This is a genomic window from Nocardia sp. Marseille-Q1738, assembly GCF_965283145.1.
Genome location: NZ_CBDIMS010000015.1, coordinates 1 through 57,671, shown reverse-complemented (window position 1 = coordinate 57,671; position 57,671 = coordinate 1). Strand labels below are relative to the sequence as shown.

The following is a 57,671-nucleotide window of genomic DNA, read 5'->3' as shown; positions in this document are numbered from 1 at the left end:
ATTTCGTGACGCATATCACAGTGCAACCCGCGCAAATCGGTCAGCCTGTCGTGTGGGGTTCGATCCGCGACCGACATCCTTTCGTTCCGTGGGGCCGATAACCTGGATCGGTGACTCTCTCGCCACCCGCCGATCAGTACTTCCTCTCCGGCACGTTCAACTTCCGGGATACCGGCGGCCTGCGCACCGACGACGGCGCGAAGGTTCGCCCCGGGGTGCTGCTGCGCTCGGCCCAACTGAGCGGACTCGACGAGGCGGGCCACGCCGCGCTGCGCGAACTGCGCGTCACCGACGTGCACGACCTGCGCGGACACCGCGAGATCGAGCACATCGGCGCCGACCGGCTGCCCGCGGACGTCCGGCTGGCCATCACCCCGTTCGACTCCAGAATGGCCGAGGCGCCGCCGCACGAGGCGACCGCGCAGACCGCCTACACGCACATGCTCGAGGTCTACCGGATGTTCCCGGCGCTGCCCGAGGCGCACGCCGCCATCGCAGCGCTCGCCGAATCCATCGTGCGCGGTACCGGCGCCGTGCTGGTGCACTGTGCCGCGGGCAAGGACCGCACCGGCTGGGCCGTCGCGACACTGCTGCGGGCGGTCGGCGTCACCGAAGCCGATGTGCGGGCCGATTACCTGCAAAGCAACGGGGCCATCCCCGCGCTGCGCTCCTTGATGACGACGAAACTACTCGGCGGCGAGGAGCTTTCGGTAGACCTGCTCGGCGTGCGCGAGGAATACCTGGATATCGCCACGGTCTCGATGCGGGAACTGCACGGCGATCTGCACGGCTATCTCGCGGCCGTCGGCCTGACGCCCGATCTGCTCGCGCGCCTGCGCACGCGCATGCTGGAGTGAGCCGGCATCACTCGGCGGGCACCGCTTCCCGGCGCACCATGCCGTCGGCGTCGATCGTCACCTGATCGCCGGTGTGGAACCAGGTTCCGGTGAACCGCGCCGCGGTGGTGGTGGGGTCGTCCCAGTAGCGTGGCGTGACGTTCGGCCCGCGGCACAGCAGTTCCCCGTGCCCCGCGGTCGCCTTCGGCCCCCACAGGGCCAATTCGGTACCGCCGAAGGGGAATCCGAGCACGGCGTCCGCGTCCGACGGGTCCGCCGCCTGCTCGGCGTCGTCCACGGCGAGACCGATGCCGCTCGTCTCGGTCGCACCCCAGACCGACCACTGCCGCGCGGCCGGGAACACGCCGCGCAGTTCGGTCGTCAGGTCGACAGGAGTGGCCGGCACCGCGGCGCGCTCGGCACGGTGACCGGCTTTGCTGATCCGCGCGACGCCCTCGGTGCACAGCCCCTCGGCGCGCAGCTCGGCCAACTCGGGCACCAGGCCCGCGAAGATCCGCGGCGTCGCGGAGACCATGTCGATGCGCTCGGCCGCGATGGCCTCGGCCATGCCGCGGCTGTCCCGGGCGAGCACCACCGTGCCGCCGACCGCGAAGGTCGGCAAAAGCTGATCGACACAGCCGCTGGCGTGCGCCAACGGCAGCAGCACCAGATTGCGCAGGCCGTCGGTCGGCAGATCCAGCGCGGCGACCATGGAGCGCACCGCGGAGAGCAGGTTCTCGTTGGTCAGCTCCACGCCCTTGGGCGTGCAGGTGCCGCTCGTGTAGCACAGCAGCGCCAGATCACTCAGCGCAGCACCGTCATCGATGAACGCGGCGCCGTCGGGCAGTTCGGTCTCGCCCCCTGGACGGCCGAGCACGAAATCGGCACGGCTGTCGATGATCACGCGCTCGGCCACCGCCTCGGGCAAGCCGTCGTGCACCAGCACCGGCACCGCGCCGCTGAGCAGAGCGCCGAGGAAGGCCTGTACCCAGCGCGCGCCCGAGGGCATGTGGATGGCGACCCGATCGCCGTAGCCGATCCCGTGCTCCTGCAAGCCGCCGGCGATCCGGGAGGCGGCGTGCCACAGCTCCCGATAGCTCAGGCGCGGTCCGCCGATCTCCACCACTGCCTCGCGGGTGGAAAACGCGTGGACCTGCAGATCCAATAGCTCGGTCAGCGCCGGGGTGAGGTTTCCGTAGCGCAGCACCCCGTCGGCGCCTCGGGCTAGCGGTTTATCCCAGACATGCGGGCCGGTCAGGGGGTATTCGACGAGAAACTGCGACATTCGTCCTCCGCGTGCCTCGAGTGAGCAGGCACTGCGACTATATGACTCGGGTCACAATCTCGCTGGGATAGGCGACGAACGTGTCCGACCTGTCACCGGCCGGTGTAGCCGGCCTTGCCCGGACCCACCTCGAGAAAACTGCGCACGGCGCCTTTGAGATCGTCGGTGTCGAACAGGGCGCCGGATACCTCCGGTGTCACCGAATCCGCGTGTGCCACACCGCCGGAACGCCACGCCTCGATGATCCGCTTGGTCGCCGCGTGCGCCTTCGTCGGGCCGTCGGCCAGCCGGTGGGCCAGCTGCCGGGCCGCCGCGTCGACGTCGTCGTGCACCGCGTTCACCACACCCCACTCGGCCATCGTCGCCGCGTCGTAGAGGTCGCCGGTCATCACGAACTCGCGAGCCCGTCCCGACCCGGCGCGCTCGGCGAGACGCTGCGGACCGCCCATCGACGGAGTCAGCCCGACCACGGTCTCCACCAACCCGAACTTCGCCTTCGGCGCCGCGAGCAGGATGTCGCAGGCGAGCGCGATCTCGAAGGCCGCGGTCAGGGTCAGCCCGTGCGCGGCGAACACCACCGGGCACGGCAGCGCCTCCAGCGGGTGGATGATCTGCGCGAACAGCGTTTGCCACAACTCGGCGCCCTGCTCGACGGTCAGGCCGTCGAACACGTGCACGTCCACGCCGCCGGACACCACCTTGCCCTCGGCGCGCAGCAGCACCGCCCGCGGCGGTCGGGCGGACAACTCGGCGATATCGGCGATCAGCGCGCCCAGCATCGCCCGATCGAACAGGTTCAGCGGCGGATGGGCGAGGGTGAGGGTCGCCACGTCGGCGCCGGCGTCGGTGCGGTCGCGTTCCAGGCGGGTGGCCTTCGTTTCACTCATCCGGCCAGCCTAGGCGTACCTCCGCCTTCGCTCCGGCCGTGCGCGGGCAGAGGACGGACTGCGTCCGACAGCGCCCATCGTGCGTACCTCCTGCCTCCGCTCCGGCCATGCGCGGGCTGAGGACGGACTACGTCCGACAGCGCCCACCAGGACCTCGATCTGCGAAACTATCCAGGTGACCAAGTCGGCTAGCGAGAGCGGTTCCTACGTCGAGCCCGGCGAGTTCAAGAGGGACACGAACTACATCACCACCCGGATCACGGCCGACGGCCGCGACGGCTATCCGGTCGAGCCGGGGCGCTACCGGCTCGTCGCGGCGCGGGCCTGCCCGTGGGCGAACCGGACACTGATCGTGCGGCGTCTGCTCGGGCTCGAGCAGGTGCTCTCGCTCGGCCTGTGCGGTCCCACGCACGACAAGCTCAGCTGGACCTTCGACCTGGACCCGGGCGGCGTCGACCCGGTGCTCGGCATCCCCCGGTTGCGCGACGCCTACCTGGCCCGGTTCCCGGACTACCCGCGCGGCATCACCGTGCCCGCCATCGTCGACGTGCCGACCGGGCAGGTCGTCACCAACGACTACGCACGGATCACGGTGGACTTCTCCACCGAGTGGACCGACTACCACCGGCCCGGCGCGCCGCTGCTGTACCCGGAACCGCTGCGCGCGGAGATCGACGAGGTGAGCCTCGCCGTGTTCCGCGACGTCAACAACGGCGTCTACCGGTGCGGGTTCGCCGGGGCGCAGGACGCCTACGACGCCGCTTACGACCGGCTCTTCAACCGCCTGGACTGGCTCTCGGAACGTCTTGCCGCACAACGCTATCTGGTCGGCGACACGATAACCGAAGCAGACATACGGCTATTTACAACGCTGGTCCGCTTCGACGCCGTCTACCACGGGCACTTCAAGTGCAACCGGTCCAAACTCACCGAGATGCCGGTGCTGTGGGCGTACGCGCGCGATCTGTATCAGACCCCCGGCTTCGGCGACACCATCGACTTCGGGCAGATCAAGACGCACTACTACGTGGTGCACCGCGACATCAACCCCACCGGAATCGTCCCCAAGGGCCCCGACCTGGCCAACTGGTTGACCCCGCACGGCAGAGAAGCCCTCGGCGGCAGACCGTTCGGCGACGGAACCCCGCCGCCCCCTCCACCATTGGCCGAACGCGTACCGGCGGTTCAGGCGCCCGCCTGACGTTGCCCGGCCACGTCCGGCGGTAGCCCAAGGCATAGGCAGCCGACTAGTGGAACCGATCCGCCTGGGTACTTCGTTGTCATGACGAGCTGACGGCAACCGGTGCCATACAGTTCAACCAGCAGACCGGAAGAGGAGGATGCCGCCGATGCTCAAAGGTGCGTTCGAGAAGACGGTGGTCGAGCTGCTCGATACCGGGTCACGCCTGCAAGCGCCCGCGGTCGCCAGGTACGTGGACCGGATCAGGCGCTCCCATCCCGACGAAAACCCCGCACAGATCATCGAGCGGTTGGAGAAGCAATACCTGCTCGCGGTGACCGGCAGCGGGAGCGCGGTGGGCGCCACCGCGGCGCTCCCCGGTGTCGGCACCATCGCCGCGGTCGCCGCGGTCAGCGCGGAAACCACCTTCTTCATGGAGGCATCGGCGGTGTTCACCCTCGCGGTGGCCGCGGTGCACGGCATTTCGCCGCAGGATCAGGAGCAGCGCAGGGCATTGGTGCTGGCCGTGGTGCTGGGTGAGAGCGGCATGGAGATCGTGCAGAAAACCGTCGGCAGCTCCGCGAAGAACTGGGGCACGGTCTTCGCCAACCGGATTCCCGGGCTGTCGAGCATGAATGATTCGCTGCTGAAGCGGTTCATCATCCGGTTCATCACCAAGCGCGCCGCGCTGATGGCGGGCAAGGTGCTGCCCGCGGGCATCGGCGCCGTGATCGGCGGCGCGGGCAACCGCGCGCTCGGCAAGGCCACGATCACCAACGCGCGCAAGGCATTCGGACCGGCGCCGGTCACGTGGCCCGCCGACCGGCACCTGATCGTCGACGCCGATCCGCTCACCGCGATCGACCCGGCCAAGCCGCAACCTCCGGCCACCCCACGATGAGCGGGAGCCGTCCGGTCGCGTTCGCCGTCCGGGGATTGACCAAGCGGTACGACCTCGCGACCGCAGTGACGGACGTCAGCTTCACCGTGCCCTCCGGCGCCACCGCGGCGCTGGTGGGTCCGCGGGGGGCGGGCAAGACCACGATCCTGCGGGTGCTGCTCGGCCTCGTCGCCCCCAGTTCCGGCACCGCGTCCCTGGGCGGCTCCGGCTCGGCCCGACCCGACGCTGGGAGTTCCGCGCGGGTGGTCGGCGGTGTGCTCGCGCCACGCGGACTGCATCCGGCTCGGACAGCGCGGGAGCACCTGCTGATCTACGCGGCCGCGGCGGGCCTGGTGGACGCGCGGGTGGGCGAGGTGCTCGAGCTCGTAGGGCTGGACGAGTACGCCGCGACCAAGATCGGCAGCCTGTCGATCGGGCAGCAGACCAGGCTCGCGCTGGCCACCGCGCTGCTCGGCGACCCCCCGCTGCTGGTGCTCGACGATCCGATGGACGGGCTCGACGCCGCCGAGCGCGGCTGGTTGCAGGAATTCCTGCGCAGGCACACCCGCCGGGGCGGCAGCGCCCTGCTGTCCAGCGAGAGCCTCGCCGCCGTGCTGCCCGGAGCGGACCACCTGGTCGTGCTGAACGAGGGCACGGTGGTGTATCAGGGCAGCCCGGCTCGGCTGCGGCGCGGACATCCGGACCGGCTGGTCGTCGCCGCGTCCCCGCCCATCGCGCTGGCGACCATGCTTGCGGCACAAGGGTTTACCGACGCGGTGATCCGCCCGGATGGCCGCCTCGCCGTCGCGGAGGCCACCGAGGCGCAGATCAGAGCGGCCGCCACCGCGGCGAAAGTGCGGATCGACAGCATTGTCTCCGACCCCATCCACCCCGACCGGGTGCTCGCGTCGCTGACCAAACCCACCGCGGCGCCGGCGCCGCACTACCCCGGCCTCGCCGCGCCGAGCACCCAGCAACCGTCGCCGCTGCCCTACGGAATCCCACGATGATCGCTATCCTGCCCGCGGACCTGGTGCCGACCGTCAACTCCGAGATCCGCAAGGTCGTCACGATGCCGCGCGGCCAGACACTCGCGGGCGCCGTACTCGCGATCGCGCTGATCGCGAGCATCGCCTCGGCGGGCCTGGCCGGACCGCCGGACCCGCGCGGCGAGCCCGCCACCGGCGCGGCGACGATCGGGCTCTACGTCGGTCTCGGCGTGGTCGCGCTGGCGGCCGCCGTCTTCGGCGCGGTGGGCACCGGCACCGAGTACCGGTATCACACGATGCCGGTGAGCGTGCTGTTCACCGCCGACCGCGATCGGCTGGCCGCCGCGAAGTTCCTGGTCATCGGGTGTTGCGCGGTGGCGGCGGGGGTGGCCGTGGAACTGGTCTCGCTCGGCGGCCTCTTCGGCGCGGGTCGGGACAAGATCGCGGTGACCGGCGAATTGTTCGCCGTGCTCGGCGGCGGGCTGCTCGCCGCGGTCTGCTGGTCGCTGATCGGCGCGAGCGCGGGCATCCTGGCGCGCTCCTCCGCCAGGTCGGTGGCGCTGCTGCTCGGCTGGATCGGGCTCGCCGAGCCCCTGCTGTGGCTGGTCAGCCGTGGTCTCGGCATCCCGGGCGTCGTTACCGTGCTGCCCGTCTCCGCGACCGTCGGCACGATCGCCGTCGGTTCCTTTCCGGACAGCGACTTCCTCGCCCCCACCCCGGCCGCCGTCGTAGTCCTGCTGCTGTGGACCATCGGCCTGGGCGCCGCGAGCTGGTGGAGCCTGCGCACCCGGGACCTGTGACCCCACGCCGGGAACAACGGCCTGTCGGTGGGCGTCGGTACCGTCGATGAAGAACGCGGTACGACGAAGGGGGCAAACGGGCGTGGTGGACGGGGGCGGCAGACCAGGATGGATACGCAGGCTGTGGGCCGAATGCCGGCCCCACGGTGCGGTGCTTGCCGGGATCGCGGCGGCGATTCTCGGCGGCGCGGTCATCGAGACGGCCGGGCCGCTGCTGACCAAAAAGGCCATCGACGCGGCCGGTGTCGGTGACACGGCGGCGATCAGCGCCGCCGCGGGCCTGTTCCTGGTACTGGCCGTCAGCCGCTCCGCGGCCGGATTCGGGCGGAGGTTGCTGGCCGGACGGCTGTCACTGGACGTGCAGCACGCACTGCGCGTGAACCTGCTCGGTTCACTGCAACGACTGGACGGCGTCGGCCAGGACACCCTGCGCACCGGTCAGGTGGTGTCGCGGTCGATCACCGATCTCCAGCTGGTCCAGGGCTTGATGGCGATGGTGCCGCTGTCGGGCATGGCGCTGCTGGAGTTCGTGCTCGCCGCCGTGGTCATGATCTGGCTCTCGCCGCCCCTGGCCGCCGTCGCGCTGCTGGTGGTGCCCGCGATCGGCCTGGTCGTCTATCGAATGCGCCCGCGGCTGCACGCGGCCACCTGGTCCGCGCAGCAGCGCGCCGCCGACCTCGCCCAGCACGTCGAGGAGACGGTCACCGGGGTGCGGGTGGTGAAGGGCTTCGGTCAGGAAGCCCGGATGGTCGACCTGCTGGAACGCCACGGCCGCACACTCTTCGCGGAGCGGATGCGCGCCGCGAAGATCGACGCCCGCTTCGCGCCGACCGTCGCGACGATTCCACAACTCGGCATGGTCGCGGTCATCGCGCTCGGTGGACTGCTCGCCCTGCACGGCAGTATCGGGATCGGCACCTTCGTCGCGTTCGCCGCGTACGTCGCCGTCATGACCGGCACCGCGCGCATCCTCTCGTCGGTGATCGTCATGGCCCAGCTGACCAGGGCGGCGGCCGAGCGGGTGTTCCAGGTGATCGACACCGCGCCGGTCATCGCCGACCCGGATCGTCCGGTCGAGCTGCCGGACGGCCCGCTCGGCATCGAAATCGACGCGCTCACCTTCGGTTTCGATCCCGATCAGCCCGTGCTGCGCGAACTGGACCTGCGCATACGGCCCGGTGAGACGGTGGCCATCATCGGCCCAGCGGGATCGGGCAAGTCCACGCTCGCCCTGCTGCTCCCCCGGTTCTACGCACCGGACTCCGGCCACATCCGGCTGTTCACCGAAGCCGCACCCGCCCCACTTCGCACGAACTCAGCGGATGAGTTCACCGTCACACGGAATGGTGCGCGCACCGCGACGCTCACGGCGGAAACCGTCGGCGTCGACCTCGCCGACGTGCGCGCCGCCGACCTGCGCGCGGCCATCGGCGTCGTCTTCGATGATCCCTTCCTGTTCTCCGACACGATCGCCGCGAATATCGCGCTCGGGCGGCCGGAGGCGACCGACGAGGAGATCAGGCAGGCGGCCGTGCAGGCCGCGGCCGACGAGTTCATCGCCGAGCTGCCGGACGGATACGACACCGTGGTCGGCGAGCGCGGACTGACCCTCTCCGGCGGCCAGCGGCAGCGGATCGCGCTGGCCAGAGCACTGCTGGCGCGCCCGCGCATCCTGGTGCTCGACGACGCCACCTCGGCGGTGGACGCGGTGACCGAGGCGGCGATCTTCGACGCGCTGCCCGACCGCGGCGGGCGGACCACGCTGATCCTGGCGCATCGGGAATCGACGCTCGCCCACGCCGATCGCGTGATCCGGCTGCCAGCGCCCGTCGGACACGTCGCCCCGGGGCCGGACATCACCGCGTCCGGGGCCGGGAACGGGCCGAGCCCGAGTCGTTCCCCCAGCGGCCGCTTCGCGGGCGCGGCGGCCGACGTGAGCGAGACACCCGAACTGCGCCGCACCATCGAGCGCCTGCCACCCGCCACCGAGCAACCCGGCCTGGACGTAGAGCGCTTCCGCGAGCCCGATCCGCGCTTCGGGCTGCGCCGCATGCTGCGCCCGGTGCGCCGGCTCGTCCTGACGGTAATGGCGCTGCTGGCTGCCGACGCGGTGATCGGTATCGCGTTCCCGCCGCTGGTGCGCTACGCGATCGACGGTGGCGTACTGGGCGACAATGCCGCGGCGCTGGTCCGCGCGGCGATGTTCGGCGCGGTACTCGCCGCCGCGGGCTGGGCGGTCGGCGCGGCGACCACCGCGCTCACCGCGCGGACCGGGGAACGGGTGCTGTTCGGCTTGCGGGTCCGTAGCTTCGCGCATCTGCAGCGGCTCGGGCTCGACTACTACGAACGCGAGCTGTCCGGCCGGATCATGACCCGGATGACCACCGACGTCGACGCGCTGTCGACGTTCCTGCAGACGGGGGTCGCCACCACCCTGGTCGGCCTGCTGACGCTGGTCGGCATCGCGGTCGCGTTGCTGGTGATCGATGTCTCACTGGCGCTGGTCGTGCTGGCGACGGTGCCCGCCCTGGTGCTCGCGACGGTGCTGTTCCGGCGGGTGTCATCCGTCGCGTACACCGTCTCGCGGGAGCACGTGTCGGCGGTCAACGCCGATTTCCAGGAAAACGTGACGGGGTTGCGCGCGGTGCAGGCGAACCGGCACGAGCCGCGCGCGGCCCGTCGTTTCGCGGAGTATTCGCAGCGGTATCGCGACAGCCGTTTGCGGGCTCAGCGGGCGATCGCGCTGTACTTCGCGTTCGTCGTCGGATGGGCCGACGTGGCGCTGGCCGCGGTGGTGTTCTTCGGTGCGCGCGAGGTCGCCGCCGGTGCGACCAGCGCGGGGACGCTGGTCGCGTTCGTGCTGTATCTCCAGCTGCTGTTCGGTCCGATCCTGCAGCTGTCCCAGGTCTTCGACAGCTATCAGCAGGCCAGGGTCGGTCTGCGACGGATCGGGGACTTGCTGCGCACGCCGTCCTCGATCACCGCCGATCCGGCCGATCCGGTGCCGATCGCGCAGAGGCTGCGCGGCGATGTCGCCTTCGACAACGTCCGGTTCCGGTACGCGGGCAGCCGGGTTCCGGCCCTGGACGGCATTTCCCTGCACATCCCAGCGGGTTCCACCCTGGCGCTGGTCGGACCGACCGGCGCGGGCAAGTCGACCGTCGTCAAGTTGCTGGCGCGTCTCTATGACCTGCCCCGGGACGAGTCGAACCATTCCGGCGGACATCCGAAGGAGCCGAATTCCCCGAGTAGCCCAGCGTCGGGCCCGGCCGAGTCCGCGACTCGGCACAGTGCCGCCGGCTCGCAGCGGAACGGCAACCGCGGCTCGGATCCCGGCGCGATCCGTGTGGACGACGCCGACATCCGCGACTACCGCCTCGCCGACTACCGCGCACGGCTCGGCATCGTCCCGCAGGAAGCTCACCTGTTCAGCGGCGACGTCGCGAGCAACATTGCATTCGGGAAACCATTCGCGACCCCCGAGGAGATCACCGCGGCCGCCGCCGCGGTGGGCGCGACCGACATGATCGCCGCCCTCCCGCTCGGTATGCGCCAGCCGGTCGGCGAACGAGGCCGCGGTCTGTCGGCGGGCCAGCGTCAGCTGATCGCGCTCGCCCGCGCCGAACTGGTCGCCCCGGACTTGCTGCTGCTCGACGAGGCCACCGCGACGCTGGACCCGGACGCCGAGGCGTCGGTGCTGGCAGCGAGCCGATCACTGAGCCGAGACCGGACCACCGTGATCGTCGCGCACCGGCTCGGCACGGCCGCGCGCGCCGACCGGATCGCCGTGGTCGACCACGGCCGGATCGTGGAATTCGGTCCCCACGCGGAGCTGCTCGCCGCGGACGGACCGTATGCCCGACTGTGGGCAGCGGCCCGCGAGTCCGGGGGAATATTCTCGAGTACTGACGAGTCGTCACCTATGAGGTCGGGGGTGTCGGGTGGTCAGTGAATCCACCGATTTGCTGCTGGGCCTATCCTCAGATAGGGCGCATCGGCGCGCATCCGCTGATCCCCGTGCCGGGCACGTCACAAACGTCGCAGCGCGAAGAACGAAATGAGGCGAACACCTGCTGTGAGCAGCTCAACTTCCCAGTTCGGTCAGAACCAATGGCTGGTCGACGAGATGTATCAGAAGTTCAAACAGGATCCATCTTCCGTCGACGAGAGCTGGCATGAGTTCCTGGCCGACTACACGCCTGAGGCGAGTGGTGATTCCGGCAACAGCCAGGCCGCCCCCGCGCCCGCGCAGGCCGCCGCTCCGGCTCCGGCTCCGGTCACCCCGGCCCCCCAGCCGGTGGCCGCCAAGCCTGCACCCGCCCCTGCGGCCGCGGCCCCGAAAGCGCCGGCCCCGGCCGCTCCGAAGCCCGCGACGGTGACCGCCCGCACTCCACAGACCACCCCGGCGCCCACGTCGAACGCCGCGCCGACCTCCGGCCCGAAGCAGGCCGACACCGCCACCGACGAGGCCAAGGTGCTGCGCGGCGCCGCGGCGGCCGTGGCGAAGAACATGGCCGCCTCGCTGAGCATCCCGACCGCGACCAGCGTGCGCGCCATCCCGGCCAAGCTGATGATCGACAACCGGCTGGTCATCAACAACCACCTCGCCCGCACCCGGGGCGGCAAGATCTCCTTCACCCACCTGCTCGGCTACGCCATCGTGCAGGCGGTCAAGGCGTTCCCGAACATGAACCGGCACTACACCGAGATCGACGGCAAGCCGAACGCGGTCACCCCCGCGCACACCAACCTCGGGCTCGCCATCGACCTGCCCGGTAAGGACGGCAACCGCGCACTCGTCGTCGCGGCCATCAAGGGCTGCGAGGCAATGACCTTCGGGCAGTTCCACACCGCGTACGAGGACATCGTCCGCCGCGCTCGCGAGGGCAAGCTGACCGCCGAGGACTTCTCCGGCGTCACCATCTCGCTGACCAATCCGGGCACCATCGGAACGGTGCACTCGGTGCCGCGCCTGATGAACGGTCAGGGCGCGATCATCGGCGCGGGCGCGATGGAGTACCCCGCCGAGTTCCAGGGCATGAGCGACGAGCGCATCGCCGAGCTGGGCGTCGGCAAGCTGATGACGCTCACCTCCACCTATGACCACCGCATCATCCAGGGCGCGGAGTCCGGCGACTTCCTGCGCACCATCCACCAGCTGCTGATCGCCGACGAGTTCTACGACGAGATCTTCCACGGCCTCGGCGTGCCCTATGAGCCGGTCCGCTGGCGCAAGGACATCCGTGAGCGCGGCGTCGACAAGAGCGCCCGCGTGCTGGAGATGATCGCGGCCTACCGCAACCGCGGCCACCTGATGGCCGACACCGATCCGCTGCGGCTGGTCAAGGACAAGTTCCGCAGCCACCCGGACCTGGATGTCACCCAGCACGGCCTGACCTTGTGGGACCTGGACCGCACGTTCAACGTGGCGGGCTTCCACGGCCAGGAACGGATGAAGCTGCGCGACGTGCTGTCCATCCTGCGCGACGCCTACTGCCGCCACGTCGGCGTCGAGTACACCCACATCCTCGATCCCGAGCAGCTGGAGTGGATCCAGGACCGGGTCGAGCAGAAGCACGCGAAACCGACTGTCGCGCAACAGAAGTACATCCTGAACCGGCTGAACGCAGCGGAGGCCTTCGAGACCTTCTTGCAGACCAAGTACGTCGGGCAGAAGCGCTTCTCGCTGGAAGGCGCCGAGGCCGTCATCCCGATGATGGACGCGGTGATCGACCAGTGCGCCGAGCACAGCCTCGACGAGGTCGTCATCGGCATGCCGCACCGCGGTCGCCTCAACGTGCTCGCCAACATCGTCGGCAAGCCGTACTCGAAGATCTTCACCGAGTTCGAGGGCAACATGAACCCGGCCGGTGCGCACGGCTCCGGCGACGTGAAGTACCACCTCGGCGCGCACGGCACCTATCTGCAGATGTTCGGCGACAACGAGATCGAGGTCTCGCTCACCGCCAACCCCTCACACCTGGAGGCGGTCGACCCGGTCCTGGAGGGCCTGGTGCGCGCCAAGCAGGATCTGCTGGACAAGGGCGACGGACCGGAGGGCTACTCGGTCGTGCCGCTGATGCTGCACGGTGACGCCGCGTTCGCGGGTCAGGGCGTGGTCGCCGAGACGCTGAACCTGTCGGGTCTGCGCGGCTACCGGGTCGGCGGCACGATCCACATCGTGGTGAACAACCAGATCGGCTTCACCACCGCGCCGGAGAACAGCCGCTCCACCGAGTACTCCACCGACATCGCGAAGTTCATCGGCGCGCCGATCTTCCACGTCAACGGCGACGACCCGGAGGCGTGCGACTGGGTGGCGCGTCTGGCGGTCGACTTCAAGCAGAAGTTCCGCAAGGACGTCGTGATCGACATGATCTGCTACCGCCGCCGCGGCCACAACGAGGGCGACGACCCGTCGATGACCCAGCCGTACATGTACGACGTCATCGACACCAAGCGCTCGGTCCGCAAGGCGTACACCGAGAGCCTGATCGGTCGTGGCGATATCTCGCTGAAAGAGGCCGAGGACGCTCTGCGCGACTACCAGGGCCAGCTGGAGCGGGTGTTCAACGAGGTCCGTGAGCTGGAGAAATACTCGCCGGAACCGAGCGAGTCGGTCGAGGGCGACCAGCCGGTGCCCGCGTCCGTCGTGACGGCCGTGGACAAGGCGGTCCTGCAGCGGATCGGCGACGCGTTCCTCAACGTGCCCGACGGCTTCAACGTGCACCCGCGCGTCAAGCCGGTGCTGGAGAAGCGCCGCGAGATGGCTTATGAGGGCAAGGTCGACTGGGCCTTCGCCGAGCTGCTCGCGTTCGGCACGCTGATCGACGAGGGTCGCGCGGTGCGCCTGACCGGTCAGGACTCCCGCCGCGGCACGTTCACCCAGCGGCACGCGGTGATCATCGACCGCAAGACCGCCGAGGAGTACACCCCGCTGCACAACATCGGCAGCGAGAACCCGGGTTGGTTCGCCGTGCACGACTCCGCGCTGAGCGAATTCGCCGCCGTCGGTTTCGAATACGGCTACTCCCTGGGCAACCCCAATGCACTGGTGTTGTGGGAAGCGCAGTTCGGTGACTTCGTCAACGGCGCGCAGTCGATCATCGACGAGTTCATCTCCTCCGGTGAAGCGAAGTGGGGCCAGCTGTCCGACGTCGTGCTGCTGCTGCCGCACGGCCACGAGGGCCAGGGCCCGGACCACACCTCCGGCCGCATCGAGCGCTTCCTGCAGCTGTGCGCGGAGGGCTCGATGACCGTCGCGGTGCCGTCCACTCCGGCGAACTACTTCCACCTGCTGCGCCGCCACGCGCTGGACGGCATCCGCCGCCCGCTGATCGTCTTCACTCCGAAGTCGATGCTGCGCAACAAGGCTGTGGTCTCGGATCTGAAGGACTTCACCGAGAGCAAGTTCCGCTCGGTCTTCGACGAACCCGCCTACGAGCAGGGCATCGGCGACCGCGGCAAGGTCAAGCGCATCCTGCTGACCAGCGGCAAGCTCTACTACGAGCTGGCCGCCGAAAAGGCCAAGCAGAAGCGCGAAGACGTCGCCATCGTCCGCATCGAGCAGCTCTACCCGCTGCCCACCTACCGCCTGAACGAGGCACTCAGCGGCTACCCCAACGCCACCGACCTCGTCTGGGTCCAGGAGGAACCGGCCAACCAGGGCGCATGGCCCTTCTTCGGCCTCAACCTCCCGGAAGTCCTCCCCGACCGCCTCGGCAAACTCCGCCGCATTTCGCGCCGCGCCATGTCGGCCCCGTCCTCGGGGTCCAGCAAGGTCCACGCAGTGGAGCAGGCGGAGATCATCGCGGAAGCGTTCGAACCGACGGCTTAGTCGCCTGACCCCGAAACCGGGCCGAATCACTCTGTGCCTCAGAGCGATTCGGCCCGGTTCGCGTCTACGAAGCAGTACGATTCAGCGCACGAAAACTAAGCCAGTCGAACCCGCAGCTACCCGGCTAGACGGCGAAGGCGAGTTGACCGCTCACACCTTCACGATCTCGATCTCCGGGCCGCACAGCAACGCCATGTCCTCGGGGTCAGACGTCACCACCGTGACCAACCCGCGAACCGACCTCGCCGATGCCGCGAGAACGGCGTCGATCGCATACTTGTGACCGCTCAGACCGTGTTCCCGCAACAGGGCTGCGGCCTGCGCGGCCACCTCCCGGGTGACGGCGTGAACATCGATCTGTGACAGCGCCCAGGAGATCCGGGCCGGATGCACCTTGCTGTAGTCGGCTTCCACCGTCGTCATCGCCGTGGTGGCCACTCGCACACCGTCCTCTTTGGCCGCCTGCACCCACGCAAGCATTCGGCGATTTTTCCGATACAGCATCGACAGTCCCTCGCTGTCGAGAAACAGCACATCCGGCATCACGCGGCCGATCCGCGCGAACCCCGACGGCGGCGCTCGAAACCCAATTCCGCCCGCGCCTCATCAATTTCCGCCCGCGTCAGCGGCTCATTGTCCTTCTCGAAATCGGCTACCAACTCACCGAGCTTGTCCATCGCAACACGCTGCTCCAACGCCTCCGCGACATAGGCGGAGAAGCCGCCGGAACCAACATAGGCCCGCGCCTGCTCGGCAAGATCTTCGGGAAGGCTGATCGAGTACTTCTTGCTACTACCCATGCGTCTTATGCTACCACTGGTAGCATAAATCTTCGTGACCATCGATATCATTCTTCAGGCACCGGATCACTCTCCCATCCCGAGCGCCGACCCGGGTGCACCGAACAGCCGTCGCCCGGGTTCGCGGTGATCGTCCCGGTGAGGTGAAAGTACATGACAGAGACAAGGTTTCCGCGCCGGTCGAACGGGGTGTCATCGTCGGCCATGTTGCGTCGGGTTCGCACCGCGATGCGCCCGCACCGGAACGAACTCTGGCGGCAAGCGGAGGAGCCGGGCTATACCCTGCCCGGCTCCTCCTGTGTTACGAGCGGGATTCGAACCCGCACCCGTCGGATCAACCGTCCGATGCTCTGCCGATTGAGCTATCGCTGCACCATCTGTGACCACTGCGCCCGCGAGTGTGGTTCAGCATGATGTACCCCGCGCGTTGCCATTACGCTACAGCGCCACGGAGAGGCGCTGCCCGGACTCGAACCGGGATTTCGGGGGTGCGTCGCGTCCACACCCATGAACTCGAGGTCGATGGTGTTGTTGAGCTTGGAGCAAGAGCTTGAGTCTCATCGGCTGGGCACTGCCCCGCCGTCAGCTTGAGCTTCAATTTCAGCTTGTGCTCCATCCCCCCGAAGGGGGAGTCTGTGGGCCCCGGTTATCCGAAGAGGTAGCCGAGGATTGCCTCGCCCGGCTCGACGTCGGTCACCGCGGTCGAATTCGCTGTCTCCCGAGCGTACTTCACCGCATCGGTCAGCTTCCCGAGCCGAGCACGCATCTCACTGACCTCCTTGGCCGGCAGCGCTCCCGAGAACTTCGTGGTCGTCCAGCGTCCGACCACCACGTCCTCGTGATAGACCTGCACCTGGGCCGGGTGCTTGTCGGTGGCGGCGGCCAGCACATGGTTGCGCGGCACCTTCTTGGTCCGCACCGTCTGGCTGGGCTCGGTCGCGAAGCAGTCTGCGACATCGTCGAACGACCAAGCCTCGGCCGGGTCGAGCGTCGGCAGCTTGGCGATGAACGACTTCAGTTCACCCAGCTGCTTCTCCAGGAACAGCAGATAGGTCACGGGCAGGTCCGTGGCCAGTGTGTTTCCGTCCACCACCAGGTCGGCCTTCGCCGAGCAGTTGGCCACGTCCTTCGTGGCGGTGACGTTCAACAGTCTGGTCAGGGTTGCCGTGACGTCCGCGATCACCTCACTGACCCGGACCTGCACCCGCTTCGACTCCGGCGGGAGCGCCTCACCTTCGTCGTCCAACGGCCGGTAGGTGCGGGCAATGCCGGCCAGCAGCTCGGTCTTGCCCACCCGCTGGTACGCGGCGGCCAGGTCGGCGTTCGCCTGAGACTTCACACCCTTCTCGACGGCGATGAGCTGGTTCAGCTTGGTGGTCACGATATTCCTCTCCGTTGCCCGATCCGACAACGGTGCTACCGTAGAGGAGCCGACGTTGCGTACGCCAGCGAATTTCCGGTTGTGCTAAGACAATTGGGCAAGGATCAGTCCCTGACGGCCACTGTGTCCAGGGTGGCGAGGCGGCGGAGGACAGCCGCCACCTCGCCGTACGCCGGAACAGTCGGCCCTGGGTTCGGACCGTCAGGACGGCGCGAGCGCCTTCATCAGCGCGGCAGCGGTAGCGTCGTCGATGCACGTCGGCTTACCACCGTTGTCGGAGTGGAATGCACCGCCTTTGGTGTTTCCGGTGAAGTAGCACATCGGAAACGCCGGTTTGCCTTCCGGGAAGGTCAGCGGCGGAGCCAGGCCTCCGAGGGTCTCGTCGCGCAATGCGCGCAGCCCTTTGATCACATCCGCGCTCGTCGAAGACGGCGAGAGGCCGGCAGCTTTGGCCGCTGCCAGGAAGAGCTGCCCGCCTGCCCACGGCCACAGCAGTGGTGAGCTGAAGTCCGCGCTGTCCCGAAGGCCGGGAATGTACTCGGCGAGAGCGTCATTGAAATCCTTGATGGCCGGAATCGATTCGTCGGTGTACAGCGCATTGGAGCCTGCGAAAATGCTGCCCTCGAAGTTCGGGTCGGTGGCCCACGCCTTCTGCAGGCTCACGCCGGTAGGAGCCTGAATCGGTTTGTAACCTTGCTGCGCACAGGATGCCGCGATCCGCGAAATCGCCTCGACCGAGACGCCGGGGAATACGGCGTCGACACCCTTTTCCTTGAATGCCAGGCAGGGCGCGATGTAGTTCGGCGCCGCAATCGCGACTTTCTCCGAAGCGAATCCAAGACCGGCCTGTTCGGCCATCGGCTTCAGCATCTGCGGTAGCTGCTCGCAGACCGGGATCTCGGCGCAATAGTAGACGCCGAGTTTCTTCGCGCCCGCCTTCTTGGCCTGAGCGACTTCGCCCAGCATCAGCACCGGCAACGTAGTTCCGGAGGCGAAGAAGTTCGGATCGGTGATGAACGGGGCATCGACCGGCTGTCCGCCGATGACCGGAATGCCCTTGCTGTCGACGTAGCTTTGCCAACTCGAACTGACCAGGCTGGTTTGGCCGACGATGGCGACCACCTTGTCCTCCTCGACCAGTTTCTTCGCCACAGCCAGCGCCGTCGTCGGATTCTGCTGGTCGTCGTAGGTGATGAGCTTGACCGGGTGCCCATTGATTCCGCCACGATCGTTGACCCATGACGCCCACGCCTGCAGCACATCGCTGCTGCGCCCCACCGATCCGGCGGCGGGGCCGCTGCAGCTGCAAATCGACCCGATGACGATCGGATCGCCTTTGAGCCCGCCGTCGGACACTTTCACCGGGCCAACGGTTTTGGCCCCGTCGCTCGTCGAGTCGGCGGAACACGACGTGAGCGCAAGCGCTGCCGCCAGCATCGGCGCCACGCACCACAAAAACCTTCTCTTCCTCATTACTCCACTCCTGGACCGAGTATTCGCTACGCCCATGGCCCGGCCGCGGTTCCGGATGGGTGTCCCGCCGGCGATGCCGGCAAGTCTGTGTGTCCCCCGTCGACGCCGAGATAGTTCTGCAGCACGACATCTCGGTCGATCCCTGCGGCGGGTCCGGCGAACGCGACGGTGCCGCGGCTGAGCAACACCACGTGATCGGCCATCGTGAGCGCGCGGTCGACGTACTGCTCGACCAGCACAATCGCCGCGCCCGTGGTGCGCAATTCGCCAAGGGCCGCGAAGATCTCATCCACGACCAGCGGAGCCAGGCCCATCGAGACCTCATCGAGCAGGACAACTGCCGGATCGGCCAGCCAGGCGCGCCCCAGTGACAGCATCTGCTGCTGCCCGCCGGACAGGAACCCTGCCCGCTGATCGAGCTTCGCCCGCAGCGCGGGGAAGACATCGAGTACGTCATCGGTGCTGACTCGGCGCCACGGCGGTGTCAGCAGGCGCAGGTTCTCCCGGACCGTCAAGTCCCCGAACACACCTCGGCCCTCGGGGATCAGGCACAAACCCGCGCGGGCGCGGCGTGCCGGGCGAGCGCGGGTCAGATCCGCTCGGCCGATCGACACGGTTCCCGATCGTGCTCGCAGTAGCCCGGAGGCCACCCTGAGCAGCGTCGACTTTCCGGCGCCGTTCGGTCCGAGCAACGCCACGACCGAGCGAGGTGGAACGGCCAGGTCGACGTCGTGGAGCACCATCGTCGAGCCGTATCCCGCGGCGATCGAGCGCAATTCGAGTGCGAAATCGGTGCCGGTCGTCCTGTGTCCCTTTGCGCATGCCCCGGGATCCTGAGCTGCGGCCTCCTTGCCCTGGCCGGTCATGCTACGGGTTCCTTCAGCCGGTTCTCGTCCGTGACCGGTACGCCGAGATAGGCGTGCTGCACCACCTCCGAAGCCCGGACCTGCGCGGGCGAGCCCCGGAATATCAGGCGACCGAAGTCGAGTACGAAAATCTCCTCGCAGATCTCCAGCACCAGCGACATGTCGTGCTCTACCAGGACGATTCCGACGCCGCGTTCGGCGACGACATGCCGGAGAATCTGCCCGAAGCGCGCGGTCTCCGCACGATCGAGACCCGCGCTCGGCTCGTCGAGCAGCAGGATCCGGTACGGCCCGGCAAGACATCGCGCGAGTTCGACCAGTCTTCGCTGCCCGGTGGACAGTGCGCCGACGCGCGAATCCTTGATGGACTCGATACCGCACAACGCCATAGCGGAAGCCGCCGCGGCCCGCACCCTCCGGACATGTCCGTGCGCCGCGAACAGTTGGGCCAGCGGATTCGCCCCGGCGAGTGGGCCTTCGGCTCCCATCGCGACGTTTTCGGCCACGGTAAGGGAATCGAACAGCTCCGTCCGCTGAAATGTTCGCCCGATGCCGAGCCGCGCCCGGCGGGAGGTCGAGACTCGACTGATCACCCGGTCCTGCAGTCGCACCTCGCCGGCGTCGGCCTGGACGAGACCGGTGCAGGCATCGAACGTCGTCGTCTTTCCCGCACCGTTCGGGCCGATGAGTCCGGTGATCCGCCCGGTACGTGCCTCGAACGAGATGCCATCGACGGCCACCACGCCGCCGAAACGAACCGAAAGATCCCGCACCTCCAGCAGCGCCGAGGGCTGCCTCGTGGACGGCTCCACCGCGACAACCGCCGACGACCGCTTGCCGCGAAACGCGCTGTCCAGCCAGGACCGGATCGGTCCGGGAACCTCCAGGCGGCTCGCGGTGGCGGCACGGAGCACCACCAGGACGCCGAACAGCACCTGGAGCCACAGCGACATGCCTGCGACGGGGACGTAGGACGGCAGCAGGATGAGCGCGACCGCGGCCAGCAGCGAATACCACGGCTCCCGGCCCACCATGATGACAATGACGGCGAAATAGGTGACCGACAGTAGCGGCTGGTAGTTGGTCGCGGAGGCAGTGGTCTGGGCCATTCCTGCGAGTGCGCCACCCAATGCCGCGAGGAACGCCGACACGCAGAAGACGAGAACGCGGGTGACCTCGATCGAAACACCGTTGGTCCGCAGCGCGGTCGGCGATTCGGCCAGACCCCGGAGCAATCGTCCGAGCCTGCTCTTGTCCAACGCCACCACTATCAGCGTGCCGGCCGTGGCCAGTAGCAGCACCAGCCGGTAGAAGGACGGGTCGGAGTCCAGTCCGAATACGCCGGGGCGCGGCATCGGCAGGCCGAGACCGCTGGTGCCGAACATATAGGGCCGGCTGTAGAACATCATCTGGAGCACGACGCCGAATCCGAAGGTCGCCAGGGCCAGATACAGGCCGCTGAGCCGAATGGCCGGAATCGACAACACCGCACCGATCGGCACGACCACCAGACCACAGGCGAGGAGAGCCAGCGGCCACGGCCACCGCCAGTCGACCGCGAAGTGCGAGAACGCGCAGGCGCCGATCGCGGTGAAAGCCACGTGACACAGCGAGACTTGACCGGACGTGCGAACCAGCAGACCGAGCGAGAGAAAGACGAGCGTCATCGCCAGCGCCACAGTCCAATCCGTCAAGTGGATGCCCGCGAACGACGGAACCAGCGCCAGCACGACCAACACCACCACCCCGCCAATGGATTGCAACGCCGGCGGAGCAGTCCAGCCGAATCGGATACGCCGGACCACCCGATCCCGGTCCAGCAGGAAGCGACGCGGCATGACGAGCAGCACGAGGAACAACGCCAAGAACGGCAATGCGGCGGGAACTCCCGCGGCCAGTCCGGTGGTGAAGTAGCGGGTGGCCAGCGCGGCGAACACCCCGATGAGCAGTCCACCGCCGAAGCTCCATGGCAGGCTCGTGAATCGACCAATGGCCGCCGCTCCGAACGCCTGGACGACCAGCAACGTCAGCTGCATGGGATCGAGCGGAATCAACGGCGCGAACAGCACCCCGGACAGCGACGCCAGACCGGTGCCGACACACCAGGCCCAGCGCCGAGTGCTCACCGGGCTGGTCCCGGCCAGATCCAGCAACGGCGCGTTCCCGACGACCGCGCGCATCGCGACACCACGCCGGGTGAACCGCAGCGCGGCCGAGAGCGCGCCGGTCGCGAGTACCGCAACCCCGAACGTGGCGACATCCGACCACTGCACTTGCACACCGAGGGCGGCGAATCCGCCTTGCGGCAGGAAGATCGGAACGATGCGCGTCGTCGTCTGCCCGTAGTACAGAGTCACACCCGCCTGGACAAACAACAGAATGCCGACGGTCGCGGCGATCCGCAGTTCCACCGTCGCCTGGTCGACAACGCGGGCCAGCAATTCCAGCGCGAAACCCATGGCCGGACCGATACCGAGAACACAGATGGCCGCGGCGAGCTGCCAAGCAAGCCCATTGACGACATGCAAGGTGTAGAACCCGTACGCCGACACCGTAGCCATGGCACCGTGGGCGAAATTGAACACTCCCGACGTCTTGTAGGTGAGCACCAAACCCACCGCGGCCAGCCCATAAACCGAGCCGGATACGATTCCCGCGATCACGAACGGCAAGAGATCTGCCACGATGTACTCCACTTTTCGCTGGTCACCGACACTGCGAGACCGTGCGGAGGCGTCGGCGCAGTCTTGCCCGACCGGGTCGGCTGCTGATCGAGCGACCACCCGCACGGAAAGGGCGTCAGCGCTCTTTGGTATAAATGGCTCTATCGATGAGCAACTGGACAATTGACTTGTTCATGCCGTCTCCGGGGTTCGATGAACAGATGACACGCACTGGGGTTAACGCGTGCCAGTCAGTGTTGATCGTTGTCCCGCGCCACGCCAGGCAATCCCGTAGCTTCTGCCTCGCAACCGAATTCGACAGCACCAAAACGTAAGCCGGAAGGCGAGGTCGATGGTTCAGCCGCCGAATTCAGCTATCTGCCGAGCGGCCAAGTGCGTGCCGTCGACGCGCCATGTCCGGCCCCTCCTCGGGGTCCAGCAAGGTCCACGCGGTGGAACAGGCGAGATCATCGCCAAAGCGTTCGAGCCGACTGCGTAGTCCCTGACCAGAAACCGGGCCGGATCACTCTCCCCCGCACAGTGATCGGCCCGGCTTCAAGTTTTCGGCCACGACCGTTCACGACTGACCAGGCCGCGCTGTCACGGCGGAAGAGCGCGCCGTCTATGGCCGTTGCCTCGCATGGCTTTCCGATGTGAGGCCGACTCTGTGCACAGTTCCGAGCGCGGCAACGCCACGAGGGTGGCTTCGGCGCAGCGCATCCGAGATCAGTGCAGCGGCTTCTCCCGAGTCCTACGGCCGCTCGAAACTCAGTTCTGCCCGCGCCCCGTCGATTTCCACATGAGTCAACAGATCGTTGTCCTTCTCGAAATCGGCGCCAGCGCACCCAGCTGGTCCATCGCGACACACTGCTCCATCGGGGAAAAGACCCGCATTTGCCAGCAGCATGCGCAGGTGCGGCCCGTTTCGGCCAGTAACTCCCTATTGCAAACCACGCAGCGCTTTTAGATTCCGAAGCCCCACCGAAGCGTTCGGGGACAGCTGATTCACGGAGGACTCGACGATATCGATGACCGGCAGCTCGCCACTGGCGTCGAGTTCATACAGCTTGTAGGCCATGTAGTCGGCATCGGGGTCGTCACGGCGTCGACCGAGCTCTTCGAGAACTGCAAGGATTCCATCTACGCCGCCTTTCCGAGTAAGCACCTCCGCCGCATCCACTTCCATGGTGACCACCTCGTCGTCGAGCATCTCCTTCAGCCGGTTCCGGGCTCTCACATCATCGATGAACTCGCCGAGCTCCGGGATGGCATTAACCCGGGTCATGCCATCGCTACTGCGCGAACGAGCAAGGACTTCTTCCAATCGGGCACTGTTGGTCACGGTATCTCCTCCGGTGTCGCTGGTCGGACGCTGTCGTTCACGGTTCGAGCAAATACTTCGCCGGTCTTTGGATTGACATTCTTCTGCACCTCAACGACATGAGGCGTTGGAATGTAATTCCCCGTCGACTTATCCAAATGTGCCTTACCGGTCAAATCAACTCGTTTCGTCGCGACACCGTCCGCGTCGTAATACGAATAGTGGGTCACATTCCCGTTCGCATCCCGCTTCACCAGGTATCCGTTCTTCGGCCCATTCAGTACCGGCAGGTTTCCATTTGTCCAGGTCTGCGCATTATCCAGATCGTTCTTGAGCGCATTCTTCGGACCCCTTCTTACCTTGTCCGCAAAGTTCTTCCCGAGATCGATGATGCGTTGTAGCTTCTCCCGGATGGTAGTGATCGAAGTCTTGACGGTGACCTTGTCTATCGTCTTGACGGCCGCGACGATATCCGCAATCCTGCCAGCGTACTTCTTCACCTTCTCTACGATCTTGCCCGCGCGAAACGCAGCCACCGCAGCTGCGCCGAACCCGGCGGACAGCGCGCCCGCGACTACAGAGAAGGCAAGGGTGACCGCGACCTCCGTCGCGATATCAGCGGCAAGGTCGGTCAGTAGCGTCTTCAGCCGGGCGCGCAGGTCATCGAGGGCAACCTTTTGATCGCGACATGATTGGGCGATGTCGGCGAACGTGGTGGCGATGGTTTCGGCGGCAGCCTTCATCTCGCGAATGTCCTCGTCGATGAACGCCGCATCCGGTGCTGTCACCGCCTCAAAACTCTTCGCAACACCTTCCAGCTTGGCCGGCAATCCGGCCACGCCACTGCTCTTGGCCAGCGCATCCCACACCTCAGCAGCGGCCAGGAGCTTGTCGGGGTCGCCGTCTGGGATCGGTACGCCCGCCATGCTGGCAAGCTCGAAACCGTCGTCGGCTAATCCGCTTCCCGGCCCACCCGCCGAGGGCGGCGGTATCGGGCACGTGCTCCACGCTGGAGGTAGCGGTTTCGGTTCCACCGGCGCCGGACGGCCGGTGCCCTTCCGATGATCGGCGAGCGCGTAGTTGTACCCGGCCTGCTGCAAAATGCCGGCGTAGTTATCAATCGCCTGAATCAGGGAACTCGCCACGTTGTACACATCGGTGACAGTGGTGTCATAAGAACTCGCCCACTGCTGGCACACTCCGACACTGCCACCCATGTCCTTGGTTCCCGACAACGCCGCCATCTGCGCTTCGAAGGCCTTGTGGAAGTCGGATGCGTAGGTATGGAGGTTGCTTGCGGACAGGGCGTAGATGAGCGGATCGACGTTGAACTCGGTCACACCGACGCCTACCCCCGACCGAGCATCCGAAGATTGGCCGCCGCCGCTGAACTGTATCGGTCATGCGCATCGACGGCAGCCTGCTTCATCGCGGCGATCCCCTCGGCGACATCCGTAGCGCCGATCACCCACTGGCGGAACGCCTCTGCCTGCGAATCCGCGGCTGCGCCGTTCCAATTCTGCTGGACCGAGTCGATCCGCTGCTGCAGCCCGGACAGGCTGTCGGACAGAAAACCGACGAACCCATCCAGCCGGGCAGTGATTTGCTCCAGCTCCGACAACTTCACGCGAAAAGCCTGCGCGTTATCCATGTCACCCCCTTACGGCAGATCGAGCGAACTGGTTGTCTGCGCCCGCGACTGGTCCTGATCTTGGAGCACTCGACTGGTGACTCCGAGCAACTCCGCCATAGTGGACAACGAATCGAGCACCGCTACCGCACCCTGCTTGGTCTCCTCCCAGCCAGCCCGGTAGGCGTCAGCCGAGCTGCCTTTCCATGATTCGAGCAGTGCGTTGATATCAACATCCAACGATCGCAATCCAGCCACGAGCGAATCGGCTGTCAGCTGTACGAACCGACCCGCATCGGTCACTTCGGCAGGTACGACTGCGAATTCCCCTGCCTCATCCCCAGATCCCGACGACAACCCGCCCCCTCTCATCAGCTCTCGCGGAGTCTATCCTTCGTCAACAACGGTACGCGTGGTATCCGTTGCTGGATCAGCGACTTTCGCCGCATGGGGGTGCAGACCACCGACTCAACGAGCGAACTTCGCCAGCACCCGTTGGCTGTTCATGTACGAGCGGTGCTCACGCGACAGCTGTCCATCGCACCGCGCGATCCCCGGTACGCAGTGACGAGATCCGTACCTTCAGTTCGTCGGATGCCGCGGGCTTGTACGGCGCCAGCCGGATATACGCGCCGACAGAGTGCAACTCGGCGATATCACGGAGAAGATGCCAATGCGGCCAAGCCAGAAGGTCATATCCGTAGGCGTCGAGGAACTGGCGCCGGTCGTTCTCCGGCTCGTGAAAGTGATCTGGTAGCCCGCTGACGAGATCCAGTTCCCGGGGGCCGATGCAGCACTGGTCCCAGTCGATCAGGACGAACCCGTGGCCTGTCTGGACGGCGTTCTCGGAGTGGGCGTCTGCGTGGATGAGCCCGTATCCCAGTGGGAATTCGGCGGCGTAGTAAGCCTCGAGAAGTTCCTCGGCGCGGGTGGCGATCCATGCACGGACATCGCTGTTCACCGCGGGCCGCGTCCGGCTGCCATCCAAGCCGAGTGCCTCACGCAACCGGAGCAATGGTCTGTATTCAGGTACCAGGAAGGGTGGGCGCGGCAGGCGGTGTAACCGCTGGAGCGCGTGAGCAATATCAGTCGACGTCGCTGGCGTGCGCGTCGGACAGTATGGCCAAAAGGTGGCCACCGCCCCGGCCGCGATGACGGGTTGCTCACCAGGAAGGGGGCATAGCCCGATCGGCTGGTCGTTCTGTTCGTTCAGCCACCGCGTGACGGCGATGCTCGTGTTGGCACGTGCTCGCCGAAGGTTCGTGTCCGGAGCCAGCCGCACGATCACGCCGCCGTTGCCATCGTCCGGTAGCAGGTATACCGCGTTCGACCGGTGATGCAGCAGCTGCACGCAATCAGCGGCAGCCCCGAACGCCGCGCATACCGCTCTCAGCGCATCAGGGCCAGGGAGTCCCCTGTCGTCCGTCACAGCGCGACGGGAGCAATCATGCGGATCTCCTCGCGCGTGTCAGCGACCGAGTGACGCGATCTCGGAGCGAGGAGCGATGTTCCGATCCCAACATGGGCCGCAACTTCAGACCGCAAGGTCGTCGAACTCGCCCGCTTTGCATCCCTCCAGCCAGGCGGCGAACTCGGCGCGGGTGAACTCCAGAGTTCCGGCTTCCGGTGCGTTGCTGTTGCGGACCAACACGCCACCCGGAATCGCGGCAATCTCAACACAAGTCTCAGGGCTGGTGAAGGTCGACTTCCGCCAGTCTAGTTTGTCCGTATCTTGCCCCACGCCTAGCCTCTCCTGCTCCATCTGTTGGCGGCATCCAGTATGAACTCACGTGAATCCTTTGGAGACAGAGCTACTCGGCACGCGTGGTCGAATGCAGCGGAGAAGTACGCAACCTCGTCCACATCCGTGATGAACTGTCCACCGCCATTGCCCTCAACATGCACACGATCATTGCCGCCCCATGGATGCGTCATGATCGAGAAGTCACCCAACCGCAGAGCTTCGTACAAGCCCGCGTCGTACGTACTGATTCGGATGGTCACGTTCGGCAAGTCTGCCAGCTCCACCATGACCCGCATCTGCTCAGACATCACCGGGCCGTCACCGATGCAAAGATGCAGCGCCGACTCCGGTTGAACCACATCGACCACCAGATCACCATTCCGCACGCGCGTCTGCCGGTAGATTCGTTGGTCGACCGTCCGCTGCAAGTACGTATCCGACATCCCGGAGATGCCCACCTTGCTGCCAAGACTCTCGAGATATCGAGGCGTCTGTAGGAGCCCGTAGACGGCACGACGCTCATGAGCGCGGACAACAGTTGCCGATTGCTCCATCCCGAGATAGGTAGTCAGCCATTCCGGCATTTCATTCACGCGCGGCATGACACCGTTGAGCATCGCGTCCAATTCACGCATGGACACACCGATCGCCTCGGCGTACCGCTCCCGCTGTGTCAGTTGCGGAGTGGATTCGCCACGCTCCCACTTACCTAGCGTCGTTCGGTCGACCCCCACGAACTCTGCGATCTGCTCCTGAGTCTTCCCCGATGCCTTCCGCGCGTCGATCAGCCGCTTGCGTCGCATGGGCACATCATAGACATCTCTTGAGTGCCGTGGATCACATTCGTTTGAAGGGTCAAGCTATCAATGCGCCCGGGTGGGAAGTGACGCCGCGAAACCCTTCACAACCCGATCCGACGCCGTCATCACGTCGGCCGAGCGCACCCACAAACATGAACGAGCATCCAGGGGGTCACTATGTCCGCATCCGCCGTCGCGGACGCGCTCGGCCGCTGTCACTACTACCGCACCGTGTGTCAATTGCCTTGCCACATCGATGAATCCGGACGGATCGCCGTCACTATCGGTGGTCGAGTTCGCGCGCTCACAACTCCGGAACCACTTGGCCGCGCAATCCGTGATTATCTGCTTGCCCGGTCGCTGGCAGGACCGATCGTGTGGCACCGATCGCGGCGATACACGTTCCTCGCGTGCTATTCCACAGAGGCCGAGGATCATTCGCTCTACACACGCACTCTGCTGCGCACCAACTCGCTGATCATCCCGCCGCTCGGCATCGTCGCACTTCCGTCCCCCAGTGACCACGTCTACCGCCGATGGATAGAACCAGCTCGCGACGGCTATCGGCCATGTCTGAAGACCGTGCTCGACGCCCTGATCGCCTGCGCACCATGAGCGACCCCGCCACACCTCGTCCTGACGAGCCCGACTTTCACCTGAGCATCATCCTGCAGGGAGCCCGGCTGGACTACGCCGCCTGCCGCACCGCAGCGCTCCGGTTCATCACCGAATGGCACGCCCGCCAGCACCAACCGATCACCGTCATTCCCGGCCCTACACACGGCCTCACCCGGCTGCCCTGCGAACGCCTCTACCTCGGGCCATGAACCTGTTGCGGTTACTCGGAAGGTTCCCACTTGTTCGTCCGGCGTCGACAATGCCGTGCAGCGATTTAACAATGCTGGATGCGGGGGAAATGCCGTTCACCCGGCCTGGACGGCATCGTCGTGTTCGTCTGACCGACGTGTTGGCATTGCGGGAGTACCGCCGCGCCGAGCGTGCCGCCGGATTGTCCGAGCTGACCAGGATTTCCGAAGAATTGGGTCTTTACGACGATGTCCCCTCAGAACCGCTCAGGCGGCATGACTGATGCAGCGGGTATTCCTCAACACTTGCGTCTACTGGTCCGGGCTTGGAGCATCGCTGACCGCCGCACACCGCCACGCGGTCTCCAGCAGCCGACGGTGTCAACAATCAGAACGCAACGGGAGGCACAGCGGCAGCAGATCGAATCGAGCGGGAGTTTCGGTGGTCGACGGGGGCAATGGGGTCTGCCGTACGGCGTCGCCCTGTGGGGTCGAGCAGGCGGCGGCCAGCACCCAGATGGTGCCGATGACGACTGCGATCAGTGCCACCGCCGCGATCTGCTGGGGACGATGGCCGATCGGGCGCGGTTGGCCGGTCGTGTGGGTGCGCGTGCGTGGAGGCACGGTGATCGTTTGCCGGAGATCGGCGATGCGCGGTCGACGTTCGAGGAGGCGCGGCGCGGTGGGCCGTCGCGGTGGACGCGCTTCGGTTTCCTCGTCGGACCACCATTGCGGCGGATTCGGCAGAGCTGACGGTGTGGGGCGCGGGCGCACCGGCTGGGCGTCGGACTCGATCCACGACGACCACCGGTCCGTGAAAGGCGACGACAACGGGGGTTCTGATTGCGCTGCGAAATCCGACGTCGCATCCGACTGCGGGGGTTCCGGTGCTACAGGTCCCGATGCAAAGGCCATCGGCGCACGTGGGTCCGGCTCGACGCGTTGCGTCTGCGCGAACCTGGCAGCGGGCAGACCGTCCAAGTGATGCGGCCTCGATATCGGCTCTGCCGCATCGTCACCCGGTTCGTCGACGAAGTCGAGCGGCTGCCGATCCGCAAAAGACTGCCTGTCCGCGATCGACGGCGAGCTGTGCGCGGGCTGACGGCCTTCCAGGCTGGGATCGACTGTCGCGCCAGACGCCACAGGCTCCGATGCGTCGGACCGCGTCCGCATATGTGGTGCGGTGAGCGGCGGTATCGGCCGGTCCGACGCGACCGCCGCCCCGTTTTCCAGGTCATCGCTATCGGGCGGTTGTATCGAGCCGGATACGTTGAGTTCCGGTGCTATTGGCACCACGTCCGGCTGGTCGAATGTGGAATTCGACGACGGCGCGTTCACATCAGTAGCCACGCCGCCCGCGTCCGAGTCTTCTACGGAGGGCGTGCCGTCGATTGCTGTTGGCACCACATCCGGCTGCTCGAGTGTGGAATTCGACGACGGTACCTCCACATCAGTAGGCACACCTACCGCGTCCGAGTTGTCCGCGGAGGGCAGCCCCTCGACCGGCGCTGCTCCTTCGAGCACCACCGGGCCTGACTCGCCACGCGGCGTCCGCTCCAGCGGAAAACCGTCCGCCACAAGGTCTTCAATGCTGACCTGATCGGCCAAGTTCAAATCGCCCAGCAGAGCGTGCACGCGTTCGGCGGTCCAAATGAGCTTTCGACTCGCCGTGCGATGGAACCACGCACGCAGTTCGACGGGCGTGTTCCCGAGCACCACCCCGCAACCCTTGCGCCGCGATTCGATGTTCAGGGTGACGGTCGATTCCCTCGGCGGCACCACGACGATCAGCCCGTCGATGGAGACCTCGGGGTGATGCTCGCGCACCAACTCCTTCAGGTTGAAGACGTTGTTCGTCACCCCATCGAACGGGCTGCTCTCATTGTCGCGCACGTGGATCGGGTCGCCCTCGAACCCGGACAGCCGCCAGCGCCCATTGGCCTGCACCGAGAGGACGCCTGTCATGGCCTCCGGCGCGGTGTCCTTGACCTCGATCACGATCGCGGCCCTGGGCGTAATCACCACCAGATCGGCTTCCTGCGCCTCGTCCGTGCGATCGCGGACGGGTAGGTAGCACCCCGAGATCGCCACTCCGACGATGACGTACTGTCCGGTCCAGCTCCGCATCCAGTCGAGCACGCGCTGCTCGGATCGCGGTGCCGTCGTTCGTTCGTTGATGACCAGCATCAGCGGACACCTCCACAAGCGTCCCACACAATCGACTGCTCAACGGTATTCGCCACGTCATCCCGCGAAAATTCGAAAGGCACTGTAAGAGCATGCTATTGGCGGCAGAACGGCATGCCGCGGGGGGCATGTCGACAGGGGCTCAGTGACGATCACGATCTCCGGTCAACCGGACAACCTGAGCCGAGCAGCCCCTATCCGACACGGGTCGACCTCGACAACAGGCGACATGGTGTACAGCCGAAAGGACGTTGAGGCACTTTCAGCCGCAGAGGAACTCTTGCGATCCGCAGATACGACTGCAGACTGACGGGCGACAACCCCGAGCCATGCCAGAAGATGCAGCCATCCAGACCGCGACGTGAGACCGGTGAAGCGTGCCTGCGCGCCTCAGGTGCGTAGGGCGGCAGCGAGGGCCGGGTCAACGGAATACGCTATGGCGATCAAGGATTCGACCAGCAGGTCGACGTGCTGTTCCCGTGAAATAGGTTCCGTCCGCAGCCAGATGAGTGTGGTTTCCTCGACAAACGCGATCCAGCCGCGCATGGCGAGCATGAGGCGCGGGTGGTCGGCGTCGGAGATCGGGACCGGGACTTCGGCGAGGATGATGCCGATGATGGCGTCGCGGGTCAGGTCGACAAGGGCCGCCAGTTCAGGGCTGACGCTGGTGGGGCCACGCAGCAACGCCACGTATGAGGTGCGGTTCTCGCTGACGTAGTCGATGTAGCGCTCCATCGAGTCGCGCAGCATCCCGGAAACGCCCAGGGTGCGGTCCGGGGCGACGCGCACGAGCAGTTCGGCGTTGGCGTGCCGCGCGATCGCCAGCAGGAAATCCTGCTTGGTCGGGAAGTAGTGGAACAGCAGGCCGCGGGAGATGCCGGCCTGCGCCGCGATCTCGCTGACGGAGATGTCTTCGATGGCACGCTCGGCCAGCATCTTCGCGCCGAGGGTGATCAACTGCTCGCGGCGCTCGTCCGGGCTCAGCCGGGTGCGCTTGGCGGTCCCTCCTTGGCTGATGGTCACCGGATCATCCTACTGAACGCTGGTCAATACACTGTTGACTCGCGCTCAATAAGACCGTAGTCTCGATTATATGAGTCGCAAGGTCACAGACAATGCTGTCGCCGGCCGACCCACGCGCCACGCCAGGACGATCATTATCGGCAGCGGGTTCTCGGGTCTGGGTCTGGCCATCCGCCTCGTGAAGGAGGGTCGCAACGACTTCCTCGTGCTGGAGCGCGGCAGCGATGTCGGCGGTACCTGGCGCGACAACACCTACCCCGGCGCCGCCTGCGACGTCCCTTCGCACCTGTACTCGTACTCGTTCGCGCTGAATCCGAACTGGTCGCGGTCGTACTCCCGCCAGCGCGAGATCCAGGAGTACATCCAGGATGTGTCCCAGCGCTTCGACGTGCGCGACAAGCACGTCTTCGATTGCGACGTCACCGGCGCCCGCTGGAACGACGACATCGCGCTCTGGGAGATCGAGTCGACCCAGGGCAGGTTCACCGCGAACACCGTGGTCTCGGCGGTCGGCGCGCTGTGCGAACCCGCGCTGCCGGACATCAAAGGCATCAGCCAGTTCGAAGGCGAGGTCTTCCACTCCGCCCGCTGGAACCACGACGTCGACCTCGCCGGCAAGCGGGTCGCCATCATCGGCACCGGCGCGTCGGCCATCCAGATCGTGCCCGCGATCGCCCCGAAGGTCGGCCGTCTGGACGTCTACCAGCGCACTGCGCCGTGGCTGCTGCCACGCTTCGACCGCCCCTACACCAAGGCCGAGCGGCTCGCCTTCAAGCATGTGCCGGGCTTCCAGCGACTATCCCGCGCGGCGATCTACGCAGCGCGTGAGACCCAGGTGGTCGGCCTGGCCAAGGCGCCCGCCCTGATGCAGCTGTTCGAGATGATCGCGAAAGCCAAGTTGCGCTACGAGATTCGCGATCCGCGGCTGCGCGCCAAGGTCACCCCGAACTTCCGGATCGGCTGCAAGCGCATGCTGATCTCCAACGACTACTACCCGGCGCTGTCGCGTCCCAACGTCGACGTGGTCACCGACGGCATCGCCGAGGTGCGCCGCAACTCGATCGTCACCAAGGACGGCACCGAACGCGAGATCGACGCGCTGATCGTGGCGACCGGCTTCCACGTCACCGACTCGCCGACCTACGAGACGATCGCGGGCCGCGACGGCCGCACCCTCTCGGAAGTGTTCGACGAGATCGGCCAGCAGGGCTACAAGGGCGCCTCGGTCGCCAACTTCCCCAATATGTTCTTCCTGCTCGGCCCGAACGTCGGCCTCGGGCACACCTCGATGGTGTACATGATCGAATCGCAGATCAACTACATCGCCGACGCGCTGGCCACCTTCGATCGGCTCGACCTGCGTACCGTGGAAGTGCGCCGCGACGTGCAGGATGCCTACAACTCCGAGCTGCAAGCGAAGCTGGCAGGCAGCGTCTGGCTTACCGGCGGGTGCTCGAGCTGGTATCTGGACAAGCACGGCAACAACACCACGCTGTGGCCGGACTTCACCTTCGAATTCCGTCGGCAGACCAAGACATTCGACGTGTCGGCGTACGACATCTCCATTCCTCGATCCGATCTGAAAGCAGTGGCACGGTGAGCAAGGACGCTTACTTCAAGAACAAGGTGTGTGTGATCACGGGGGCGGGCTCCGGCATCGGTCGCGCGCTGGCGGAGAATCTGGCCAGGCGCGGCGCCAAACTGGCGCTGTCCGATATCGACGTCGAGGGTCTTGCCGAGACCGTGCGCCGCTGCGAGCAGCTCGGCGCCGAGGTCAAGTCCGACCGGCTGAACGTGGTCGAACGCGAGGCGGTGCTGCTCTACGCCGACGCGGTCAAGGCGCACTTCGGCACGGTGCACCAGGTCTACAACAACGCGGGCATCGCCCACCACGGCGAGGTGATCCGCTCGGAGTTCAAGGACTTCGAGCGCGTCATGGACGTCGATTTCTGGGGCGTGGTCAACGGCACCAAGGCGTTCCTGCCGATGGTCATCGAGTCCGGCGACGGTCACATCGTCAATGTGTCGAGCCTGTTCGGCCTGATCGCGATCCCCGGCCAGAGCGCATACAACGCGGCGAAGTTCGCGGTGCGCGGCTTCACCGAGTCGCTGCGGCAGGAGATGCTGGTCGCGCGGCATCCGGTCAAGGTCACCTGTGTGCATCCCGGCGGCATCAAGACCGCGGTCGCGCGCAACGCCAGCTACGCCGAGGGCATCGACCCCGAGTCGGCCGCGTCGATGTTCGACAAGAAGCTGGCCATCCACACCGCCGACATGGCGGCGCAGACCATCGCCGAAGGCGTGCGCAAGGGGCACGGCCGGGTGCTGATCGGCTGGGAGGCCAAGCTGCTGGACCTGTTCGTGCGGGTTACCGCGTCGGGGTACCAGCGCATCGCCGCCAACGTCGAACGCCGCTTCCTGCCCTGACCCCGGATTTCGAGGAACGACCATGCGGGACATCAACCTTCCGCTGCCCGTCGCGCGGGCGGTACTGAATCCCATCTTCCGGGTCACGCTCAACAAGCGGTTGCCGTTTCCGATGCAGCGCAGGCTGCTGGACATCGGTTCGCGGGCGCAGCTGCTGCCCGAGGGCAGCATCGTGCAACGACTGCGCCTGGGTGGCAGGCCCGCCGAGCGGATCAGCTTCGCGGACACCTCCGGCCACGGCGCCGTCCTCTACTTGCACGGCGGCGGGTACGCGGTCGGCTCGATGGCGACGCACCGTTCACTGGCGGCCCGGCTGGCGCGCGACACCGGCTGCGCGGTCTACGTGCTGGACTACCGCCTAGCGCCGGAGCATCCGTTGCCCACGGCCTTGGACGACGCCGAGGCCGCGTTCCTGGAGCTGATGGCGAGCGCGGGCTACCACGCGGGGCAGATCGCCGTCTCCGGTGATTCCGCGGGCGGCGGTCTCTCGCTGGCGCTCGCGCAACGCCTGATCGCGCGGCACGGATGCACTCCGGCCGCGCTCGGGCTGATCGCACCGTGGTCGGATCCCAACCAGATCCCGGATCGCGAGCGCGACTTGGTGATCAGCAAGCCATGGTCGCGCGCCTGCGCGGCCGCCTATCTGGGCGACGGGGACCCGGCCGACCCGGTTTACGCTCCCCTGACCGGCGAGCTGCGCGGTCTGCCGCCGACCTATGTGCAAGTCGACGTCAGCGAGCTGCTGCACACGCAATGCGTGGATCTGGTCGCCGCGCTGCGGGCGGCGGGCGTGCACGTGCAGTTCACCGAGAGCAAGGGCTTGTGGCACGTCGCACAGCTGCAGGCCGCGCTGGCGGTGCCCGCGGCGGCCGCGTTGGGTGAGCTCGCCGGATTCCTCCGCGAAGCACTCCAACCCGCGGACCTGCGCGAACTAGGATGAGCAGCGGAGCGGATCCGTACCGGGCGGTCATGTGCGGAGCCGATTGCGGTGGTCGACCTCACGGCCCTGGCGCAGGTGTCGTAGATTACTGGCGAGTAAACCCACGTGGAAGGGCAGTGATGCGAGAGTTCGAAGTCCCGGCTTCTTACACCATCCCGGATGACGCGAACAATTCCGACAACGTCTTCCGCCATGCCGAGCAGACGCCGAACGCGGTGCTGTTCAACGTGCCGAACGGCAGTGGCGGCTGGCGGGACGTCACGGCCGCGGAGTTCGCGACGACCGTTACCGGCGTGGCCAAAGGCCTGATCGCCTCGGGCCTCGACTTCGGCGATCGCGTCGCCATCATGGCCCCCACCCGGTACGAGTGGGCCGTCCTCGATTTCGCGATCTGGGCCGCGGGCGGCTGCACCGTCGCGATCTACGACAGCTCCGCCGCCGAGCAGGCCAAGTGGATCCTGCAGGACTCGGCTACCAAGCTCCTGATCGTGGACAGCGACAAGCACCGCAAGGTGATCGACGAGATCGAATCCGGATCGCTGCCGGATCTGCGGGAGCTCCTGCAGATCGACAAGGGCGCGCTCGACGAGCTGATCACCCGCGGCGCCGACCTGGACGACCAGGCCGTGCACGACCGTCGCGCCCAGGTCGGCGCGCAGTCGCCGGCCACCCTGATCTACACCTCGGGCACCACGGGCCGCCCCAAGGGCGTCATGCTGACCCACGCGAACCTCTACGCGGAGTCCAAGTCCGACCGGATCGCGCTGCACAAGTACGTGACCGACGGCAAGAAGACCCTCATGTTCCTGCCGCTGGCGCACGTCTTCGCCCGCGCCGTCGCGCTGGCCGCGTTCGACGCGAAGGTGATCGTCGCCCACACCGCCGACTGGTCCACCCTGGTCGACCAGTTCGGCAGCTACCGGCCGCACTTCATCCTGTCGGTGCCCCGCGTGTTCGAGAAGGTGTTCAACAGCGCCAAGCAGAAGGCGCACGACGGCGGCAAGGGCAAGATCTTCGACGCCGCCGCGGCCACCGCGATCGCGTGGAGCGAGGCGATCGACAACGGCGGACCGGGCGTCGTGCTCAAGCTGAAGCACGCGCTGTTCGACAAGCTGGTCTACGCCAAGCTGCGGGCGGCGCTCGGCGGCCAGTGCGAGGCGGCTGTCTCCGGCGGCGGCCCGCTCGGCGCGCGGCTCGGCCACTTCTTCCGCGGCGTCGGCGTGACCATCTACGAGGGCTACGGCCTCACCGAGACCACCGCCGCCATCGCCGTGAACACCCCGGAGCACATCCGGGTCGGCTCGGTCGGACGCCCGATCGAGGGCCACGCCGCCAAGATCGCCGAGGACGGCGAGCTGCTGCTGCGCGGCTCGGTCGTGTTCGACGGCTACTGGGGCAACGCGGAAGCCACCGAGGAAGCCTTCGAGGACGGCTGGTTCAAGACCGGTGACCTCGGCGCCATCGACGCGGACGGCTTCATCACCATCACCGGTCGCAAGAAGGAGATCATCGTCACCGCCGGTGGCAAGAACGTCTCCCCCGCGCTGCTGGAGGACTCGCTGCGGGCGCACCCGCTGATCAGTCAGGTGATGGTGGTCGGCGACGGCCAGCCGTTCATCGGCGCGCTGATCACGCTGGACCCGGAGACGCTGCCCGGCTGGACGGAACGCCACGGCCTGCCCGCCGACACCCCGATCGAGAAGCTGATCGAGAACCCGGAGCTGATCGCCGAGGTGGACGCCGCGGTGGCCGAGACCAACAAGAAGGTCTCGCATGCCGAGCAGATCAAGAAGATCCGTCTGCTCACCATCGACTGGACCCAGGAGACCGGCGAACTCACGCCGAAGATGTCGCTCAAGCGCGCGGTCGTGATGAAACAGCACGCCGAAGACGTGGCGAGCATCTACCACTGAGCTGGTTCCGGAAGGCGCTGCCGCGAAGATCCTTCGCGGCAGCGCCTTTCGCGTTTCCGAGCAGGGAGACAGGCTCGTCGACCCAATCGGACCGACATCGTCGAGGACACCGGAGGTTTGCGATGACGAGATCGGAACGCACACAGCCCGCGCGTGCACTGCTCGACCGGATCCGAGCAGAGCTGACGCCACACGACGACGACAACCGCCTCGTTCCGCGAATCGCGGCGGGAACGGCGCCCCGGGCGGTGTTCGCGGCAATCGCCGCCGAGGAACTGCGAATCACCGACAGCGACTGGCGCAGCGTCCATACCCTTGCCGCACGGGCCGACGAGCCACACGCCCGCGCTCTCTTCAGCGCGCTCGCGCCGGGCGAGCAACAGGCGCACCACTTGCTGGACGGTCTGGTGGCGGCGGCCGGTCCGGACACCGGCGCCCAGCAACCGCGGCCGGGCTGCCAGGCATACCCGGCCTTCATGGCATGGTTGGCGCTCAACGGCGCCGCCGCTGAAGTCATCGTGGCGTTGTCTACCAATCTCGCCGCGTTCGGCCGGTATTGCGCGGCGGTCGCCGTGGGAATGCGCACGCACTACGGCTTCGATGACGACGCATGCGCGTTCTTCGACTTCTACGCCGCGGGCGCTCCGGAGCTCGAGGAGAACGCGCTCGCCGCGGTGCAAGCCGGTCTCGATTCCGGACAGCTCGACCCCGACGAAGCCCGAATGTACGCGCGGCTTTTCCAGAGCTACGAGCTGATGTTCTGGAACAGCCTCGCCGAGGAATTCGCCGGGTAGCCACGATCGGTCCGCACGTCATCGAATGGTCACAATGCCGCGGGCACACCGGCAGTAGTCTCGATGCCATGGCCGAGGCGCGACTGCGGATTCTGGCCGGGATCGTCTCGGCGGGACTGGCGCTGGGTGTCGCCGAACTGCTCGCGGCGTTCTCCGGCCCGGACAGCGCGCCGCTCAATGCGCTCGGCTCGGCGGTGGTCGACTACACACCCGATGATCTGCGCGAGTGGGCCATCACCACGTTCGGCACGAACGACAAGGCCGTGCTGTATCTGATCATGGGGATCATCGCCGCACTCGTCGCGGGGCTGGCGGGAGCGGTCGAGCGCGGCACGCGCGCCGCCGGATCGTGGTTGTTCGCCGCATTCGGACTGATAGCCGCGGCCATAGTTGTGGCGCGGACGGGGGTCGCCAGTGCATTGCCGACGGTCATTGGTGTCGCCGCTGGCGTTTACGCGCTGCGCGTGCTGACTCACCGCATCGACCGAGCCGCCGAACAGCAATCCTCCGACACGCAGGCCGATGCGGCACCCTCCGCCACCACATCCCCATCGCAGACCGCACCGGCGGCCAAAAGTACTCCCGGCAGTCAGCACGCAGGCGAATCCGCCGTCACCGAACGCAGTGGCTCTAGCCCGGAGCGGCGCCAGGTCTTGCAAGGGCTGTTGGTGGCAGGTGGTCTGGCCGTGGTCACGGGTGTCGGTGGACGGCTGCTGGGCCTGCGGCGGCGGGACGTGTCCGGTGAGCGCGCCGCGGTGCAACTGCCGGAGCCGACCGCGCCCGCCGCGCCCGTGGCGCCCGGTGCGGACTTGCGGATACCCGGGCTGACGCCGTACTTGACCCCGAACGACGACTTCTACCGGATCGACACCGCGCTGATCGTGCCGCAGGTGTCCAAGGACGACTGGTCGCTGCGTATCCACGGCATGGTCGACCGCGAAATACGGCTCGGCTGGGCAGATTTGGCGCATCGGCCGGTGGAGGAACGCCTGATCACCCTGGCCTGCGTGTCGAATCCGGTCGGCGGCGACCTGATCGGCAACGCGCGCTGGCTCGGCTACCGCCTGGATCAGTTACTCGCCGAGGCGGGCCCGCACCCGGACGCCGACATGGTGCTGTCGTACAGCACCGATGGCTGGACCGCGGGTACTCCGCTCGCGGTACTCACCGACGGACGCGACGCCCTGCTCGCGGTCGGCATGAACGGCGAACCCCTTCCGGTGCGACACGGTTACCCGGCCCGGCTGATCGTGCCCGGCCTCTACGGCTACGTCTCGGCCACCAAATGGGTGACCGAACTCGAAGTCACCCGCTTCGACCGCGCCACCGCCTACTGGACCCGTCGCGGCTGGTCGGCGCTCGGCCCGATCAAGACCGGCACCCGCATCGACACCCCACGCGGCCGCAAGCGCCTCGCGCCGGGCCGCATTCCCGTCGCAGGCGTCGCGTGGGCACAGCATCGCGGCATCCGCGCCGTGGAGGTCCAGATAGACGACGGCCCATGGCAACAAGCCCGCATGTCCGACGAGCAATCCATCGACACATGGCGCCAGTGGGTCTTCGACTGGGACGCCACCGCGGGCCCGCACACCATCCGCGCCCGCGCCACCGACGGCACCGGCGAAACCCAGACCGCCGAACGCCGCGACGTGATCCCCGACGGCGCGACCGGCTACCCCTCGGTCACGGTCCAGGTCGGCTGAACCCGCCGCCGGAAACCCGCGATGATGGTCAGCCGCTTCGACCACGCGTGCTGACTTGCGCATCGGCAGTTCGATGACAGCCCGCCCCACGCCATGCGAGGCAGTGCCCGACTCCGCTGATCTGTGATTGTCCGGCCGGGGACTGCGCAGCACCGAATAAGCTCAGGCGCGGTTCCCATCACCCACCAAAGGAGTGCAAATGTCCGCCGTCATCGACTGGGCGCGTGCGGGAAACCTTCAACCGGAGCCGATCACGGTGGATATCTGGAAACAGCTCCCTGAGGACTTTTGCCGTGTTGTCGAGGTCGTGAATGGCGACGCCGTCCGCGCCGAGTCCCCGGCGCGGGAACATCAAAAGGCAGTGCGCAGGCTCGCCGACCTCATCGACACGGCCGCCACCGCCCATCAGGGCAGCTCCCGCAATGACTGTCTGGATGTCAGCACGGACTTCGATGTCCTCCTCTGGGAGATGCCGAGGGCTACAATCCGCCGACCCGATGTCGCGTTGCTCGCCTGTGCGCCAGCGGACTTGCGGCCGCTGCCTGCCTCGATGGTGCGACTTGTCGTCGAAGTCGTCGCTCCGGGCACCGAGAAGGTCGACCTTGTGGCGAAGAAGGCGGAATACGCTCTGGCTGGGATTCCGTGGTACTGGATCGTCTGGATAGCCGACAATCGAGTTCCCTCCATCGAAGTACACGTTCTCGACCACACGCTCGGCTATTACCGATTGCACGACCGGCTGGAGCCGTCCGGCGGCGAGACCGTCATCGATGTGCCGATCCGGATCGGTATCGACTGGGACAGGCTGAGCGGACTGGTGCGCTGACGAATTCCGTGCCCCGCGGCCAGGCGTCCAGCGGGGCACGGAGTCTCGATCATCCAGCCAGGGAATCAGCTTTGGTCAGGTCTTGCCGCTGGCTCGCCGGGGCGGACTGGGCGTGGCGGATGAACAGCGCCGAGGCGATGGCGCCGATCAGCAGGATGCCCGCAGGGAGCAGGGTGGATTGGCTCAGCGCGGTGCTGAAGGCGTCCTTCACGAACTCTGGGATGGAGCCCTGGCCCGCGCCGCCCTCGGTGACTTGACCACCGCCCAGGCCGTTCGCCGTCAACCTGGCCGCGATGAGAGCGCTGATCGCCGCACTGCCGAGCACCGAACCCACTTGGCGGGTGGTGTTGTAGACGCCCGCCCCGGCACCGGCCTGCTGCACCGGCAAGTTGTGCGTGGCGGTCGATGCCAGCGGAGCCCAGATGCAGGCGTTGGCGAAACCGCCCAATCCGGCGGCGACGAGGTACCAGAACAGTGACGAGTCGGGCTGCGTCAGCGCCGAGAACCAGAACACCGACACCGCGAACAGACTGAAGCCGACCGTGGGCACTGTTCGCGGGTGCAGCTTGTCGGCGAATCTGCCGATCAGCGGAGCCGCGACGCCGGTCACGATCGCCATGGGCGCGAAGACCAGCGCGGACTTGGTCGGCGACAGCTCCCGCACGGCTTGCAGGTAGAAGTACCCCGGCACCATCAGCGAGGTCACCGCCGCGCCCATCGCGGCGATGGCGATATTGGACAGCGCGAAGTTGCGGTCGCGGAACAGGCTCAGCGGCAGCAACGGCTCACCGGTGTTGCGCGCCTGGTTGACCACGAACGCCGCGAGCACCATCAGGCCCGTGCCGATCATCAGCCAGATCCGCGGCGACCAGTCGTAGCTGTTGCCCTCCTGGATGCCGAACACCAGCAGGAACATGCCGACGCCGCTGAGCAGTACGCCGGTGATGTCGAATTTGTGCTCGTGCGTCGGCAGCGCGGGCACCAGCCACACCGCCAGCGCGAAGGCGACCACACCGACCGGCACGTTCACGATGAAGATCCACTCCCAGCCGAGACCGTCCACCAGCACGCCGCCGAGGATCGGGCCGACCAGCGTGGCCAGCCCCGCGACGCCGCCCCACAGCCCCATGGCCGCGCCGCGCCGGTCCGGTGGGAACGTCCTGGTGATCACGGCCATGGTCTGCGGCGTCATCAGCGCGGCACCGACGCCTTGCGCGGCGCGGGCCGCGATCAGCATCCCGACGCTGCCGGACAGTCCGCACCACAGCGACGCGGCGGTGAACACCGCGAGACCGATCAGATAGATGTTCTTGGGGCCGAAGCGATCACCCAGCCTGCCGGTGACCAGCAGCGGCACCGCGTAGGTGAGCAGGTAGGCGCTGGTCACCCAGATCACCTGTGCGATGTCGGCGTGCAGGTCGGTCATGATCGCGGGATTGGCGACCGCGACGATCGTCATGTCCAGCAGGATCATGAAGAAGCCGACGACCAGCGCGACCAGCGCCAGCCACGGATTGCGTTCGGTGGGCATGTATTTCGTTCCTAACTCGGATTATCCGAAAGACTCAGGGCGGAGTTCGCCACGGCACCGCCCGGCATCGGCGGCCGCGCGGCATCGGCGGCCGACCCACTGGGTTCGGAGCGTGCGCCGGTCGAGGGATCGACGTCGTCCCATTCGATTGCGCCGCTGGCCAATTCGGCGACGAACTCCTTGACCCAGGCCGCTTCGGCGGCGAGGGTGGCCCGCCCGAAGGGCAGGGCGATCCAGTAGCGGCGTGGGACCTCGCGCTCTTCGGCCCACGCGATCAGCATGTCGGCGTCGGCCAGTTCGGTTTCCAGCTCAGCGATCCGTTCGCGCAGCAGCGCGAGCACGTCCGGCTTGGGCAGGTTGTGCAGCTCTCCCAGGGCCACTGGGAAGACCGGATACTCCGGGATGGGTCGCCGCACGATCTCGGCGATCCGGTTGCGCAGCGCGTCCCTGCCGCGCGCGGTGATCCGGTAGGTGGTGCGCTCGGGCCGGTTGCCCGCCCGGTCGACACCCTCGGCACGGACCAATTCCTGGTCGGCCAGCCGGGACACGGTGTGGTACAGCGAGCCCGGCCGCACTTTGACCAGCTTGTCTTCCCGCCGGGAGATCAGCGTCTGATACATCTCGTACGGATGCATGGGCCGCTCCTCCAGCAGCGCGAGCACGGCGATAGCCAACGGTGTCACCGGTGGATGCGCCTGCCCCATGCTTCGTTACCTCCTGGTCCTTCGTCCCGACCTCAGCCGAGTCCGTGTGTCGCACGCTAGCCCGGGGAGCCGACATGCTCCACACTAAATATTCCACGTGGAATATACGGCGCGGAACAGTCCGCCGACAAGATCCTGCGGCGAGTGATCGGCCACACATTTCCCGCCCACTGCGCCGCCGGCGCTGCTCACGACGAGAGGCCACCGAGAACGAGTTCTCGATGGCCTCTCGATTCAGCACCCGTCGACCCGGCCGACATCGTTGGCGACCTCTCCAGCGCCGTTGCTGGATGCGGGGACTGCTCATAGTCGTATTTGTCAGGCGGCCCAGCGGGCCCCGACAAGAACACTAGGCCGAGCGCCGCCAAAGAGGCAGTGTCGGACGCGACATCTTTCGTACGATTTCCGACATCTATCTTCAGGTAGTCACCCGGACGCGGTGACGGCGTTCCGCGCAGGCGGCATCAAGACGCAGACGTTCCGTCGCCGCCTACAGCGCGTGCGCGTCCAACCAGTCGCGGGCCAGGTCTCCCGGCGCGACGCCCTCATCCCGGACCCGCCGGATCATGGCGGCCAGATCGTCGGTCGTCAGCTCACCCGCGACGTAGTTCAGCTTCTTGATCTGCCGCTGGTCGAGCAGCCCCTTACGAAACAGGGGCAGCACGTTCTCGGCGCGCACGGCATAGTCGTCGTCGGACAACACGGTCAGCCCATCGGTCGCGCCCGGCGCGAGCTCCGGCGGACCGGTCAGCAGACCGGCATCGATCTGCCCGTCCAGCAAGGCCTTTCGCAGCGCGCCCGGATCGGGTAAGGCCACGGTGGACGCGAAGTCGCACCCGGTGACCCGATCGACCGCGGCCGGACGCGGCAGCAAGCCCGGCGCCGAGGCCACTCCGACGGTCAGACCGCCGCAACGGGGTGCGAGATCGCCGACCGACTTCAGTTCGTCGCGCGCCGCCGCCTCCGCGGTGACCACCACCCGCGGCCGCAGATCGGTGCCGTCGGCGATGTCGGAGACCACCAATCCCTCGGGCAGCGCGGCGCTCAACGCGTCCGCCACCTTTTTCGGCGGACGAGCGGTGGCGTGTTCGTCGAGATGGGCCAGCAGCGCGCCGGTGTGCTCGCCGACCACGTGGACCCGATCGGCGTCGAGCGCGGCGAGGTAGTCCGCGCGACCGCCAAGACGAGACGCGACCGCGGTACGCGCACCGGTCCGCGCCAGCGCGCCCGCGTAAATTTCCGCGAGTACCACCGACTCCGCCGAATCTCCCGCCCCAACAGTGATCGACGGCCCCGGCTCGGCGTTCCCGCAGGACACGACCAACGCGACAGACGCGAGGACCAGGAATCGAGCCAGCACTCGCTGTGACGCGGCCAACACCATCCGGCGACACCAACTCTCCGACAATTCGACGCAGGCTACGGAAAAACCTGGAAGCGGGCAGTATGGACATCCAGAATGTACCGGCGGCCGCTCGGCACCGAGACCGCGCACCGCCGTCATGCCGGAAGGACTCCCGTGAAAACCACCCGCACCCTCGATGCTGCCGGGCATCAGCGCACCGCGCTGCGCGTCGCGCTGCGTGCTGCTCGCGTCCTCGCCGCCGCCGCGGCCCTCGCCGCCGCGATGGTGCTGTCCGCGTGTGGCAATTCCGATCCGCTCGCCGCGAGCGGCAGCTGTTCGGGGGACGGGCTGATCGTGGGGTCGGCCAACTTCCCGGAGTCCGAAACCGTCGCCAACGTGTATGCGGAGGTGTTGCGCGTCAATGGATTCGCCGTCGACACCAAGCTCAACATCGGCAGTCGCGAAGCCTACATCCCGGCGGTACGCCAGTGCGCCATTTCGGTGATTCCGGAGTACACCGGCAATCTGCTGCAGTATCTGGACAAGAACGCCACCGCCACCAGCGCCGCCGACATCGACAACGCGCTCGGCGCGGCGCTCGGCAACGGCCTGGCCATCGGCACGCCCGCGCCCGGCGAGGATTCCGACGCCGTCGTGGTCACCCGCGCCACCGCCGAGCGCTGGAACCTGCGCACCATCGGCGACCTGGCCGCGCACTCGGCCGAGGTGAAGTTCGGCGCGCCCGCCGAATTCCAGGAGCGTCCCGGCGGCCTGCCCGGCCTGAAGAAGAACTACAACCTGGATATCGCCGCGAACAACTTCGTGCCGATCGCCGACGGCGGCGGCCCGGCCACGGTGCGCGCGCTGGTCGAGGGCCAGGTGACCGCGGCCAACATCTTCACCACCTCGCCCGCCATCGCGCAGAACGATCTCGTGGTGCTGGAAGACCCGAAGCACAACTTCCCCGCGCAGAACGTCGTCCCGCTGTTCAACGCGGCGAAGAAGTCGGACAAGGCGCTGGCCGCGCTGAACGCGGTGTCGGCCAAGCTCACCACCGCGGAGCTGATCAAGCTGAACGAGGCCGTCTCCGGTGCCGGCAAGACCGAGCCGAAGGCCGCGGCCGCGGCCTGGGTCGCCGCGCAGGGGCTGGACAAGCCGGTCGGCTAGGGAGGGAAAACCGTTGTCCGATATCGAGTTCTCCGGTATCAGTAAGACCTATCCGGACGGCACGCACGCGGTCGCCGACCTCGACCTGCGCATCGAGTCCGGTTCGTTCACCGTGTTCGTCGGTCCTTCCGGCTGCGGGAAGACGACCTCGATGCGGATGATCAACCGCATGATCGTCCCCAGTTCCGGCACGATCACCATTGCCGGACAGGATATTTCGACCGTCGACCCGGTGCGTCTGCGTCTCGGCATCGGGTACGTCATCCAGAGCGGTGGCCTGCTGCCGCACCGGACGGTCGTCGACAACGTGGCGACCGTCCCGGTGCTGCGCGGCGACTCGCGCCGCGCCGCCCGCGCCGCCGCGCTCGAGGTGCTGGACCGGGTCGGCCTGGACCGATCGCTGGCCCATCGCTACCCGGCGCAGCTGTCCGGCGGGCAGCAGCAGCGCGTGGGCGTGGCCCGCGCGCTGGCCGCGGACCCGCCGATTCTGCTGATGGACGAGCCGTTCAGCGCCGTCGACCCGGTGGTGCGCGCCGAATTGCAGGTCGAAATGCAACGACTACAGGCCGAATTGCACAAGACCATCGTGTTCGTCACGCACGACATCGACGAAGCGATCACGCTCGGCGATCGGGTGGCGGTGTTCGGCCGTGGCGGTGTGCTGCAGCAATACGACCCGCCGCAGCATTTGCTCGCCCAGCCCGCCACCGATTTCGTCGCCGATTTCGTCGGCCGCGACCGCGGCTATCGCGGGCTGTCCTTCCGCACCGCGAGCGACGTTTCGCTGCATGAGATCCGGACGGCGGTCGCGGACGAGGTCACCGCGCTGCGGCTGCACGCGGGGGAATGGGTGCTGGTGGTCGACGCGGCGGGCAAGCCGCTCGGCTGGGTGGACGTGACCGGCGTCGAGGGCGTGCGCGCCGGGCGCGCGCTGACCGACAGCATGTCGGCGGGCGGTTCGCTGTTCACCCCATCCGGTGACCTGCGCCAGGCACTGGACGCCGCGATCTCCTCGCCGTCCGGAATCGGTGTCGCCGTGGACGATTCCGGTGCCGTGCGCGGCGGCGTGCTCGCCGGCGAGGTGCTCGAGCAGCTGGCGGGCCAGCGTGCGCACGAGGACGCCGAACGCAACCGGCACTTCTTCGAAGAGCACGCACGGTGAGTGGCGAATCGACATGAAATATCTCGTGGAGAACTTCGCGGAGATCATGGGGTTCACCGCGACCCATCTCTACCTCGCGCTGGTGCCGCTGCTACTGGCGTTGGTGATCGCGGTCCCGGTCGGCGCGCTGGTGCGCCGGGTGTCGTGGCTGCGGCGGGTCACGGTGACCGCCGCGAGCCTGGCGTACACCATTCCGTCGCTGGCGTTGCTCGTGATCATTCCTCCGCTGGTGGGTATTTCGGCCATCGATCCGCTGAACGTGATCATCGCGCTCACCGTGTATTCCACGGCGCTGCTGGTGATCGCGGTTCCCGCGGCCCTGGATTCGGTGCCGGCCACCGTGCTCGACGCGGCCGACGCGGTTGGTCACAGCCCGCTGCGCCGTACGCTCACCGTCGATATGCCGCTGGCCGTCCCGGTCTTCGTGTCCAGCCTGCGAGTGGTGGTGGTGACCAATATCGCCATGGTGTCGGTCGGCGCGCTGATCGGCGTCGGCGGGCTCGGCAAGCTGTTCACGCAGGGCTATCAGCGTGACTATCCGGACGAGATCATCGCCGGCATCATCGTGACGCTGGCTCTCGCGCTGGTCGCCGACCGCGTAGTGTACGCCCTCGGCCGTTGGTCGACACCGTGGGTGCGCGCGGACGCCAGGGGTGGGAGAGCGAAAGGCGGTGCCGCATGAACCTTTTCATCGACGCCTGGCACTACTTCAGCAACGGCGCCAACTGGGGTGGACCATCGGGCATCGAAACCCGCATCGTCCAGCACCTGTGGTACAGCGTCCTGACCATCGCCGTCTCGGCGGCGATCGCGGTGCCGCTCGGCCTGGTCATCGGCCACACCCGGCGCGGGGCTGCTGTCGTGGTCGGCTTCGCCAACGCGATGCGCGCGCTACCGACACTGGGCCTGCTGACGTTCGTGGTGCTGCTGCTCGGACTCGGCCTGATCCCGCCGCTGCTGGCGCTGGTCACGGTCGGCATCCCGCCGCTGCTGGCCGGCGCGTACGCCGGAATCGCCAATGTCCCGGCCGATGTCGTGGACGCCTCGCGCGCCATGGGTATGACCGAGCGGCAGATCCTGTTCCGGGTGGAAGTGCCCAATGCGCTACCCATCCTGCTCACCGGGCTGCGCGGCGCCACGCTCCAAGTGGTGGCCACCGCGACCATCGCCGCCTACGTCAACCTCGGCGGACTCGGCCGCTACATCTTCGACGGCATCAGCCTCTACCGCTACGACCGAGTGCTGGTGGGTGCGCTGCTGGTCGCCGTCCTCGCGATGCTGCTGGACGGTCTGCTCGCGTTCACGGTATGGGCCAGCGCGCCGGGGACCGGCCGTTTGCGCCGATCACCGCGGCTGGCAATCGCTCCCGCCACCGATTTGCGGACCGCGGACTGAGTTCGCTCCGGCGGATGCCATCCGTGGAGCTCCGACGACAAGGGCGCCCCGTTCGATACGAACGGGGCGCCCTTGATCTCTGTGCGGAAGACTCGCGCTACGCGACACCCTCGGCCCGAGCCGCGGCCGCGACCGCCTCGGCGACGGCCGGGGCGACCCGCGGGTCCAGCGGGCTGGGGACGATCTTGTCCGGGCCCAGCTCGTCCAGGACGACGCTGAGGATGGCGTCGGCCGCGGCGATCTTCATGCCCTCGGTGATCCGGCGCGCGCCCGCGTCCAGTGCGCCCTTGAAGACGCCGGGGAAGGCCAGCACGTTGTTGATCTGGTTCGGGAAGTCGCTGCGGCCGGTGGCCACGATCGAGGCGTACTTGCGCGCCACCTCGGGGTGGATCTCCGGGTCCGGGTTGGACATGGCGAACACGATCGACTCCGGCGCCATCGACGCGATGAGCTCCTCGGCGATCAAACCCGCGGACAGGCCGAGGAACACGTCGGCGCCGGTCAGCGCCTCGGCCGCGCCGCCGGTGAGGCCGCGCGGGTTGGTGCGGGTGGCCAGCTCGGCCTTCACCTCGTTGAGGTCGCCGCGGTCGCGGCTCACGATGCCCTTGGAATCGAGCACGGTGACGTCCGCGACACCGGCCGCGAGCAGGATGTTCGTGCACGCGACACCGGCGGCGCCCGCGCCGGACACCACGACCTTCAGGCCCTCGATGCCGCGGCCCTGCACCTTGGCCGCGCCGTTGAGGGCGGCGAGCACCACGATGGCGGTGCCGTGCTGGTCGTCGTGCATCACCGGGCAGTCCAGCGCCTCGATGACCCGCTTCTCGATCTCGAAGCAGCGGGGCGCGGAGATGTCCTCCAGGTTCACCGCGCCGAAGCTCGGGCGCAGGCGGATCAGCGTCTCGACGATCTCGTCGACGTCTTTGGTGTCCAGCACGATCGGGATCGAGTCCAACCCGGCGAACTTCTTGAACAGCGCGGCCTTGCCCTCCATCACCGGCAGCGAGGCGCGGGGGCCGATGTCACCGAGTCCGAGCACGGCGGTACCGTCGCTGACCACGACCACGAGCCGATCGGTCCAGGTGTAGCGCTTGGCCAGCGTCGCGTCCTCCGCGATTGCCCGGCTGACCTGGGCGACGCCCGGCGTGTAGGCAATGGAGAGATCGCGCTGGGTCTCCAACGGCGCGCTGAGTTCGACCGAGAGCTTGCCGCCGAGATGTCCCGCGAAAATTTCGTCGTTGGTGATTTCGGAAAGGCTTGCGGTGGCATTCGGTGCGTCAGTCACAGGTGACACGATTTCACTCCTGCTCGGGTCGGGCTAAACCGGGGGACGGTTACCACCGGGTAATGGGTATAAGACGTTTCACTACGCTCATCGAGTGCGCCGACCGGGATGTTTCGAGCGGCTACGAGCGAGCGAACACGGCTTGCCGATTTCTCGATGGCATGGCGCGGCACTGATCCGCGAAGCAAGAACCGGACGGGTGGGTCCGGACAGAACATGCGGTGTGATCCCTCGGGCCGCGACGGTACGTCGCGAGGCGGAGATCTCCGTAACTCCCCTACCCGGCGGTGGCGTAGGTAAGGAATCCGACACATTCTGCCAGTCCGGTAGGCGAGTTGCCAAACCGGTTCCCCCTGGCCTGTGTCGCGCGTCATCATTTCACGGTAGGTTGCGGGAATTACCCTGAGGTAAGCGGAAACTCGCACCTCAGGGCCAGGACTCGGTGAGTTGTCGCACCGATCGACACCCGATGTATGTGAGACCTCGACGGCTGCCTCGGCCTTCCCTCGGCCCGGCGCGGACCGCGGACGAACTCCGCCCGGCCGCGCCCACTACGCGACTGCCTCGGCCTTCGCGCGGCCCGAACTATCCGACTGCCTCAGCCCTGTCTCGACCGACGCGGACTACAGACGGATCTCCTCCAACTGTGCCCACTGTGTGCGGCTGCGTCAGCCCTCTTGACCGGGAGCGGACTCCGCCCGACTGCCTCTAGGCGACGATATCGTGCGCCTGTTCCTCCGGCGGTGTCCTAAGCGTATCCGGACGCACCCACACGCTACGCACCCCGCCCGACGTCAGCCGCACCCGCCAATGATCGGTGGCACCAGGGTGATCGGTGCGGCGGTGCATGCCCCGGCTCTCGGTGCGCATCAGCGCGCTGTATTTCGTCCACCGCGCCACCGCGAGCAGCGCGGCGGCCTGCCGGGCACGCAGGAGATCCACACCGCTTCCGCCGAGATCGAACTCCGCGCCGGGCCACATCGCGTCCAGTTCGCGGATGCTGTCGCGCAGGCTGCCCGCGCTGCGCCAGTAGCTGCGCCGCAGCGGCAGGGTGTGCTCCTGCACGAGCCCGACCACCGCCCTCGGGTCGATCCGCGCCACGGCGCCGAGCCCGGCTCCAGGCACCGCGTGCACCGGGGCGCGCCGGTCGGCGGCACGGGCGAACCTCGCCGCGCCCGCGCCCGCCCAGACGCCGGAGGCGATCGCCCACGCGCCACTCAGCCCGCCGAACCCGGTCACCGCACCGGTGATCGACTCGCGGCTGGCGACGTCACCCGCGGCGAACAGGCCCGCGACGGTCGTAGCGCAGTCCACTCCGGTGATGCGCAGTCCCCCGGTGCCGCGCACCGTGCCCTGCAGGACCGCACGCAGCGGCACCCACCGCGCCCGGTCGGCCACACCGTCGCGCGTCGGCCGAGCGCGCACGGCGACCGGCACGTCATCGAGCGCGGCGAATACCCGGCGACCATCGGCGATGACCGCGAGCGCGGCCGAACCGTGCCCTGGCAGCTCATTACCGAACTCGTCGTAGAGAGTGGCGAAATGCAGCGTGAGATTCGGCTGCGCGGCCGGTTCGGTGTGCCCTGCCGGCGTCAGCCCGTAGGCGCTGGAGAACTCCATCCCGGACAGCTCGGCGCCCGCCTCCGCGGCGAACAGCAGTCCGTCTCCGGTGTCCACGTCGGTGCCCGCGCCGCCGGACAGGAACGCGCAGCCACCGGTGGCGACCACGACGGCACCCGCGCGCACGGTCCAGCGCCGGAACCCGTTGTGGTGCTGGAGCCCCGTGGCACCCGCCACCACCCCGTCGCGGTCGACCAGCAACTGCAGCGCGGGATGGTGATCGAGAACGCGCACTCCCGTTTCGCGCACGCCGCGACGCATCCGCCGCAGATAACCGGCGCCGTCGAGATGTACCCGCCGCGTCGGCGCGCCCGTCGTTTCGGCGGCGGGGATCCGATGGCTCCACCGGGCCAGCTGCTCGACCCGCTGATGGGTCTCTTCGAGCACGCGATGCGTCCACTCCGGATCGCCGAGCCCGCCGCCGTGGGCGTACCCGCGCCGCACCGCCTCGTCCCGAGCAGGGCCGGGCGGAATGTGCCAGACCGAGATCGCGCCGCAGGCGGTCGGCCCGCTCGATCCGCAGCTCGCCTTGTCGACGAGCACGACGGTCGCGCCCGCCGCAGCGGCCGAAACGGCCGCCCAGATACCGGCGGGACCACCGCCGATAACCAGTACGTCCGTCTCGAGTTCACTCACAAAGAGAAATGTTCGGGCACAATTCACCAGCCCGCAACCAAGACGGGTTGCTCAACTCCACCATTGCGTCCACAGCAAAAGTCCAGCAGCGAGGAAAACCACCGCCGATCCGGTCAAGGCGGCTACACCCCGATGCCGGTCCGCGTAGATCTGCGCCGCTAGTACCACGGCGGCGGCCGCCACATGCCAGGCGACCGACTCGCCGCCAGGTCCGGGAAATCCGCGGCGATCCGCGATGACGGCGGTGCCGACCACGACGAGCATTCCTGCGAATGTTCCCGCGGCGACGAGGCCGCTGAGCCCACGCACCAGTCTCACGATGCGATCACCGGCACTCCGGTGGCCTTGCTCGCCAGCTTCTCGAATTGCGCTGGTTCGGTGGTGAATTCGCCGAGCCGGATGGATTTGTTCGCACCGTGGTAGTCGGACGAACCGGTCGTGAGAAGACCCAGCTCGGCGGCCAGGTCGGTCAGCAGGGCGCGGTCGGCCGCGGAGTGGTCGGGGTGCGCGACCTCCAGGCCCCCGAGTCCGAGTCCGGCGAGCTCGCGAATGTCGTCGAGCGCGAGCAGCCTGCCCCGCTTGCGCGCCCTGGTGTGCGCGAGGACGCTGACCCCGCCCGCGGTGGCGATCATCTCGACGGCCCGGTGCAGCGGGGTGTCGGCCTTCTCCGCGTAGTAGCGCCCGTGCGGAGCGAGCAGCTCGGTGAACGCCTCACCCACGCTCGGCACCACACCCGCTTCGACCAGCGCTCGCGCCAGATGCGGGCGGCCCGCCGACGGCCCGGCCGAGGCGAGCACGGCGTCCGGATCGATGGGCAGACCGTCGGCGGCCATTCGCTCGGCCATGGCGCGCAGACGCTCCACCCGCTCGGCGCGCAGGCGCTCGCGCTCGTCGGCGAAGCAGCGATCGGACGGGTCGAACAGATACGCCAGCAAATGCACCGGAACCGGCCAGCCGTCCGCGCCCAAACCCACGCAGGACATCTCCATGCCGCGGACCAGCGTGATCCCCTTCGGTAGCGCGTCGACGGCCTGCGCCCATCCCGCCGTGGTGTCGTGATCGGTGATCGCGACGACGTCCAGGCCCGCGGCGGCGGCGTTGCGCACCAGTTCGGCCGGAGTGTCGGTACCGTCGGACGCGGTCGAATGGGTATGCAAGTCGATACGCACGCCCTCAGTCTTACCGTGCGTGGACATCGTCCCGCACGGGCAGGCGCCCTTCGGGGCACCCGTGAGCGAGCGTCAGCGAGCGAACCGAGGACACAGCGCGCCCTCGCGCGCGACGCAGCCGAGCGCCAGCGAGGTGGAGTCGCGAGCGACGTAGCATCGTGACCGTGCCTTCGTTTTCCCCGCTCTCGTCGTTTCGCGGATCCGGCCGGACACCGCAACCGCGGTTCATCCCGGTGCCGACCGAACGGGCGATCGTCGACTGCGCGGTCTACGTGGAGGGCAAACGCCTACCCGGCCGGTTCACCCACAAGCAGGCGCTCGCGCGAGTGCGCGACGAGGCAACCGGATTCGTCTGGGTGGGCCTGCACGATCCGGACCGGACGCAGATGGCCGATATCGCGGCGACATTCGGGCTGCACCAATTGGCCGTGGACAACGCGCTGCAAAAGCACCAGCGGCCCAAGCTCGAGCGCTACGACGACCTGCTCCTGCTGGTGCTGCGCACGGTCAGTTACGTCGAGCACGAAATGAACACCGTCAGCGAGATCGTGGAGACCGGTGAGATCGTGGTGTTCACCGGCCCCGACTTCGTCGTCGCGGTGCGGCACGGCGAGCACTCCGGGCTCGCCGAGGTACGCAAGGCGTTGGAGGCGGACCCCGCGCAGCTGTCACTCGGGCCGGGCGCCGTGCTGCACGCCATCACCGACCGGGTGGTCGACTCCTACCTCGAGGTGGCCCAGTCGGTCGAGAACGACATCGACGAGATGGAAGAGCTGACCTTCACCCCGCGCAGCAAGGTCACCGTCGAATCCATCTACCAGCTCAAGCGCGAGGTGGTGGAACTGCGGCGCGCGGTGAATCCACTCGCCGCGCCGCTGGAGTCGCTCAGCCACAATCCGGACCTGCCGGTGCCCAAGGAAGTTCGGCGCTATCTGCGCGACGTCAGCGAGCGCCACACCGGCATCGCGGAGCGGATCAACGACTTCGACGAGGCGCTCAGCGCGCTGATCAGCGCCGCGCTGGCCAAGGTCACCGTGCAGCAGAACACCGACATGCGCAAGATCTCGGCATGGGTCGCGATCGCGGCCGTGCCGACGATGATCGCCGGTATCTACGGCATGAACTTCGAGCACATGCCGGAGTTGAAGCAGGTCTGGGGTTATCCGGCGGTGTGGCTGGTCATCGTCGCCATCTGCACGGGTTTGCTCATCACCTTCCGCCGCAACAAGTGGTTGTAGCGGCGCCGCGGCTCACAGGCTGGCCGCGCCGCGCCCCGGATCGCGCACGTCGATCCCCGCCTCCTGCCAAGCGTCCCGCAGTGCCTGCGCGCCGCGGACCCGCACCCACGCCGCCTCGGTGGCCGTCACGGGCGTCACCGCGAAATACCGCACCGGTTCGGCCGGCTCGGGCAGCACGACGTCGGGAATCTCGCTGTCGCCGAGCAGAACCGCGGTGAACGGCGCGTCGCGCCACATCGGTTCACCCAGGTCCATCAGCGCATCCGTTTGCAGCACAACGCCTTCCACGGCGGGCGCGGCGGCCAGCACGCCGAGCGACTTGGCCAGTCCCGAGCTCGCGCCAACGCCGGACCGCAGCGTCAGCACCAGCTCCGCGCGCGGCCCGCGCACCGGATCCGCGTGCAGTGCGGTGGGATCGCCCATCGGGTGCCTCGAGCCGCCCAGTGTGGCGTAGTGCACCAGATCGCCGTCGGCGATGCGCAGGATCTCGATCGGCTCCAAGCCGAGGAAGGTGACCGCCGCCGCGTCGACGTCGGCGGCATCGACGCCGAAATGGCCCAGCACCGCGGTGCGGACCGTCTCCAGTACTTCCATGCGTCAGATCGCCAGCCGCGCGAGCATGTCGCGCGCCTGCTCGGCCGACTTCGGGTCGCACAGCACGTCGTAACGGCCCGCCACCAGCTGCATGGTCGACGCGAAATCGCGCTGGCCTTTGGTCGCCGCGTATGGGATCGAGGTCGAAATGACGCCGAAGATGATACCGCCGACCAGGCCGACCAGCAGCGGCCCGAACGCGCCACTGGTGGTGAACAGGCTCAGCAGCAGACCGAGGAACAGGCCGAGCCAGGCGCCCGACACCACGCCGCCGCCGATCACCTTGCCCCAGGTCAGCCGATAGAGGACCCGCTCGACCTGCATCAGGTCGACGCCGACGATGGTCACGTCCTGCACCGGGAACTGGTTTTCGGCCAGATAGTCGACCGCCTTCTGCGCCTCGGCGTAGGTCGGGTAGGAGCCGACCGGCCAGCCCGACGGGGGCGTCGGAAGGCCCTGCCGCGCGCGGTTCGAGTTCCCCAAGGGATTCGTCATGTTTCCATTCTGCTATCGCTACCGATCCGGCGTCGGGGTGAAACGCGTGCTGCGCGTCATTCCGGCGGCCCGGCCCTTCTCCGCGATCACCTGGGCCATCTTGGCACTCGCCTCGTCGATCATCTCGTCGCCGAGCATGACCGCGCCGCGGGCGCCACCGGCGGCGGAGGTGTGGAAGGCGTACGCGTCCAGGATCTCCTCGGCGCGGTCGTAGTCGGACTGGCGCGGGCTGAAGATCTCGTTCGCCGCCTCGATCTGGCCGGGGTGCAGCACCCATTTGCCATCGAACCCGAGCGCCGCGGTGCGCGCGGCCGCCCGCCGGAAGCCTTCGACATCCCGGATCTGCAGGTACGGGCCGTCGATCGCCTGGAGTCCGTGCGCGCGGGCGGCGAGCAGGATGGTCATCAGGATGTGGTGGTAGGCGTCGCCGGTGTCGTAGCCCTCCGGCTGTTCGCCGACCACCAGCGTGCGCATGTTGATACTGGCCATGAAATCGGCCGGACCGAACACCAGGGTCTGCACCCGTGGGCTCGCGGTGGCGATCGCATCGATATTGCGCAGTCCCAGCGCGTTCTCGATCTGTGGCTCGATGCCGATCCGGCCGACGTCCAGGCCGCAGGTCTTCTCCAGCTGAGTCAGCAGCAGGTCGAGGGCGCGCACCTGACCGGCGTCGCTCACCTTGGGCAGCAGAATCGCGTCCAGCGCCGCGCCGGCGCCCTCGACCACGGAAATGACGTCGGTGTAGGTCCATTCGGTGGTCCAGTCGTTCACCCGGACCACGCGCAGCTGCGATCCCCAGCCGGAGTCGTTCAGCGCCGCCACGATATTCGCCCGCGCCTCGGCCTTGGCCACCGGCGCGACCGCGTCCTCCAGATCGAGGAACACCTCGTCGACCGGCAGCGTCTTGGCTTTCTCGATCATCTTCGTGTTGCTGCCCGGGCAGGCGAGCACCGAACGGCGCGGCTTCATGATCACTCCCGTCGATCGTGGCGCGGGGGCGGACACCCGCTCGCGAACCTCTAGCCTGGCAGCATGGCAGCAACCAGGGTGTACGTCGCCAGGCTGGCCGGCCTGGTGGTGCTGGGACCGGACGGCGAGTCTATCGGCCGGATCCGTGACGTGGTCGTGGCCATCCGCTACGACCGCCAGCAACCACGTGTGCACGGACTCGTCGTCGAACTGCCCACCCGCCGGCGCATTTTCGTGCCGATCCTGCGGGTCACCGCGATCGAGCCCGGTGTGGTCACGCTGAACACCGGGACGGTCAGCCTGCGGCGCTTCACCCAGCGACCCGGCGAGATGCTCGCCTTGGCGCAGATCGTCGATTCGGTGGTGCGGGTGGAGGACCCGGACCTGCCGGATCTGGCCGGCGTCGACGTGCACGTGGTGGATCTGGGCATCGAGCAGACCCGCAGCAGGGACTGGCTGGTCAGCCGGGTGGCGGTGCGCGGGCACCGCAGGCTGGGACGCAGGCGCACCGTGCACGTGGTCGACTGGACCATGGTGTCCGGCCTGACCCCCTATGAGATCGGCAGGCGCGGACAGGACGTCACCGTGCTGCTGGAACAGTTCGAGGGCATGCGCGCAGCCGACGTCGCGCATATGCTGCGCGAGCTGCCGGAGAAGCGGCGCGTCGAAGTGGCCGTCGCGCTGGACGACGAACGCCTCGCCGACGTGGTGCAGGAACTGCCCGACGACGAGCAGGTCGAGTTGCTCAGCCACCTGGAGACGCGCAGAGCCGCCGACCTGCTGGAAGCGATGGACCCCGACGACGCCGCCGACCTGCTGGGCGAACTGCCCGAAGGCGAGGCCGAATCGTTGCTGGCTCTGATGGATCCACAGGAGTCCGAGCCGGTCCGCAGGCTGCTCGAGCACTCCCCCTACAGCGCGGGCGGTTTGATGACACCGAAGCCGGTCATCCTGACGCCGTCCACGACGGTGGCCGAGGCGCTGGCACGGGTGCGCAATCCCGACCTGACCCCGGCGCTGGCCTCCATGGTCTTCGTGGTCCGTCCGCCCACCGCGACGCCGACCGGTCGCTATCTCGGTTCGGTCCACATTCAGCAATTGCTGCGGGAGCCACCCGCCCATCTGGTCGGCGGCATTCTCGACACCGACCTCTCGCCGCTGCGTCCCGAACTCCCGCTGGCCGCGGTGACGCGCTACTTCGCGACCTACAACCTGGTCTGCGGGCCGGTGGTGGACGAGGAGAATCACCTGCTCGGCGCGGTCAGCGTAGACGACGTGCTCGACCACCTCCTGCCCGAGGACTGGCGCGATCAGGAAGCGAACGACGAGAGGGGCCGGGCATGAGCGAGCGCAGCGAGCGAACAATGGACACAGCCGAGCACTCGCTCGTGCCGGAGTCGAGCGCCAGCGAGACGCAGGCATGAGCGAGCGCAGCGAGCGAACAATGGACACAGCCGAGCACTCGCTCGTGCCGGAGTCGAGCGCCAGCGAGACGCAGGCATGAGCGAGCGCAGCGTGACCACGGCGGGCCCCGCGCATGCCGAGGAGGACGCAGTATGACCGAGAGCGACACCGGCGTGCGGATCGGCCACAGCAGGGCACGTCAACGCCTGGAGACGCCGCTGGAAAGCCGGTTCCGGTTGGAGTGGGACGCCGAAGCGATGGCCCGCAGCAGCGAGCGGGTGGCGCGGTTCCTCGGGACGGGACGCTATCTCGCGGTTCAGACGATCCTGGTGGTGGTCTGGATCCTGTTGAACGTCTTCGCGGTCAGGCTGCGGTGGGACCCGTATCCGTTCATTTTGCTGAATCTGGCCTTCTCCACGCAGGCCGCGTACGCCGCGCCGCTGATCCTGCTCGCGCAGAACCGGCAGGACAACCGGGACCGGGTCGCCTTGGAGGAGGACCGGATGCGGGCCGCTCAGACCAAGGCGGACACCGAGTTTCTGGCCCGGGAACTCGCGGCGTTGCGTCTCGCCGTCGGTGAGGTGGCCACGCGTGATTACCTGCGCCGCGAATTGGAAGAAATAAAAGGAATTCTGGACCGGATCGACTCCGTGGAATCCGCGGAACGCGAGATTCGCGCGGAAGGAACGGGAAAGACGGCACGCAAGAAAAGCTCCGGCCGAAAGTCCGCTGCGACACCGGTTTCACCGCCGATAACCGATGATCCACCGGAAATACCCGACAACGACCTGACTGGTGGGTAACCTGGACAACGTTGTCCTGAGCGACCCGGGCAGGGGATGTCCCGGACAACCGCTCCCGTGACGTCGAGGGATTGGGTGTGGCCGCATGCGTGTTTCTGCTCCGGTGACGGTCTCGGCTTTGGTGGTTGCTGGTGTGGTGGTGAGTGGTTCGGGGGTGTCGTCG

At 67.4% G+C, this 57,671-nt stretch carries 51 protein-coding genes and 1 tRNA gene; 24 read left to right on the top strand and 28 right to left on the bottom strand.

The window, feature by feature from the left end:
- The first annotated feature begins 110 nt into the window (after window positions 1-110).
- Complete coding sequence (locus tag ACWPXK_RS32920) at window positions 111-857, top strand: tyrosine-protein phosphatase (RefSeq protein WP_454200070.1); 747 nt, start codon at window positions 111-113, stop codon at window positions 855-857.
- 7 nt (window positions 858-864) lie between these two features.
- On the opposite strand, the gene ACWPXK_RS32915 is transcribed toward ACWPXK_RS32920, so the two are convergent.
- Complete coding sequence (locus tag ACWPXK_RS32915; protein WP_454200069.1) at window positions 865-2,121, bottom strand: class I adenylate-forming enzyme family protein; 1,257 nt, start codon at window positions 2,119-2,121, stop codon at window positions 865-867.
- 92 nt (window positions 2,122-2,213) lie between these two features.
- Window positions 2,214-3,008, bottom strand: coding sequence for an enoyl-CoA hydratase/isomerase family protein (locus ACWPXK_RS32910; protein ID WP_454200068.1), 795 nt, complete (start codon window positions 3,006-3,008; stop codon window positions 2,214-2,216).
- Window positions 3,009-3,183: 175 nt separating this feature from the next.
- Here ACWPXK_RS32910 and ACWPXK_RS32905 point away from each other — a divergent pair, with 175 nt between their 5' ends.
- The 6 genes from ACWPXK_RS32905 to ACWPXK_RS32880 all read left to right on the top strand — a co-directional run bounded on the left by ACWPXK_RS32905 (window position 3,184) and on the right by ACWPXK_RS32880 (window position 14,694).
- Window positions 3,184-4,209, top strand: a complete 1,026-nt coding sequence (locus ACWPXK_RS32905) for a glutathione S-transferase family protein (protein ID WP_454200067.1) — start codon at window positions 3,184-3,186, stop codon at window positions 4,207-4,209.
- Between the two features lie 148 nt (window positions 4,210-4,357).
- Window positions 4,358-5,089, top strand: a complete 732-nt coding sequence (locus ACWPXK_RS32900) for a hypothetical protein (RefSeq protein WP_454200066.1) — start codon at window positions 4,358-4,360, stop codon at window positions 5,087-5,089.
- Window positions 5,086-6,078, top strand: a complete 993-nt coding sequence (locus ACWPXK_RS32895) for an ABC transporter ATP-binding protein (protein ID WP_454200065.1) — start codon at window positions 5,086-5,088, stop codon at window positions 6,076-6,078. The genes ACWPXK_RS32900 and ACWPXK_RS32895 overlap by 4 nt, the downstream gene beginning before the upstream one ends.
- On the top strand, window positions 6,075-6,857 hold the full coding sequence (locus tag ACWPXK_RS32890) for an ABC transporter permease (RefSeq protein WP_454200064.1): 783 nt from the start codon (window positions 6,075-6,077) through the stop codon (window positions 6,855-6,857). The genes ACWPXK_RS32895 and ACWPXK_RS32890 overlap by 4 nt, the downstream gene beginning before the upstream one ends.
- A 46-nt stretch (window positions 6,858-6,903) precedes the next feature.
- Window positions 6,904-10,809 (top strand): ABC transporter ATP-binding protein, encoded by a 3,906-nt coding sequence (locus ACWPXK_RS32885; RefSeq protein ID WP_454200063.1) that lies wholly within the window; start codon window positions 6,904-6,906, stop codon window positions 10,807-10,809.
- Between the two features lie 174 nt (window positions 10,810-10,983).
- Window positions 10,984-14,694 (top strand): multifunctional oxoglutarate decarboxylase/oxoglutarate dehydrogenase thiamine pyrophosphate-binding subunit/dihydrolipoyllysine-residue succinyltransferase subunit, encoded by a 3,711-nt coding sequence (locus ACWPXK_RS32880; RefSeq protein WP_454200081.1) that lies wholly within the window; start codon window positions 10,984-10,986, stop codon window positions 14,692-14,694.
- A gap of 150 nt (window positions 14,695-14,844) precedes the next feature.
- Here the strand turns inward: ACWPXK_RS32880 and ACWPXK_RS32875 are convergent, their stop codons facing one another.
- From ACWPXK_RS32875 to ACWPXK_RS32810, 14 genes are all read right to left on the bottom strand, one after another.
- Window positions 14,845-15,237, bottom strand: coding sequence for a DNA-binding protein (locus ACWPXK_RS32875; protein ID WP_454200062.1), 393 nt, complete (start codon window positions 15,235-15,237; stop codon window positions 14,845-14,847).
- Window positions 15,237-15,494 (bottom strand): hypothetical protein, encoded by a 258-nt coding sequence (locus tag ACWPXK_RS32870; protein ID WP_454200061.1) that lies wholly within the window; start codon window positions 15,492-15,494, stop codon window positions 15,237-15,239. The genes ACWPXK_RS32875 and ACWPXK_RS32870 overlap by 1 nt, the downstream gene beginning before the upstream one ends.
- 302 nt (window positions 15,495-15,796) lie before the next feature.
- Window positions 15,797-15,863, bottom strand: a tRNA-Asn gene (locus tag ACWPXK_RS32865).
- Window positions 15,864-16,140: 277 nt separating this feature from the next.
- Window positions 16,141-16,875, bottom strand: a complete 735-nt coding sequence (locus ACWPXK_RS32860; protein ID WP_454200060.1) for a DUF7873 family protein — start codon at window positions 16,873-16,875, stop codon at window positions 16,141-16,143.
- Between the two features lie 201 nt (window positions 16,876-17,076).
- A complete protein-coding gene (locus ACWPXK_RS32855) occupies window positions 17,077-18,312 on the bottom strand; it encodes an ABC transporter substrate-binding protein (protein ID WP_454200080.1) in 1,236 nt (411 codons plus the stop codon).
- A gap of 62 nt (window positions 18,313-18,374) precedes the next feature.
- Window positions 18,375-19,214, bottom strand: coding sequence for an ABC transporter ATP-binding protein (locus ACWPXK_RS32850; protein ID WP_454200059.1), 840 nt, complete (start codon window positions 19,212-19,214; stop codon window positions 18,375-18,377).
- Window positions 19,211-21,898, bottom strand: coding sequence for an ABC transporter permease subunit (locus tag ACWPXK_RS32845; protein WP_454200058.1), 2,688 nt, complete (start codon window positions 21,896-21,898; stop codon window positions 19,211-19,213). The genes ACWPXK_RS32850 and ACWPXK_RS32845 overlap by 4 nt, the downstream gene beginning before the upstream one ends.
- Before the next feature lie 919 nt (window positions 21,899-22,817).
- Window positions 22,818-23,219, bottom strand: coding sequence for a hypothetical protein (locus ACWPXK_RS32840; protein WP_454200057.1), 402 nt, complete (start codon window positions 23,217-23,219; stop codon window positions 22,818-22,820).
- Window positions 23,216-24,538 (bottom strand): polymorphic toxin type 24 domain-containing protein, encoded by a 1,323-nt coding sequence (locus ACWPXK_RS32835; RefSeq protein WP_454200056.1) that lies wholly within the window; start codon window positions 24,536-24,538, stop codon window positions 23,216-23,218. Before ACWPXK_RS32835 ends, ACWPXK_RS32840 begins: the two co-directional genes overlap by 4 nt.
- An 8-nt stretch (window positions 24,539-24,546) precedes the next feature.
- Window positions 24,547-24,849 carry a WXG100 family type VII secretion target gene (locus ACWPXK_RS32830; protein ID WP_454200055.1) on the bottom strand — a complete coding sequence of 101 codons (303 nt, stop codon included), beginning with the start codon at window positions 24,847-24,849 and terminating at the stop codon, window positions 24,547-24,549.
- A 9-nt stretch (window positions 24,850-24,858) separates the two neighbouring features.
- Window positions 24,859-25,200 carry a WXG100 family type VII secretion target gene (locus ACWPXK_RS32825; RefSeq protein WP_454200054.1) on the bottom strand — a complete coding sequence of 114 codons (342 nt, stop codon included), beginning with the start codon at window positions 25,198-25,200 and terminating at the stop codon, window positions 24,859-24,861.
- A gap of 148 nt (window positions 25,201-25,348) precedes the next feature.
- Window positions 25,349-26,179 carry a phosphotransferase family protein gene (locus tag ACWPXK_RS32820; protein WP_454200053.1) on the bottom strand — a complete coding sequence of 277 codons (831 nt, stop codon included), beginning with the start codon at window positions 26,177-26,179 and terminating at the stop codon, window positions 25,349-25,351.
- A 183-nt stretch (window positions 26,180-26,362) separates the two neighbouring features.
- Window positions 26,363-26,569 (bottom strand): DUF397 domain-containing protein, encoded by a 207-nt coding sequence (locus ACWPXK_RS32815; RefSeq protein ID WP_454200052.1) that lies wholly within the window; start codon window positions 26,567-26,569, stop codon window positions 26,363-26,365.
- 2 nt (window positions 26,570-26,571) lie between these two features.
- Entirely contained in the window at window positions 26,572-27,375 is an 804-nt protein-coding gene (locus ACWPXK_RS32810) for a helix-turn-helix domain-containing protein (protein ID WP_454200051.1), read from the bottom strand.
- Window positions 27,376-27,549: 174 nt separating this feature from the next.
- Between ACWPXK_RS32810 and ACWPXK_RS32805 the strand changes: the two genes are divergently transcribed.
- The 3 genes from ACWPXK_RS32805 (at window position 27,550) to ACWPXK_RS32795 (ending at window position 28,462) form a co-directional block, all read left to right on the top strand.
- Window positions 27,550-27,987, top strand: coding sequence for a hypothetical protein (locus ACWPXK_RS32805; protein ID WP_454200050.1), 438 nt, complete (start codon window positions 27,550-27,552; stop codon window positions 27,985-27,987).
- Window positions 27,984-28,199, top strand: a complete 216-nt coding sequence (locus ACWPXK_RS32800; protein ID WP_454200049.1) for a hypothetical protein — start codon at window positions 27,984-27,986, stop codon at window positions 28,197-28,199. The genes ACWPXK_RS32805 and ACWPXK_RS32800 overlap by 4 nt, the downstream gene beginning before the upstream one ends.
- 71 nt (window positions 28,200-28,270) lie before the next feature.
- Window positions 28,271-28,462 carry a hypothetical protein gene (locus ACWPXK_RS32795; protein WP_454200048.1) on the top strand — a complete coding sequence of 64 codons (192 nt, stop codon included), beginning with the start codon at window positions 28,271-28,273 and terminating at the stop codon, window positions 28,460-28,462.
- A 97-nt stretch (window positions 28,463-28,559) separates the two neighbouring features.
- Here the strand turns inward: ACWPXK_RS32795 and ACWPXK_RS32790 are convergent, their stop codons facing one another.
- A complete protein-coding gene (locus tag ACWPXK_RS32790; RefSeq protein WP_454200047.1) occupies window positions 28,560-30,365 on the bottom strand; it encodes an NERD domain-containing protein in 1,806 nt (601 codons plus the stop codon).
- A gap of 390 nt (window positions 30,366-30,755) precedes the next feature.
- Entirely contained in the window at window positions 30,756-31,388 is a 633-nt protein-coding gene (locus tag ACWPXK_RS32785; protein WP_454200046.1) for a TetR/AcrR family transcriptional regulator, read from the bottom strand.
- A 70-nt stretch (window positions 31,389-31,458) separates the two neighbouring features.
- On the opposite strand from ACWPXK_RS32785, the gene ACWPXK_RS32780 reads away from it, so the two are divergent.
- The 7 genes from ACWPXK_RS32780 (at window position 31,459) to ACWPXK_RS32750 (ending at window position 39,991) form a co-directional block, all read left to right on the top strand.
- Entirely contained in the window at window positions 31,459-32,988 is a 1,530-nt protein-coding gene (locus tag ACWPXK_RS32780; protein WP_454200045.1) for a flavin-containing monooxygenase, read from the top strand.
- Complete coding sequence (locus tag ACWPXK_RS32775; protein ID WP_454200044.1) at window positions 32,985-33,815, top strand: SDR family NAD(P)-dependent oxidoreductase; 831 nt, start codon at window positions 32,985-32,987, stop codon at window positions 33,813-33,815. The genes ACWPXK_RS32780 and ACWPXK_RS32775 overlap by 4 nt, the downstream gene beginning before the upstream one ends.
- Before the next feature lie 22 nt (window positions 33,816-33,837).
- Window positions 33,838-34,755 (top strand): alpha/beta hydrolase, encoded by a 918-nt coding sequence (locus tag ACWPXK_RS32770; protein WP_454200043.1) that lies wholly within the window; start codon window positions 33,838-33,840, stop codon window positions 34,753-34,755.
- A gap of 119 nt (window positions 34,756-34,874) precedes the next feature.
- Entirely contained in the window at window positions 34,875-36,668 is a 1,794-nt protein-coding gene (locus ACWPXK_RS32765; protein WP_454200042.1) for an AMP-dependent synthetase/ligase, read from the top strand.
- Window positions 36,669-36,790: 122 nt separating this feature from the next.
- The gene (locus tag ACWPXK_RS32760; protein WP_454200041.1) at window positions 36,791-37,462 is read left to right on the top strand and encodes a hypothetical protein; all 672 of its coding nucleotides are present in this window, start codon (window positions 36,791-36,793) and stop codon (window positions 37,460-37,462) included.
- A 68-nt stretch (window positions 37,463-37,530) separates the two neighbouring features.
- Window positions 37,531-39,165: a sulfite oxidase gene (locus ACWPXK_RS32755; protein WP_454200040.1), complete on the top strand. Its 1,635-nt coding sequence runs from the start codon at window positions 37,531-37,533 to the stop codon at window positions 39,163-39,165.
- A 199-nt stretch (window positions 39,166-39,364) separates the two neighbouring features.
- Window positions 39,365-39,991 (top strand): Uma2 family endonuclease, encoded by a 627-nt coding sequence (locus ACWPXK_RS32750; RefSeq protein ID WP_454200039.1) that lies wholly within the window; start codon window positions 39,365-39,367, stop codon window positions 39,989-39,991.
- 49 nt (window positions 39,992-40,040) lie between these two features.
- On the opposite strand, the gene ACWPXK_RS32745 is transcribed toward ACWPXK_RS32750, so the two are convergent.
- From ACWPXK_RS32745 to ACWPXK_RS32735, 3 genes are all read right to left on the bottom strand, one after another.
- Window positions 40,041-41,522: a DHA2 family efflux MFS transporter permease subunit gene (locus tag ACWPXK_RS32745; protein WP_454200038.1), complete on the bottom strand. Its 1,482-nt coding sequence runs from the start codon at window positions 41,520-41,522 to the stop codon at window positions 40,041-40,043.
- An 11-nt stretch (window positions 41,523-41,533) separates the two neighbouring features.
- Window positions 41,534-42,226 (bottom strand): PadR family transcriptional regulator, encoded by a 693-nt coding sequence (locus tag ACWPXK_RS32740; protein WP_454200037.1) that lies wholly within the window; start codon window positions 42,224-42,226, stop codon window positions 41,534-41,536.
- Window positions 42,227-42,716: 490 nt separating this feature from the next.
- Window positions 42,717-43,610 carry an ABC transporter substrate-binding protein gene (locus tag ACWPXK_RS32735; protein ID WP_454200036.1) on the bottom strand — a complete coding sequence of 298 codons (894 nt, stop codon included), beginning with the start codon at window positions 43,608-43,610 and terminating at the stop codon, window positions 42,717-42,719.
- 195 nt (window positions 43,611-43,805) lie between these two features.
- Between ACWPXK_RS32735 and ACWPXK_RS32730 the strand changes: the two genes are divergently transcribed.
- Genes ACWPXK_RS32730 through ACWPXK_RS32715 form a run of 4 tightly spaced genes read left to right on the top strand, consistent with a single transcriptional unit; the run spans window position 43,806 to window position 47,295 of the window.
- Window positions 43,806-44,738 carry an ABC transporter substrate-binding protein gene (locus ACWPXK_RS32730; RefSeq protein ID WP_454200079.1) on the top strand — a complete coding sequence of 311 codons (933 nt, stop codon included), beginning with the start codon at window positions 43,806-43,808 and terminating at the stop codon, window positions 44,736-44,738.
- A gap of 13 nt (window positions 44,739-44,751) precedes the next feature.
- Complete coding sequence (locus tag ACWPXK_RS32725; protein WP_454200035.1) at window positions 44,752-45,900, top strand: ABC transporter ATP-binding protein; 1,149 nt, start codon at window positions 44,752-44,754, stop codon at window positions 45,898-45,900.
- A 13-nt stretch (window positions 45,901-45,913) separates the two neighbouring features.
- Complete coding sequence (locus ACWPXK_RS32720) at window positions 45,914-46,582, top strand: ABC transporter permease (protein WP_454200034.1); 669 nt, start codon at window positions 45,914-45,916, stop codon at window positions 46,580-46,582.
- Window positions 46,579-47,295, top strand: coding sequence for an ABC transporter permease (locus tag ACWPXK_RS32715; RefSeq protein WP_454200033.1), 717 nt, complete (start codon window positions 46,579-46,581; stop codon window positions 47,293-47,295). The genes ACWPXK_RS32720 and ACWPXK_RS32715 overlap by 4 nt, the downstream gene beginning before the upstream one ends.
- Window positions 47,296-47,392: 97 nt before the next feature.
- Here the strand turns inward: ACWPXK_RS32715 and ACWPXK_RS32710 are convergent, their stop codons facing one another.
- From ACWPXK_RS32710 to ACWPXK_RS32695, 4 genes are all read right to left on the bottom strand, one after another.
- Window positions 47,393-48,589 (bottom strand): NAD(P)-dependent malic enzyme, encoded by a 1,197-nt coding sequence (locus ACWPXK_RS32710; RefSeq protein ID WP_454200032.1) that lies wholly within the window; start codon window positions 48,587-48,589, stop codon window positions 47,393-47,395.
- A 699-nt stretch (window positions 48,590-49,288) separates the two neighbouring features.
- Window positions 49,289-50,836, bottom strand: a complete 1,548-nt coding sequence (locus tag ACWPXK_RS32705; protein ID WP_454200031.1) for an FAD-binding protein — start codon at window positions 50,834-50,836, stop codon at window positions 49,289-49,291.
- A gap of 51 nt (window positions 50,837-50,887) precedes the next feature.
- A complete protein-coding gene (locus ACWPXK_RS32700) occupies window positions 50,888-51,154 on the bottom strand; it encodes a hypothetical protein (RefSeq protein ID WP_454200030.1) in 267 nt (88 codons plus the stop codon).
- On the bottom strand, window positions 51,151-52,005 hold the full coding sequence (locus tag ACWPXK_RS32695) for a PHP domain-containing protein (RefSeq protein ID WP_454200029.1): 855 nt from the start codon (window positions 52,003-52,005) through the stop codon (window positions 51,151-51,153). The genes ACWPXK_RS32700 and ACWPXK_RS32695 overlap by 4 nt, the downstream gene beginning before the upstream one ends.
- Before the next feature lie 155 nt (window positions 52,006-52,160).
- Between ACWPXK_RS32695 and ACWPXK_RS32690 the strand changes: the two genes are divergently transcribed.
- Entirely contained in the window at window positions 52,161-53,243 is a 1,083-nt protein-coding gene (locus ACWPXK_RS32690; protein ID WP_454200078.1) for a magnesium and cobalt transport protein CorA, read from the top strand.
- 12 nt (window positions 53,244-53,255) lie between these two features.
- Here the strand turns inward: ACWPXK_RS32690 and ACWPXK_RS32685 are convergent, their stop codons facing one another.
- The 3 genes from ACWPXK_RS32685 to ACWPXK_RS32675 are packed head-to-tail and all read right to left on the bottom strand — an operon-like array spanning window position 53,256 to window position 55,301.
- Window positions 53,256-53,837 (bottom strand): suppressor of fused domain protein, encoded by a 582-nt coding sequence (locus ACWPXK_RS32685; protein WP_454200028.1) that lies wholly within the window; start codon window positions 53,835-53,837, stop codon window positions 53,256-53,258.
- A 3-nt stretch (window positions 53,838-53,840) separates the two neighbouring features.
- Entirely contained in the window at window positions 53,841-54,332 is a 492-nt protein-coding gene (locus ACWPXK_RS32680) for a general stress protein (protein ID WP_454200027.1), read from the bottom strand.
- Window positions 54,333-54,350: 18 nt separating this feature from the next.
- Complete coding sequence (locus tag ACWPXK_RS32675; RefSeq protein ID WP_454200026.1) at window positions 54,351-55,301, bottom strand: HpcH/HpaI aldolase/citrate lyase family protein; 951 nt, start codon at window positions 55,299-55,301, stop codon at window positions 54,351-54,353.
- Window positions 55,302-55,364: 63 nt separating this feature from the next.
- On the opposite strand from ACWPXK_RS32675, the gene ACWPXK_RS32670 reads away from it, so the two are divergent.
- A complete protein-coding gene (locus ACWPXK_RS32670) occupies window positions 55,365-56,645 on the top strand; it encodes a magnesium transporter MgtE N-terminal domain-containing protein (protein ID WP_454200025.1) in 1,281 nt (426 codons plus the stop codon).
- Between the two features lie 212 nt (window positions 56,646-56,857).
- Window positions 56,858-57,508 (top strand): DUF1003 domain-containing protein, encoded by a 651-nt coding sequence (locus ACWPXK_RS32665; RefSeq protein WP_454200024.1) that lies wholly within the window; start codon window positions 56,858-56,860, stop codon window positions 57,506-57,508.
- The last annotated feature ends 163 nt before the right edge of the window (window positions 57,509-57,671 follow it).

Excerpts from the sequence above, each read along its gene's own strand:
- ACWPXK_RS32790 (WP_454200047.1), bottom strand. The coding sequence starts at position 30,365 with ATGCTGGTCATCAACGAACGAACGACGGCACCGCGATCCGAGCAGCGC.
- ACWPXK_RS32735 (WP_454200036.1), bottom strand. The coding sequence starts at position 43,610 with ATGGTGTTGGCCGCGTCACAGCGAGTGCTGGCTCGATTCCTGGTCCTC.
- ACWPXK_RS32850 (WP_454200059.1), bottom strand. The coding sequence starts at position 19,214 with ATGACCGGCCAGGGCAAGGAGGCCGCAGCTCAGGATCCCGGGGCATGC.
- ACWPXK_RS32800 (WP_454200049.1), top strand. The coding sequence starts at position 27,984 with ATGAGCGACCCCGCCACACCTCGTCCTGACGAGCCCGACTTTCACCTG.
- ACWPXK_RS32750 (WP_454200039.1), top strand. The coding sequence starts at position 39,365 with ATGTCCGCCGTCATCGACTGGGCGCGTGCGGGAAACCTTCAACCGGAG.
- ACWPXK_RS32890 (WP_454200064.1), top strand. The coding sequence starts at position 6,075 with ATGATCGCTATCCTGCCCGCGGACCTGGTGCCGACCGTCAACTCCGAG.
- ACWPXK_RS32810 (WP_454200051.1), bottom strand. The coding sequence starts at position 27,375 with ATGCGACGCAAGCGGCTGATCGACGCGCGGAAGGCATCGGGGAAGACT.
- ACWPXK_RS32770 (WP_454200043.1), top strand. The coding sequence starts at position 33,838 with ATGCGGGACATCAACCTTCCGCTGCCCGTCGCGCGGGCGGTACTGAAT.
- ACWPXK_RS32910 (WP_454200068.1), bottom strand. The coding sequence starts at position 3,008 with ATGAGTGAAACGAAGGCCACCCGCCTGGAACGCGACCGCACCGACGCC.
- ACWPXK_RS32855 (WP_454200080.1), bottom strand. The coding sequence starts at position 18,312 with ATGCTGGCGGCAGCGCTTGCGCTCACGTCGTGTTCCGCCGACTCGACG.
- ACWPXK_RS32885 (WP_454200063.1), top strand. The coding sequence starts at position 6,904 with ATGAAGAACGCGGTACGACGAAGGGGGCAAACGGGCGTGGTGGACGGG.
- ACWPXK_RS32915 (WP_454200069.1), bottom strand. The coding sequence starts at position 2,121 with ATGTCGCAGTTTCTCGTCGAATACCCCCTGACCGGCCCGCATGTCTGG.
- ACWPXK_RS32795 (WP_454200048.1), top strand. The coding sequence starts at position 28,271 with ATGCTGGATGCGGGGGAAATGCCGTTCACCCGGCCTGGACGGCATCGT.
- ACWPXK_RS32900 (WP_454200066.1), top strand. The coding sequence starts at position 4,358 with ATGCTCAAAGGTGCGTTCGAGAAGACGGTGGTCGAGCTGCTCGATACC.
- ACWPXK_RS32680 (WP_454200027.1), bottom strand. The coding sequence starts at position 54,332 with ATGACGAATCCCTTGGGGAACTCGAACCGCGCGCGGCAGGGCCTTCCG.
- ACWPXK_RS32665 (WP_454200024.1), top strand. The coding sequence starts at position 56,858 with ATGACCGAGAGCGACACCGGCGTGCGGATCGGCCACAGCAGGGCACGT.
- ACWPXK_RS32765 (WP_454200042.1), top strand. The coding sequence starts at position 34,875 with ATGCGAGAGTTCGAAGTCCCGGCTTCTTACACCATCCCGGATGACGCG.
- ACWPXK_RS32720 (WP_454200034.1), top strand. The coding sequence starts at position 45,914 with ATGAAATATCTCGTGGAGAACTTCGCGGAGATCATGGGGTTCACCGCG.
- ACWPXK_RS32685 (WP_454200028.1), bottom strand. The coding sequence starts at position 53,837 with ATGGAAGTACTGGAGACGGTCCGCACCGCGGTGCTGGGCCATTTCGGC.
- ACWPXK_RS32760 (WP_454200041.1), top strand. The coding sequence starts at position 36,791 with ATGACGAGATCGGAACGCACACAGCCCGCGCGTGCACTGCTCGACCGG.
- ACWPXK_RS32870 (WP_454200061.1), bottom strand. The coding sequence starts at position 15,494 with ATGGGTAGTAGCAAGAAGTACTCGATCAGCCTTCCCGAAGATCTTGCC.
- ACWPXK_RS32755 (WP_454200040.1), top strand. The coding sequence starts at position 37,531 with ATGGCCGAGGCGCGACTGCGGATTCTGGCCGGGATCGTCTCGGCGGGA.
- ACWPXK_RS32670 (WP_454200025.1), top strand. The coding sequence starts at position 55,365 with ATGGCAGCAACCAGGGTGTACGTCGCCAGGCTGGCCGGCCTGGTGGTG.
- ACWPXK_RS32875 (WP_454200062.1), bottom strand. The coding sequence starts at position 15,237 with ATGCCGGATGTGCTGTTTCTCGACAGCGAGGGACTGTCGATGCTGTAT.
- ACWPXK_RS32805 (WP_454200050.1), top strand. The coding sequence starts at position 27,550 with ATGTCCGCATCCGCCGTCGCGGACGCGCTCGGCCGCTGTCACTACTAC.
- ACWPXK_RS32675 (WP_454200026.1), bottom strand. The coding sequence starts at position 55,301 with ATGAAGCCGCGCCGTTCGGTGCTCGCCTGCCCGGGCAGCAACACGAAG.
- ACWPXK_RS32825 (WP_454200054.1), bottom strand. The coding sequence starts at position 25,200 with ATGAGAGGGGGCGGGTTGTCGTCGGGATCTGGGGATGAGGCAGGGGAA.
- ACWPXK_RS32780 (WP_454200045.1), top strand. The coding sequence starts at position 31,459 with ATGAGTCGCAAGGTCACAGACAATGCTGTCGCCGGCCGACCCACGCGC.
- ACWPXK_RS32745 (WP_454200038.1), bottom strand. The coding sequence starts at position 41,522 with ATGCCCACCGAACGCAATCCGTGGCTGGCGCTGGTCGCGCTGGTCGTC.
- ACWPXK_RS32895 (WP_454200065.1), top strand. The coding sequence starts at position 5,086 with ATGAGCGGGAGCCGTCCGGTCGCGTTCGCCGTCCGGGGATTGACCAAG.
- ACWPXK_RS32880 (WP_454200081.1), top strand. The coding sequence starts at position 10,984 with ATGTATCAGAAGTTCAAACAGGATCCATCTTCCGTCGACGAGAGCTGG.
- ACWPXK_RS32740 (WP_454200037.1), bottom strand. The coding sequence starts at position 42,226 with ATGGGGCAGGCGCATCCACCGGTGACACCGTTGGCTATCGCCGTGCTC.
- ACWPXK_RS32830 (WP_454200055.1), bottom strand. The coding sequence starts at position 24,849 with ATGGATAACGCGCAGGCTTTTCGCGTGAAGTTGTCGGAGCTGGAGCAA.
- ACWPXK_RS32715 (WP_454200033.1), top strand. The coding sequence starts at position 46,579 with ATGAACCTTTTCATCGACGCCTGGCACTACTTCAGCAACGGCGCCAAC.